Annotated in this window: 58 protein-coding genes and 1 tRNA gene (2 of these 59 only partly in view); 41 read left to right on the top strand and 18 right to left on the bottom strand. The window is 65.4% G+C overall.

Features of this window, described 5'->3' with window-relative positions:
- The 4 genes from WFP39_RS06195 to WFP39_RS06180 all read left to right on the top strand — a co-directional run.
- Nucleotides 1–547: the 3' portion of a PdaC/SigV domain-containing protein gene (locus WFP39_RS06195; RefSeq protein ID WP_336918347.1), read on the top strand. It extends 260 nt beyond the left edge of the window; only the last 547 of its 807 coding nucleotides appear in the window; its start codon lies beyond the left edge, outside the window; it ends in the stop codon at nt 545–547.
- Nucleotides 548–564: 17 nt separating this feature from the next.
- Complete coding sequence (gene map / locus WFP39_RS06190; RefSeq protein ID WP_336918346.1) at nt 565–1,389, top strand: type I methionyl aminopeptidase; 825 nt, start codon at nt 565–567, stop codon at nt 1,387–1,389.
- 81 nt (nt 1,390–1,470) lie between these two features.
- Entirely contained in the window at nt 1,471–1,911 is a 441-nt protein-coding gene (locus WFP39_RS06185) for a YybH family protein (protein ID WP_336918345.1), read from the top strand.
- The gene (locus WFP39_RS06180; protein WP_336918344.1) at nt 1,908–2,270 is read left to right on the top strand and encodes a c-type cytochrome; all 363 of its coding nucleotides are present in this window, start codon (nt 1,908–1,910) and stop codon (nt 2,268–2,270) included. The genes WFP39_RS06185 and WFP39_RS06180 overlap by 4 nt, the downstream gene beginning before the upstream one ends.
- 10 nt (nt 2,271–2,280) lie before the next feature.
- Here WFP39_RS06180 and WFP39_RS06175 read toward each other — a convergent pair whose 3' ends face one another.
- The gene (locus WFP39_RS06175; protein ID WP_377923508.1) at nt 2,281–2,943 is read right to left on the bottom strand and encodes a heme exporter protein CcmB; all 663 of its coding nucleotides are present in this window, start codon (nt 2,941–2,943) and stop codon (nt 2,281–2,283) included.
- On the bottom strand, nt 2,940–3,515 hold the full coding sequence (gene ccmA / locus WFP39_RS06170; protein ID WP_336918343.1) for a heme ABC exporter ATP-binding protein CcmA: 576 nt from the start codon (nt 3,513–3,515) through the stop codon (nt 2,940–2,942). The genes WFP39_RS06175 and ccmA overlap by 4 nt, the downstream gene beginning before the upstream one ends.
- A 56-nt stretch (nt 3,516–3,571) precedes the next feature.
- On the opposite strand from ccmA, the gene WFP39_RS06165 reads away from it, so the two are divergent.
- The gene (locus WFP39_RS06165) at nt 3,572–3,856 is read left to right on the top strand and encodes a 4a-hydroxytetrahydrobiopterin dehydratase (protein WP_336918342.1); all 285 of its coding nucleotides are present in this window, start codon (nt 3,572–3,574) and stop codon (nt 3,854–3,856) included.
- On the opposite strand, the gene WFP39_RS06160 is transcribed toward WFP39_RS06165, so the two are convergent.
- The 3 genes from WFP39_RS06160 to WFP39_RS06150 form a co-directional block, all read right to left on the bottom strand.
- Complete coding sequence (locus WFP39_RS06160) at nt 3,853–5,808, bottom strand: S9 family peptidase (RefSeq protein ID WP_336918340.1); 1,956 nt, start codon at nt 5,806–5,808, stop codon at nt 3,853–3,855. The two genes, WFP39_RS06165 and WFP39_RS06160, sit on opposite strands and share 4 nt — an antisense overlap.
- 194 nt (nt 5,809–6,002) lie before the next feature.
- Nucleotides 6,003–6,371 carry a T6SS immunity protein Tdi1 domain-containing protein gene (locus tag WFP39_RS06155; protein ID WP_336918339.1) on the bottom strand — a complete coding sequence of 123 codons (369 nt, stop codon included), beginning with the start codon at nt 6,369–6,371 and terminating at the stop codon, nt 6,003–6,005.
- 217 nt (nt 6,372–6,588) lie between these two features.
- Nucleotides 6,589–7,209 (bottom strand): DNA-3-methyladenine glycosylase family protein, encoded by a 621-nt coding sequence (locus tag WFP39_RS06150; protein WP_336918338.1) that lies wholly within the window; start codon nt 7,207–7,209, stop codon nt 6,589–6,591.
- Nucleotides 7,210–7,307: 98 nt separating this feature from the next.
- Here WFP39_RS06150 and WFP39_RS06145 point away from each other — a divergent pair, with 98 nt between their 5' ends.
- The 31 genes from WFP39_RS06145 to WFP39_RS05995 all read left to right on the top strand — a co-directional run bounded on the left by WFP39_RS06145 (nt 7,308) and on the right by WFP39_RS05995 (nt 39,769).
- Nucleotides 7,308–7,625, top strand: coding sequence for a 2Fe-2S iron-sulfur cluster-binding protein (locus tag WFP39_RS06145; protein ID WP_336918337.1), 318 nt, complete (start codon nt 7,308–7,310; stop codon nt 7,623–7,625).
- A gap of 37 nt (nt 7,626–7,662) precedes the next feature.
- Nucleotides 7,663–8,670: a cysteine synthase A gene (locus WFP39_RS06140; protein WP_336918336.1), complete on the top strand. Its 1,008-nt coding sequence runs from the start codon at nt 7,663–7,665 to the stop codon at nt 8,668–8,670.
- A gap of 24 nt (nt 8,671–8,694) precedes the next feature.
- On the top strand, nt 8,695–9,099 hold the full coding sequence (locus WFP39_RS06135; protein WP_336918335.1) for a hypothetical protein: 405 nt from the start codon (nt 8,695–8,697) through the stop codon (nt 9,097–9,099).
- The gene (locus tag WFP39_RS06130; protein ID WP_336918334.1) at nt 9,083–10,033 is read left to right on the top strand and encodes a hypothetical protein; all 951 of its coding nucleotides are present in this window, start codon (nt 9,083–9,085) and stop codon (nt 10,031–10,033) included. The genes WFP39_RS06135 and WFP39_RS06130 overlap by 17 nt, the downstream gene beginning before the upstream one ends.
- 190 nt (nt 10,034–10,223) lie before the next feature.
- Nucleotides 10,224–10,766 carry a division/cell wall cluster transcriptional repressor MraZ gene (locus WFP39_RS06125; protein ID WP_336918333.1) on the top strand — a complete coding sequence of 181 codons (543 nt, stop codon included), beginning with the start codon at nt 10,224–10,226 and terminating at the stop codon, nt 10,764–10,766.
- Entirely contained in the window at nt 10,763–11,719 is a 957-nt protein-coding gene (gene rsmH / locus WFP39_RS06120; RefSeq protein ID WP_336918331.1) for a 16S rRNA (cytosine(1402)-N(4))-methyltransferase RsmH, read from the top strand. The genes WFP39_RS06125 and rsmH overlap by 4 nt, the downstream gene beginning before the upstream one ends.
- Nucleotides 11,716–12,273, top strand: a complete 558-nt coding sequence (locus tag WFP39_RS06115; protein WP_336918330.1) for a hypothetical protein — start codon at nt 11,716–11,718, stop codon at nt 12,271–12,273. Before rsmH ends, WFP39_RS06115 begins: the two co-directional genes overlap by 4 nt.
- Nucleotides 12,273–14,042, top strand: coding sequence for a peptidoglycan D,D-transpeptidase FtsI family protein (locus tag WFP39_RS06110; protein ID WP_336918329.1), 1,770 nt, complete (start codon nt 12,273–12,275; stop codon nt 14,040–14,042). Before WFP39_RS06115 ends, WFP39_RS06110 begins: the two co-directional genes overlap by 1 nt.
- Complete coding sequence (locus WFP39_RS06105) at nt 14,042–15,508, top strand: UDP-N-acetylmuramoyl-L-alanyl-D-glutamate--2,6-diaminopimelate ligase (RefSeq protein ID WP_336918328.1); 1,467 nt, start codon at nt 14,042–14,044, stop codon at nt 15,506–15,508. Before WFP39_RS06110 ends, WFP39_RS06105 begins: the two co-directional genes overlap by 1 nt.
- A 2-nt stretch (nt 15,509–15,510) precedes the next feature.
- Complete coding sequence (locus WFP39_RS06100) at nt 15,511–16,980, top strand: UDP-N-acetylmuramoyl-tripeptide--D-alanyl-D-alanine ligase (RefSeq protein WP_336918378.1); 1,470 nt, start codon at nt 15,511–15,513, stop codon at nt 16,978–16,980.
- Between the two features lie 14 nt (nt 16,981–16,994).
- Complete coding sequence (gene mraY, locus WFP39_RS06095) at nt 16,995–18,065, top strand: phospho-N-acetylmuramoyl-pentapeptide-transferase (RefSeq protein ID WP_336918327.1); 1,071 nt, start codon at nt 16,995–16,997, stop codon at nt 18,063–18,065.
- Complete coding sequence (murD, locus tag WFP39_RS06090) at nt 18,062–19,402, top strand: UDP-N-acetylmuramoyl-L-alanine--D-glutamate ligase (RefSeq protein WP_336918326.1); 1,341 nt, start codon at nt 18,062–18,064, stop codon at nt 19,400–19,402. Before mraY ends, murD begins: the two co-directional genes overlap by 4 nt.
- The gene (locus WFP39_RS06085) at nt 19,399–20,649 is read left to right on the top strand and encodes an FtsW/RodA/SpoVE family cell cycle protein (protein ID WP_336918325.1); all 1,251 of its coding nucleotides are present in this window, start codon (nt 19,399–19,401) and stop codon (nt 20,647–20,649) included. The genes murD and WFP39_RS06085 overlap by 4 nt, the downstream gene beginning before the upstream one ends.
- Nucleotides 20,646–21,833, top strand: a complete 1,188-nt coding sequence (murG, locus tag WFP39_RS06080; protein WP_336918323.1) for an undecaprenyldiphospho-muramoylpentapeptide beta-N-acetylglucosaminyltransferase — start codon at nt 20,646–20,648, stop codon at nt 21,831–21,833. The genes WFP39_RS06085 and murG overlap by 4 nt, the downstream gene beginning before the upstream one ends.
- A complete protein-coding gene (gene murC, locus WFP39_RS06075) occupies nt 21,830–23,257 on the top strand; it encodes a UDP-N-acetylmuramate--L-alanine ligase (RefSeq protein ID WP_336918322.1) in 1,428 nt (475 codons plus the stop codon). The genes murG and murC overlap by 4 nt, the downstream gene beginning before the upstream one ends.
- A gap of 83 nt (nt 23,258–23,340) precedes the next feature.
- A complete protein-coding gene (gene murB, locus WFP39_RS06070; RefSeq protein WP_336918377.1) occupies nt 23,341–24,219 on the top strand; it encodes a UDP-N-acetylmuramate dehydrogenase in 879 nt (292 codons plus the stop codon).
- Between the two features lie 15 nt (nt 24,220–24,234).
- A complete protein-coding gene (locus WFP39_RS06065; RefSeq protein ID WP_336918321.1) occupies nt 24,235–25,194 on the top strand; it encodes a D-alanine--D-alanine ligase in 960 nt (319 codons plus the stop codon).
- Nucleotides 25,194–26,108: a cell division protein FtsQ/DivIB gene (locus WFP39_RS06060; RefSeq protein ID WP_336918319.1), complete on the top strand. Its 915-nt coding sequence runs from the start codon at nt 25,194–25,196 to the stop codon at nt 26,106–26,108. The genes WFP39_RS06065 and WFP39_RS06060 overlap by 1 nt, the downstream gene beginning before the upstream one ends.
- Nucleotides 26,108–27,400 carry a cell division protein FtsA gene (gene ftsA, locus WFP39_RS06055; protein WP_336918317.1) on the top strand — a complete coding sequence of 431 codons (1,293 nt, stop codon included), beginning with the start codon at nt 26,108–26,110 and terminating at the stop codon, nt 27,398–27,400. The genes WFP39_RS06060 and ftsA overlap by 1 nt, the downstream gene beginning before the upstream one ends.
- Before the next feature lie 148 nt (nt 27,401–27,548).
- Entirely contained in the window at nt 27,549–29,210 is a 1,662-nt protein-coding gene (gene ftsZ, locus WFP39_RS06050; protein ID WP_336918315.1) for a cell division protein FtsZ, read from the top strand.
- Nucleotides 29,211–29,408: 198 nt separating this feature from the next.
- Entirely contained in the window at nt 29,409–30,980 is a 1,572-nt protein-coding gene (locus WFP39_RS06045) for a tetratricopeptide repeat protein (RefSeq protein ID WP_336918314.1), read from the top strand.
- 198 nt (nt 30,981–31,178) lie between these two features.
- The gene (locus WFP39_RS06040; RefSeq protein ID WP_336918313.1) at nt 31,179–31,685 is read left to right on the top strand and encodes a type III secretion system chaperone family protein; all 507 of its coding nucleotides are present in this window, start codon (nt 31,179–31,181) and stop codon (nt 31,683–31,685) included.
- A 13-nt stretch (nt 31,686–31,698) separates the two neighbouring features.
- Nucleotides 31,699–32,499 (top strand): pyrroline-5-carboxylate reductase family protein, encoded by an 801-nt coding sequence (locus WFP39_RS06035; protein WP_336918311.1) that lies wholly within the window; start codon nt 31,699–31,701, stop codon nt 32,497–32,499.
- A gap of 143 nt (nt 32,500–32,642) precedes the next feature.
- Complete coding sequence (locus WFP39_RS06030) at nt 32,643–33,419, top strand: Bax inhibitor-1/YccA family protein (RefSeq protein ID WP_336918310.1); 777 nt, start codon at nt 32,643–32,645, stop codon at nt 33,417–33,419.
- A gap of 172 nt (nt 33,420–33,591) precedes the next feature.
- Nucleotides 33,592–34,482: a hypothetical protein gene (locus WFP39_RS06025; protein ID WP_336918308.1), complete on the top strand. Its 891-nt coding sequence runs from the start codon at nt 33,592–33,594 to the stop codon at nt 34,480–34,482.
- Nucleotides 34,483–34,609: 127 nt separating this feature from the next.
- Nucleotides 34,610–34,685: transfer RNA gene (locus tag WFP39_RS06020), tRNA-Ala, on the top strand.
- Between the two features lie 55 nt (nt 34,686–34,740).
- Nucleotides 34,741–35,814, top strand: a complete 1,074-nt coding sequence (obgE, locus tag WFP39_RS06015) for a GTPase ObgE (protein ID WP_336918307.1) — start codon at nt 34,741–34,743, stop codon at nt 35,812–35,814.
- Between the two features lie 96 nt (nt 35,815–35,910).
- Nucleotides 35,911–37,044 carry a glutamate 5-kinase gene (gene proB / locus WFP39_RS06010; RefSeq protein ID WP_336918305.1) on the top strand — a complete coding sequence of 378 codons (1,134 nt, stop codon included), beginning with the start codon at nt 35,911–35,913 and terminating at the stop codon, nt 37,042–37,044.
- Nucleotides 37,041–37,982, top strand: coding sequence for an NAD-dependent epimerase/dehydratase family protein (locus WFP39_RS06005; RefSeq protein ID WP_336918303.1), 942 nt, complete (start codon nt 37,041–37,043; stop codon nt 37,980–37,982). The genes proB and WFP39_RS06005 overlap by 4 nt, the downstream gene beginning before the upstream one ends.
- A 110-nt stretch (nt 37,983–38,092) precedes the next feature.
- A complete protein-coding gene (locus WFP39_RS06000; RefSeq protein WP_336918302.1) occupies nt 38,093–38,548 on the top strand; it encodes a hypothetical protein in 456 nt (151 codons plus the stop codon).
- 33 nt (nt 38,549–38,581) lie between these two features.
- The gene (locus WFP39_RS05995) at nt 38,582–39,769 is read left to right on the top strand and encodes a cupin domain-containing protein (RefSeq protein ID WP_336918375.1); all 1,188 of its coding nucleotides are present in this window, start codon (nt 38,582–38,584) and stop codon (nt 39,767–39,769) included.
- A 182-nt stretch (nt 39,770–39,951) separates the two neighbouring features.
- Here the strand turns inward: WFP39_RS05995 and WFP39_RS05990 are convergent, their stop codons facing one another.
- From WFP39_RS05990 to WFP39_RS05955, 8 genes are all read right to left on the bottom strand, one after another.
- Nucleotides 39,952–40,758 carry a phosphoadenylyl-sulfate reductase gene (locus WFP39_RS05990; protein WP_336918301.1) on the bottom strand — a complete coding sequence of 269 codons (807 nt, stop codon included), beginning with the start codon at nt 40,756–40,758 and terminating at the stop codon, nt 39,952–39,954.
- A complete protein-coding gene (locus WFP39_RS05985; protein WP_336918300.1) occupies nt 40,751–41,203 on the bottom strand; it encodes a DUF934 domain-containing protein in 453 nt (150 codons plus the stop codon). Before WFP39_RS05985 ends, WFP39_RS05990 begins: the two co-directional genes overlap by 8 nt.
- On the bottom strand, nt 41,196–42,830 hold the full coding sequence (locus WFP39_RS05980) for a nitrite/sulfite reductase (RefSeq protein WP_336918299.1): 1,635 nt from the start codon (nt 42,828–42,830) through the stop codon (nt 41,196–41,198). The genes WFP39_RS05985 and WFP39_RS05980 overlap by 8 nt, the downstream gene beginning before the upstream one ends.
- Nucleotide 42,831: 1 nt before the next feature.
- Nucleotides 42,832–43,131, bottom strand: coding sequence for a DUF2849 domain-containing protein (locus WFP39_RS05975; protein WP_336918298.1), 300 nt, complete (start codon nt 43,129–43,131; stop codon nt 42,832–42,834).
- A complete protein-coding gene (gene cobA, locus WFP39_RS05970; protein WP_336918297.1) occupies nt 43,128–43,886 on the bottom strand; it encodes a uroporphyrinogen-III C-methyltransferase in 759 nt (252 codons plus the stop codon). The genes WFP39_RS05975 and cobA overlap by 4 nt, the downstream gene beginning before the upstream one ends.
- A 78-nt stretch (nt 43,887–43,964) precedes the next feature.
- Nucleotides 43,965–44,972 carry a mechanosensitive ion channel family protein gene (locus WFP39_RS05965; RefSeq protein ID WP_336918296.1) on the bottom strand — a complete coding sequence of 336 codons (1,008 nt, stop codon included), beginning with the start codon at nt 44,970–44,972 and terminating at the stop codon, nt 43,965–43,967.
- Nucleotides 44,969–46,222, bottom strand: a complete 1,254-nt coding sequence (gene metC, locus WFP39_RS05960) for a cystathionine beta-lyase (RefSeq protein ID WP_336918295.1) — start codon at nt 46,220–46,222, stop codon at nt 44,969–44,971. The genes WFP39_RS05965 and metC overlap by 4 nt, the downstream gene beginning before the upstream one ends.
- On the bottom strand, nt 46,174–47,016 hold the full coding sequence (locus tag WFP39_RS05955) for a sulfurtransferase (protein ID WP_336918294.1): 843 nt from the start codon (nt 47,014–47,016) through the stop codon (nt 46,174–46,176). Before WFP39_RS05955 ends, metC begins: the two co-directional genes overlap by 49 nt.
- Before the next feature lie 81 nt (nt 47,017–47,097).
- On the opposite strand from WFP39_RS05955, the gene queF reads away from it, so the two are divergent.
- From queF to WFP39_RS05940, 3 genes are all read left to right on the top strand, one after another.
- On the top strand, nt 47,098–47,556 hold the full coding sequence (queF, locus tag WFP39_RS05950) for a preQ(1) synthase (protein ID WP_336918293.1): 459 nt from the start codon (nt 47,098–47,100) through the stop codon (nt 47,554–47,556).
- Nucleotides 47,557–47,628: 72 nt separating this feature from the next.
- Complete coding sequence (locus tag WFP39_RS05945) at nt 47,629–48,930, top strand: UDP-glucose dehydrogenase family protein (RefSeq protein WP_336918292.1); 1,302 nt, start codon at nt 47,629–47,631, stop codon at nt 48,928–48,930.
- A gap of 54 nt (nt 48,931–48,984) precedes the next feature.
- Entirely contained in the window at nt 48,985–49,323 is a 339-nt protein-coding gene (locus tag WFP39_RS05940) for a hypothetical protein (RefSeq protein ID WP_336918291.1), read from the top strand.
- Nucleotides 49,324–49,330: 7 nt separating this feature from the next.
- On the opposite strand, the gene WFP39_RS05935 is transcribed toward WFP39_RS05940, so the two are convergent.
- From WFP39_RS05935 to WFP39_RS05925, 3 genes are read right to left on the bottom strand one after another with little or no spacing between them, the layout of a single operon-like run.
- Entirely contained in the window at nt 49,331–50,209 is an 879-nt protein-coding gene (locus tag WFP39_RS05935; RefSeq protein ID WP_336918374.1) for a hypothetical protein, read from the bottom strand.
- Nucleotides 50,206–50,955: a hypothetical protein gene (locus WFP39_RS05930; RefSeq protein WP_336918290.1), complete on the bottom strand. Its 750-nt coding sequence runs from the start codon at nt 50,953–50,955 to the stop codon at nt 50,206–50,208. Before WFP39_RS05930 ends, WFP39_RS05935 begins: the two co-directional genes overlap by 4 nt.
- The gene (locus WFP39_RS05925; protein ID WP_336918373.1) at nt 50,952–52,268 is read right to left on the bottom strand and encodes a replication-associated recombination protein A; all 1,317 of its coding nucleotides are present in this window, start codon (nt 52,266–52,268) and stop codon (nt 50,952–50,954) included. Before WFP39_RS05925 ends, WFP39_RS05930 begins: the two co-directional genes overlap by 4 nt.
- A 77-nt stretch (nt 52,269–52,345) precedes the next feature.
- Between WFP39_RS05925 and WFP39_RS05920 the strand changes: the two genes are divergently transcribed.
- Entirely contained in the window at nt 52,346–52,822 is a 477-nt protein-coding gene (locus tag WFP39_RS05920; RefSeq protein WP_336918288.1) for a hypothetical protein, read from the top strand.
- On the opposite strand, the gene WFP39_RS05915 is transcribed toward WFP39_RS05920, so the two are convergent.
- A complete protein-coding gene (locus WFP39_RS05915; RefSeq protein ID WP_336918372.1) occupies nt 52,793–53,974 on the bottom strand; it encodes a glycosyltransferase family 4 protein in 1,182 nt (393 codons plus the stop codon). The genes WFP39_RS05920 and WFP39_RS05915 overlap by 30 nt on opposite strands.
- Nucleotides 53,975–54,164: 190 nt before the next feature.
- Here WFP39_RS05915 and WFP39_RS05910 point away from each other — a divergent pair, with 190 nt between their 5' ends.
- Entirely contained in the window at nt 54,165–54,662 is a 498-nt protein-coding gene (locus tag WFP39_RS05910) for a GlcG/HbpS family heme-binding protein (protein WP_336918287.1), read from the top strand.
- 17 nt (nt 54,663–54,679) lie between these two features.
- On the opposite strand, the gene typA is transcribed toward WFP39_RS05910, so the two are convergent.
- Nucleotides 54,680–55,381 carry the 3' portion of a translational GTPase TypA gene (gene typA, locus WFP39_RS05905; protein ID WP_336918286.1) on the bottom strand. 1,125 nt of this gene lie beyond the right edge of the window, so 702 of the gene's 1,827 nt are visible here — the last part of the coding sequence; its start codon lies off the right edge, out of view; its stop codon occupies nt 54,680–54,682.

Below are 55,381 nucleotides of genomic sequence, written 5' to 3'. Positions count from 1 at the left end.
GGCGCGCGAGGCGGCGGAAGGGCGCGCGGCGGCGCGCGACAACGGCTTTCCCTTCAACAAATATTCCACCGGCATCACCTGGGCGGTGGTGACCGATACGCCGCGCTTCCTCAGCCTGTCGGCGCAGATCACGTCCTATACCGGCGGCGCGCACGGCAATGCCGGGTTCGATGCGCTGGTGTGGGACCGGGAGGCGGACAAGGCGCTGAAGCCGGAAGAGTTCTTTACCTCGATCGAGGCGCTGGACGACGCGATCGGCACGCGTCTGTGCGATATGCTGCAACGCGAACGCAGCGCGCGACGCGGCGGCGAGAAGCTGGGCGGGCAGTTCGACGACTGTGTGAAGCTGGCCGACACAACCCTGCTGCTCGGTTCCAGCAATGGCCGCGCCTTCAACCGGCTGGGCGTGATGATGGGGCCATATGTGGCCGGGCCCTATGCCGAAGGCACCTATGAATTCACCGTGCCGGTCGATGCCAAGGTGATTGCCACGGTAAAAGAGGAATACCGCAGCGCCTTTGCCCCCTCTCGCAATTCGGGCGCATAGGCGCTACATCCTTGCCCATGGTCGAATATCAGCACGTAACCGCCGACATGTCCGTCTACCGCGACGGCACGATCAAGCTGCACGGGCCCGAAGGCTTCGAAGGGATGCGCCGTGCCGGGAGGCTGGCGGCGGAAATCCTCGACGAGCTGACCACCTTCATCGTCCCCGGCGTCTCCACGCAGGCGATTGACGACAAGGTGCGCGGGCTGATGCTGGACGGCGGCGCGGTGCCCGCAACGCTCGGCTATCGCGGCTTTACCCATTCGTGCTGCACTTCGATCAACCATGTCGTGTGCCACGGGATTCCCGGCCCCAAGGTGCTGAAGGATGGCGACATCGTGAATGTCGATGTCACCCCGCTGCTCGACGGCTGGCACGGCGATACCAGCCGGATGTATCTGGTGGGCGATGTGGCGCTGAAGGCGCGGCGGCTGGTCGATGTGACCTATGAATGCCTGATGATCGGCGTGAACATGGCTCGCCCCGGCGTCCGGCTGGGGGATATTGGCGCGGCGATTCAGGCCCATGCCGAAAGCCACCGTTACGGCGTGGTGCGCGAGTTCTGCGGGCACGGCCTTGGCCGCCTGTTCCACGATGCGCCCGAAGTGGTCCATGCCGGCCGCCCCGGCACCGGGCCGGAATTGCGCGCGGGCATGTTCCTGACGATCGAGCCGATGATCAATCTGGGCAAGGCGCCCGTGAAGATGCTGAGCGACGGCTGGACGGCGGTCACGCGCGACAAATCGCTGAGCGCACAGTTCGAACATTCGATCGGCATTACCGAGGATGGCTGCGAGATCTTCACGCTCAGCCCCAAGGGGCTGCACAAGCCGCCTTACTGAAGGCCGTCCCATTGACGAGGGTCAAGGCACGGGCGCCGGAGTGAGGATAAGCATCCGGCCGGATCAATCGAGAGGACTGCCATGAAACTTCGTCTTGCTGTCGCCGCTGCTGCCCTTGCCTTTCTCACTCTGCCTGCTGCCGCTTCGGCGCAGGGCGATGCATCGGTGCAGGAACTGGCGAACCGTTGGACAGCGGCCTATAATTCGATGGATATTCCGGCGCTTGCACGCCTCTATTCGGACAATGCGGAGCTGTATATCCACCGCGAGGGGCGCATCATTGGCCAAGCCGCCATTGGCGATTACTGGGCCGCCGACGTGCAGCGCGCGCATCCCATTACCGTCCTCCATGTCACCGATTCGGTGGTGGATGCGGAAATGATGCTGGTGCACGGCAATTACCAGGTGCTTGACCGCAATACCGGGGTGCCGCTGGGCGGTGGGCGCTTTGCACATATCTGGGTGCTGGACGAAGACGGCTGGGTGCTCGACCGCGATGTGTGGGTGGACCGCAGCCAATGAGGCGAGACATAGCCCTGCTTGGTGCGGTTTCTACCGGTCTGGCGGCGTGCCAGCCTCTGCCTACGGCGCAGGGATCGGCGGCGCCTCCGCATCGGGATGTGCTGGCCTTTGCGCAGGCGGCCTGCGGGGGATGCCATGCGGTGGAAGCCGATGCGATCTCCCCCGTTGCCGAGGCGCCCGAATGGCCGCGCATCGTGAATACCGCGGGATTGACGCGCGATAGCTTGCGCACATGGCTGGTGGATGCGCACAATTACCCGGAAGAGATGGATTTTACGCTCGACCCGCCGCAGGTGGATGATCTGGTCGATTACATGCTCACCCTGCAGCGTGCTGATTACCGCCCGCCCAGCCTTTGAGGTCCAGCGTTTAGCCTTCGCGCGCGGCGCGGATCGCGGCACCGCCGGCAAAGGGGGCAATCGCCACCAGCAGCAGGCTGATCGCAGCGGTCAGGGCAAGGCCGCCTTCTCCCCCGGTGGAAAGACTGCCCGCGCCGAATACCAGCAGCGGCACGGCGAGCGGGATCACCAGCAGGCCCGCCAGCGCCGCCCCTCCGCCGCGCAGGCTTGTGGTGACAGCGGCGATGATGATGCCGATGGCGGCCAGCCCCGGCGTTCCCGCGAGCAGGCCCAGTTCCACTATGCGCAGCGTCTCCCCGTCAATCCCCACCAGCGCGGAGGCGGGCAGGGCAGCCAGCATGATGAAGGGGCCAAAGCTGAGCCAATGCGCCACCATCCGCACCGCGACCACGACCTCTTCCGAAATGCCGCGCAGCGCCCATTGATCGAAAAAGCCCTGTTCGAGATCGGGCGCCAGCAGCCGGTCGAGCGGCAGGATCGCCGCCAGCAGCGCGGCGACCCAGATCACCCCGCCGCCCGTGCGGGCCAGCAAGGTCGGGTTCGGCCCGACGGCAAAGGGATAGAGCATCGCCACCGCCAGAAAGAACAGCAGCGGCAGCAAGGTGCCTCCGCCGCGCATCCCCGGCAGCAGCCGCGCCAGATCGCGCCAGAACAGGGCGGCGAGCAGCTTCACCGGGCAAACTCCTGCAATTCGAGCCGCATAAGGCCGGGTATGGCGAAAGGCTGATGGCTGGCGATCAGGGCGATGCCGCCGTTTTCGCAATGCCGGGCCACCAGCGCCTGCACCATTTCCACCGCCGCCGCGTCCAGCCCGTTGAGCGGTTCGTCGAGCAGCCAGATCGGTGCCGCCTGCCCGATCAGCCGGGCGAGCGCCGCGCGCTTTCGCTGGCCGGTGGAAAGATACCGCACCGGCACATCCAAAAGGTCGGCAAGGCCCAGTTCCTCCAAAGGGACAGAAGCGGGGTCTAACTTGCCCCAGAAGGCGAGAGCGGGGCCGAGCGGCTGGTGTTCGTCCAGGGCGGGGCGCTCATCCAGAAGGCCGGCCATGCCCACCCGCTCCACACTGCCGGCAAAGGGCCGCGCAAGGCCCGCCAGCAGCCGGATAAGGCTGGATTTGCCAAGGCCATTCGGCCCCGCCACATGGCAGGCCTGCCCGCCCTTGAGTTCCAGCGACAGCCCGGCAAACAGCACACGGTCGCCCCGGCGGCAGGCAAGGTTGGCGGCGGTGATCCGGCAGGCTTCCATTGGCCGCAGCGTTAGGGCAAGCTCCCCCGCTCGACAAGCAAGCAGAAGGAACGCCTGTGAACCCCCTGACCGCAGAGGAAAGCGCCGCCGCGCTTGCCAAGCTTCCCGGCTGGACCCTGCGCGGCGATGGCAAGGCGATTGCGCGCCAGTTTGCGTTCCCCGATTTCCGCGCCGCCTTCGGCTTCATGGCGCAGGTGGCGCTGTTGGCGGAAAAGCAGGATCACCACCCCGAATGGAGCAATGTCTACAACAAGGTGGACATCACGCTGACCACGCATGACGCGGGTGGTTTGACCCAGCGCGACATACGGCTGGCCGCAGCGATAAACAAAATCGCCTAAAGCCCCGCAATAAACTCGCGCCCCGCCGGGATCTGCGCGGTGGAGGCGGCGAGTTCCCCTGCCATCGGCTCGCACCGGCCGCCGAGATTGGTCGCCAGAAACCCCTCGACCACGGCATTGAACGCGATCGAGTTTTCCGGCCGGGCAAAGCCGTGCCCTTCATCGGGGAACAACACATAAGTCACCGGGATGCCGTGCCCCTGCATTGCGGCGACGATCTGGTCGCTCTCGCTCTGCTTCACGCGCGGATCGTTGGCGCCCTGCCCGATCAGCAGCGGGCGCACGATCTTGTCCGCCCGGTGGATGGGGCTGCAATCCTTCAGCAATTGCAGGCCTTCCGGCGTGGTCGGATCGCCCATCCGCTCGTGAAACTGCTTGACCAGCGGTGCCCAATAGGGCGGGATCGTTTCCAGCAGCGTTTCGAGGTTCGACGGCCCGACAATATCCACCCCGCAGGCGAACAGTTCGGGCGTGTAGGTGAGGCCCACCAAAGTGGCATAACCACCATAGCTGCCCCCCATGATCGCCACCTTGCCCGCATCGGCAATGCCGCGCGAAACCGCCCATTCCATTGCATCGACCAGATCGTCATGCATGGCGCGTGACCACTGCAAATTGCCCGCATTGATGAAGTTCTTGCCGAAACCGGTGGAGCCGCGGAAATTGACCGACAGCACGCCGTAGCCCCGGTTCGCCAGCCATTGATGCGTGCGGTTGAAGCCATAGGCATCGCGCGCCCACGGCCCGCCATGCACCAGCAGCACCAGCGGCACGGGCGCATCCGGCACCCCGTCGCCATCCGCATCGCTGGCCGGCGGCAGCGTGAGGTAGGACGGCAGCACCAGCCCGTCGCGCGCGGCAATTTCCAGCGTATGCATCGGCTGCAAGGGCGCGCCTTCCAGCGCGGGCTTGGTGACATAGAACAGGCGCAGCGAATCCTTCGCCCGGTCATACAGGAAGCAGCGCACCGGCGCGGTCAGCGGGTCGTTCCACACCAGCCATTTGGTGTCGTCATCGCTGCGCGACAGCACGCCGAAATCGCCATCCAGCTGTGCGCGCAGCCAGTCGAAGGACGATCCGATGCCTTCATCGATGCAATGCCATTCGGTGCGCAGGTAAGTGACGCCGAAGGCCTGCACCACGCCTGTTTTCGCATGGCGCAGCGTGCCGCCAATATCTGCGCGGGCATCTTCGGCCAGCAGCGTGCGCGTGCCCGTGGCGGTGTCTTCTTCAAACAGAGCGGCGGTATCGCGGCCCCGGCTGTCGAGCCAGTAGAGGATGCTGCCATCGGTGGTGTAGCCTGCCAGATGCGTGGTGAGCGCATCGTCCATCGGGATGACTTCGCGAGGGCGTTCGGCAATCACGCCATCAATGATTTCGTGCAGATCGGTGCCGCCCGCTTCGTTCTGCCGCATGGCCCAGCGCAGCGTCAGGCTGTCATCGGTTTCAAAGCCGGCCCAGGCGTTGTTTTCCAGCACCAGTTCCAGCGCGCCGGTGGTGAGATTGAGCGACCAGACATCGTGCCATTGCGGATCGCGGTTGTTGAGGCCCACCAGAATCCGGTCCTTGATCGTCTCGGACCCGCCGACAATCTGCACGCGGGTATTCTCGAACGGGGTGAGGCACGTCTCCTCAGCCGTTGCGACATCGACCTTGTAGAGCAGGTAATTCTCGTCCCCCGCCTTGTCCTGCACATAGAGGATCGCGCTGGAATCGGGCGACCAGAAATATTGCGGGATCGGGCGGTCCTTCGCGCTGGTCATCCGGCGCGCGGAATCGGGATCGATGAAGGGCGCCATGAAGACATTCATCACGCCTTCCCACGGCGCCATCCAGCTGAGCCACTGGCCATCCGGGCTGATCTGCCCGCCCGACCGCTCCGGATTGCCGAACAGCACATCGCGCGGGATCAGGGGAATATCGGCGACGAGGTCGGCGGCGGTGGTGGTCATGGGTGCTCCGGCTGATAAGACGTTACGCCGTGGCAGGTAGGGAGCGACGCGGCCCAAGGGAAGGGCGCGCGGCGTAAAAGCGCGGGATTGTGGGAGTAGGCGGGGCGACGGAGTGGGGATGGCCGCTTTCGGGTTTACGCTATGACCCCGGATTTGACTGGAAGTGGGGTGGTTAGCGGACATTCCGCTCACAGCTAGTCGGTAACCCTGATTTGTACCGAAGCCCCTTCGGGAAGGTCGTTCAATTTCCGGTGGATGTCCGCCATTCCGACAAATTGTTCCCTCACCGGCACGACGAACATGTTTTCCGTGTCATACTTGCCCTCAGCAAAGATCGGCAGGATTGTGAACCCATAGCATTCACCGACTGCGGGTCTTTTGCCAGCTGCGCGGAGCCGCTCCACGAGAGGAGGGAGGAACCACTCGTCAATTAGGTCAGGTGACGACCTTATCATCTCCTCGAACTGGACGCGAGTTCTGGCAACCTGCTCGGCCAAGCCGGTGCCGGTATCGAGCCAATGCACCTCGCCGTTCGGCTTCTCTAGAAAAACACCTGCCACCATCGAGCAAACGATTGGCTCCCAAGGCTCCGGAACAAGCCATGACCATGCCCTGCCAGCTTCCCGTGCGATGTTCGGTTGCAGTTGAAACGCAATGTCTTGCCAGTTGATACTCACAGATCCTCCGACGACCGGGTAGAGCAACGTGCATAATGTCCGCAACGGGGTCGTAAGCTGATCGGCAACTCTTGCCCCGCAACTGCTGCTTGCGGCCAAACCCTCACACCGGCTCGCGGCTGGCCGCATACCAATGCCATGTAAAAATCGCCACCGCGCCGCGGTGCGGGCGCCATTGTTCTGCCAGCAGGCGGGTGGTCTTTTCGTCGGGCCGTGCGTCCAGCCCCAATATCCCGCCCAGCGCCGCCATCACCGCCAGATCGCCTGCGGGCCAGATGTCGGGCCGCCCTTCGGCGAACAGCAGGTAGATTTCGGCGGACCAGCGGCCCACGCCCTTGATACGGGTCAGCTCGGCAATCGCGGCTTCGTCATCGGCAGGCAGATTGCTGAAATCGAGGCCGCCCTCGACCAGTTCGCACAAGGAGCGGGCATAGGCCTGTTTCTGCCGCGACAGGCCGCAGGCGCGCAGTGTGTCATAATCACGGGCGAGCAGATCGGCGGCGCGCATATCGCGGCCCAGTTCGGCCTCCAGCTTGGCCCACATCGCATTCGCCGCCGCAACCGATACCTGCTGGCCCACAATGGTGCGCAGCAAGGTGTGCCAGCCGCGCGGGCGCAAGCGCGGGGTGGGGTAGCCTGCCTCCTCCACCGCGCGCGCAATCGCAGGCTCGCGCGCGGCAACCCAATCGAGGCTCTCTTTGATCTGTGCTGCACTAAGGCCCATATCGCCCATCCTTTGGCTCATCTTGCGAAACGCGGTCCGATTGCCTAGCTGCGCATCTCGCATCACTGCGAAAACGCAATGCCACAGGATAGGTGCCCATGCCCAAGCTGATCGTCGTCAACCGTGCCGGGGAAGAACGCGCCGTGGAGGCTGGCGATGGCCTGACCGTGATGGAAGCCATTCGCGACAACGGCTTTGACGAATTGCTGGCTTTGTGCGGCGGGTGCTGTTCCTGCGCCACCTGCCATGTCCATGTCGATCCGGCCTTTGCCGATAAGCTTCCGCCGATGAGCGAGGACGAGAACGACCTGCTCGATTCGAGCGATCACCGCGTGGCGACCAGCCGGCTGTCGTGCCAGATTCCCTTCACGGCGGAACTGGACGGGATTCGCGTCACCATCGCGCCCGAAGATTGATTTGCGCGCCGCCGCCATTGGGCTTAACCCCCTTGCCATGACCACCGCCACTGCCCGCACCAAAACGCTTGACCTGATCGGCAATACGCCGATCGTGCTGCTCGAAGGCCCCAGCAAGGCCGCGGGCTGCGAGATCTGGGGCAAGTGCGAATTCGCCAATCCCGGCGCATCGGTGAAAGACCGCGCGGCGCTGTGGATCATCCGCGATGCCGAGGCGCGCGGCGAGCTTCTGCCTGGCGGCACGGTGGTCGAAGGCACGGCGGGCAATACCGGCATCGGCATTGCGCTGGTCGCCAATGCGCTGGGCTACAGGACGATCATCGTCATGCCCGACAACCAGTCCAAGGAAAAGATGGACACGCTGCGCGCGCTGGGCGCGGAACTGGTGCTGGTGCCGCCGACCAAGTTTGCCGATCCCAACCACTTTGTTCACACCAGCCGCCGTCTGGCCGAGGAAACGCCGGGCGCGGTTTGGGCGAACCAGTTCGACAATGTGGCCAACCGGCGTGCGCATATTGATGCGACCGCGCCTGAAATCTGGGAGCAATTGGGCGGGCGCATCGATGGCTTTACCTGCGCGGTGGGCACCGGCGGCACGCTGGCAGGCACCGGCATGGGGCTGAAGGCGTTTGACGAGAACATTCGCATTGCGCTGACCGATCCGCACGGCGCGGCGCTGTTCAATTACTACGCCCACGGGGAGCTTAAGGCCGAAGGCTCCTCGGTTGCCGAAGGGATCGGGCAGGGGCGCATCACCGCCAATCTGGAAGGTGCCCCGATCGATACGCAGTTCCGCATTTCCGACGAGGAAGGGCTAGTCTGGGTCGCGCGGTTGCTGCGCGAGGAAGGGCTGTGCCTTGGCCTGTCGAGCGGGATCAATGTGGCCGGCGCGGTGGAACTGGGCCGGCAATTGGTGGCCGAGGGGCGCGAAAATCCGCGCGTGGCCACGATCCTGTGCGACACCGGTTTCCGTTACCTGTCGAGCCTCTACAACGCCGACTGGCTGCGCGCCAAGAATCTGCCGGTTTTCGACTGGCTAGGTTAATCTGCGGGCGTTAGGATGCCGCCGATGGCATTCGATCCTCACCAGATATTGCGGGGCGGCGCGGCTGCGCGGCGGGATGACGCGGCCGAGGCAAGCCTGGCGCAGCCCTTGGCGGGGACGCGCCGTCAGCGCATCCAGCGCCTGCAATTTGGCGTGTTCGGCCTGGCGGCCGTGCTGCTGATGGTGGGGCTGGCCAATATCATCATTGCCAGTGTACAGGAAAACCGCGCCGCCTTGCCCGAAGAACTGCCTCCGGTGCAGAACGAGGATGTGCCGCGCCCGCGCGATCCGCTGGCCAATGCGGGCGTGGTTCCCGAATTGCCTGCGGGCACCGTGGGAGAGCCTGGCGCTGCCACGGCTTCGATGGGCACCGATCCTGCCGCTGTCGGCCCTGCTGCCCCTGTGTCGACCAATGCGCCGGGCAATTAGGGCCGCTTTTGCGGCGGGCAGCGCGCTGCTTGCGGGCCTGTCCGTGTCGGTTCTGGCGCAGGATAGCGCACAGGATACGGCCGAACCTCGCCCCGTGCTGGCACTGATGGGCACGATCCCGATCTATTGGGGCGAAGCGGACGGGTTGACCGAAATGCTTTTACCTGTCCAAATTGCTCCGGACGGCGACCACGACCACGCGAATGACCAGGGGCATGACCACGCGCCGGGGCGCTCCCATGCGCATCGGCAGGGGCACACCCATTGGGCACGCGGCGTGCTGGAGGCGCAGTTCGCGCTCGTCCCGGTCAGCTATCTCTCGGCAGAGGCGCTGGCCGCGCATACCGCCTTGCTGCTCGCGCAGCCGCGCGCGCTGACGGCGGAGGAGAATGTTGCTCTGGATGGCTGGGTGCGGGCCGGGGGCAGGGTGCTGCTGTTTGCCGACCCGATGATGACCGGGGAAAGCCGGTTTGCGCTGGGCGACCGACGACGGCCGCAGGATGTGGCGCTGCTCTCGCCCATTCTGACGCATTGGGGGCTGGAATTGCTGTTCGACGATGAACAGCAAGGCGGGCTGCGTTTTCTGGGAGAGGACGGGCTTGGCACTGATGGCGGGCACTTTCCCGTCAACCTTACCGGAACATGGCGCAGCAGCAATGCCGATTGCCGGTTGTCGCATGGCGATGTGGTGGTGACCTGCCGATTGGGAGACGGTGCCGCCGTTCTGGTTGCCGATGCTGCAATTCTCGACATCGATGGCCCTTACCCCGGCGCGGCAGAAGGTTTGCTGGCCTTGAGTGCGGCATTTGCGGGAGAGGTTGGGGAAATTGCGGGAAACGGTGCGTTTGCCGCTTTGGCAGCCCGCGAAACTGGCGGAAATCCGGGCATTTCCGGCGCACCGCCTGACGCCCGAAGCGGCACGGGGCCACCATAGAATCCACAGGATTCCATGGATTTGCGGGCTAATCCCCAAAAATCCCGCATTTTCCCCTTCCATACCGCATTTGCCCGCGTTACAACGGCCTCAATCGGACAGGCCACCCGCGTTGCATCCTGATTCCTGACGGACGGATGGACGGGCCGCGCACCTGCGCGGCACGGCGCGGGAGGGGTTTGTCTCCGGGATGGCGCAACACCCGCCAGTGGGGGAACTGGCCAGTTGGGGGACGGGCTTGGCTCAGGGGCTTGCAGGATACGGAGGACAGGGCTTCTCGCTTCGCGGCGAGAAGGATCGCTTCGTGCTGCCCCCCAAACTGCGCAACACCATTGCTGAACGCTCCGGCCAGCGCGTGCTGTGCATCGGTGTGCACGAAAAATGGCCCTGCCTTACCGGCTTCGGCAAGGAGCGCGAGGAGGATTTCGCCCGCATCCTCGACCGCGAGGAAAAACGCCGCACCGATCTGGGGCAGGAGTTCGACCGCGCTGCCTATATGCTGAACCTGTGGGATTTCGAGGAAGCGCCCTTTGATGCCAGCGGCCGCTTCGTCCTGCCCGCTGTGTCTGGCCAATTGGGCGGCATTGGCAACGCGCTCTATTTTCAGGGCGCGGGCGATTACATCACCATCTGGAACCCCGAAACGCTGCTGGCGCAGACCGATCCGGTCTTTGCCGGGCCGCAGGCGCGTTGCCGTGCGGAGATGGCGAACGCCAAGGGGAAGGGCAAGTGACGGCTGCTCCGCACATTCCCGTCCTGCTCGATGAAGTGCTGGCCGCGCTTGCCATCCGGCCGGGCGAGGTGGTGATCGACGCAACCTTTGGTGCGGGCGGATATACCCGCGCTTTTCTCGACGCGGGCGCCATCGTCCACGCATTCGACCGCGATCCCGATGCGATTGCCGCCGGCGCAGGCTGGCCCGAAACGCGCGAAGACCCGCCCCGGCTGGTGCTGCATCCGCGCCGCTTTTCCGAAATGGTCGATGCCATGGCCGAGGCGGGCATTTCGCAGGTCGATTGCGTGGCGATGGATATCGGCGTCTCCTCGATGCAGCTCGATCAGGCCGAGCGCGGATTCGCCTTCAGCCAGGAAGGCCCGCTGTCGATGCGCATGGATCGCGGCCATCCCGATGCCGCCGATTTCCTGAACAGCGCGGACGAGGGCGAGATTGCCGATGTGCTGTATCTTTATGGCGAGGAGCGCCAGTCGCGCCGCGTGGCCCGCGCCATTGTCGCTGCTCGCCCGCTATCCACCACTACGCAGCTCGCCGAAGTGGTGCGCCGCGCGCTCGGCTACCGCGCCGGTGCGCCGAAAGACCCGGCCACGCGCAGTTTCCAGGCGATCCGCATCCATGTGAATGGCGAGCTCGACGAGCTGGAGCAGGGGCTGGCCGGTGCGGAGGCTTTGCTGCGCGAAGGTGGGCGGCTGGCCGTGGTCAGCTTCCACAGCCTGGAAGACCGCATCGTGAAGCAGTTTCTGCGCGATGCCGCCAATGCCAAGGCGGGCGGATCGCGCCATCTGCCGGTGCAGGCGCCTGCCGCGCCCGCACGCTTTGCCCGTGTGTCGAAGGCGATCCGCCCTTCTGACGCCGAAATTGCCCGCAATCCGCGTGCCCGTTCCGCCACCCTGCGCAGCGCCACGCGCACCTCCGCTCCCACTCTCTTGCCCAAAGGACAGGCCGCATGACCCCGCAAGCCCGCCTTCGCCGCATTGGATGGTTCGCCTTGATGGCCGTATGCACCGCGCTGTATGGCGTGCTGCATTTTCAGGTCTGGTCGGTGGCAAGCGAGGTGAAGAAGGCCGAGCGGCGGATCGTGATGCTGGAACAGGGCAACCAGCTGCGCGAGACCGAATTCCTCACCCGCTCCAGCCAGGTGCAACTCGCGGCGTGGAACCGGGTGGATTTCGGTTACAGCGCACCCAGGGCCGACCAGTTCATCGATGGCGAACGGCAGCTGGCGCAATTTGCCTCCGCGCGCAGCAGCGATCTGCCTGAACCGATCCGTCTGGCAGGGTTCAATGCGGATGAAGAGGCCGAGCCTTTTCCGCAGCTTGTTTCCCCGATCACCGGAAAGCCGGTAGATGTGGCCTTGATCGATCCGGCTGCCGATGATGACAGAGGCAGAGTGATCCTGTCGGCCGCGTCGGGCGCTGGCGGCAAGCCGGTGCGCATTCCGTTGAGCAGTCGTTCCGCAACCGGCGCGGTAGTGCGTATCGCCCTTGGCGGAGTGCGTCCCTGATGGCGTCGCAACCCAGCTTTGCCGCGCAATCCCGCCGCTTTGCGGGTGGACGTGTGCGGCTGGTGGATTACCGGCGCAAATCGCTGCTCACCGCGCGGCTGCGCGTGCTGATGATTGCCGCGGGCTTCCTTTTCATCGCCACAGCCGCCATGGCGCGGATCACCTGGCTGGGGACAGTGCAGCCCGCCCCGTCCGAAATCAGCATGGCCGAAGCCTTGCTGCCGCCCCGCGGCGAGCTGACCGATCGCAACGGCGTGCCGCTGGCCCGTGCCTTCCCCGCCTATGCGCTCTGGTTCAACCCGCGCGCGATGGACGATGGCGGGTCGCCGCTGGTGCGACCGGTGGAGGATGTGGCACGCGATCTGGCGGCGATCTTCCCCGATCTCGATCCGGCCGAAATAAAGGCGAAATTGCGCAGCAACCGGGGCAGTTATATCCGCCGCCGCGTGCTGCCCGAAGATGCCAACAAGGTGATGGCGCTGGGCGAACTGGCGCTGGAACTGCCGCGCGAGACCGATCGCTATTACCCGCAAGGCTCGCTTGCCGCGCATGTGCTGGGCTTTGTGCAGGACGGGAAGGGTCATGTCGGGATGGAGGAAGTGCTCAACGCCCGCCTGACCGATCCGGCGCAGCGTTCGCGTCCGGTCGCCCTGTCGATCGATGTGCGCGTGCAGGGCGCGCTGGAGGACGAACTGTCCCGCGGTATGCTGGCGGTGGAAGCGCTTGGCGCGGCGGGGATCGTGCTGGATGTGGACAGCGGCGAAGTGCTCGCCATGGCCTCGTTTCCCGAATTCGATCCCAATTCGGTGAAGCCCAGCGACCTCACCGTCTCCCCCGAACTGGCCGCACAGGGCGTGATGCCTGCCGCCTTCAACCGGGTGACCAACCAGGTTTACGAGCTTGGCTCCACCTTCAAGCCGCTCACCGTTGCGGCGGCGATCGATGCGGGCTCGATCACCAATCTGGCGCGCCCCTATCAGTCGAGTCAGCCGGTGCGCATTGGCGGCCACCAGATCCGGGACAGCCACCCCATCGGCGCCTATCTCAACGCGCCGCAATCGCTCATCCATTCCTCCAACATCGTCACCGCGCAGATCGCCGACGAGCTGGGGCCGGATGTGCTGCGCCGCTACATGATGGAACTGGGCTTCAACGAACGGCCCTATATCGAGCTGCCGGGGCGGGGCTTTCCCTTGTGGCCCAAGGGCAACTGGCCGCGCATTACCGGCATGACGGTAGGATTTGGTCATGGCGTCGCGGTCACGCCGCTGCACCTCGCCAGCGCTTACGCCGCGATGGTAAACGGCGGTATCTGGCGCCCGGCCACCCTGCAGAAGCTGGAGCCGGGCATGGCCCCGCGCGGCCGCCGCGTGTTCAAATCGAGCACCAGCGCGCGGATGAACCAGCTGATGCGGATGATCTCGGTCTATGGCACGGGCCGCAACGCCAATGCGCCCGGCTTCCGCGTGGGCGGCAAGACAGGTTCGGCCGAAAAGCCGGGTGCGGGCGGATACCGCCGGTCGTCGCTGGTGGCGACCTTTGCCGCGGCGTTCCCGATGGACCGCCCGCGCTATGTCGTGATCGTGATGCTGGACGAGCCGAAGGGCACCGCAGCCAGTTCCTATCAGCGCACCGCCGCCTGGAACGCTGCACCCATTGTGGGGCGCCTGATCCCGCGCATTGGCCCGCAACTGGGCGTGCTGCCGGATGAAACGCGCGACATCGACCTGACCGACCTGGCCCCGCTGGTGGGCGGCGGAGAACATTGATGCGGCTGGCTCAGCTGGCGGCGGCGCTAGGTCAGGATGCCGGAGAGGCAGGCCGCGCCACCGTCACCGGATTTGCCATCGATCACCGCAAGGTTGCGCCGGGTAATGTGTTCGGCGCATTTCAGGGCGCAGCGGTCAACGGCGAGGATTTCATCCCTGCCGCAATTGCCGCAGGGGCTATCGCCGTTGTTGCGCGGCCAGAGGCGAAGGTCGAAGGCGCGCTGCATCTGGCCGATCCAAATCCGCGCCGCGCCTTTGCGAAGGCTGCCGCACCGTTCTTCCAGCCGGTGCCGCGCGTGGTTGCTGCGGTGACGGGCACGAATGGCAAGACATCCTGTGTCGAAATGCTGCGCCAGATCTGGCGGATGTGCGGCCATTCTGCCGCCAGCATCGGCACGCTGGGCGTCACCACGCAGGACGGCAGCGTCTCCACCGGTCTGACCACGCCCGACATCGTCACCTTCTTCCATAATGTATCGGGCCTTGCGCGCGAGGGCGTGACGCATCTGGCTTACGAGGCGTCGAGCCATGGGCTGGCGCAATACCGCAACGAAGGCGTGCCGGTGATGGCGGGGGCCTTCACCAATCTGTCGCGCGATCACCTCGATTATCACGGAACGATGGAGGAGTATTTCGCCGCCAAGATGCGGCTGTTTGCCGAAGTGGTGCAGGATGGCGGACACGCAGTCGTCTGGGCGGATGATGCATGGTCGGCCCGCGCCAATGCGGCAGTGATGGCGCGTGGCCTGACGCTGTTTTCGGTCGGCGAGGCAGGGGAAAGCTTGCGCCTGCTTTCGCGGAAACCCGGCCAATTGGGGCAGGAACTTGCCATTGTCTATGAAGGCGAGACGCACCGGGTCAATCTGCCGCTGATCGGAGCCTATCAGGCGGCTAACGCATTGGTCGCTGCGGGCCTTGCGCTGGTCACGGGATGTGAAGCGGCGCGTGTGTTCGATGCGCTGTCCCGCTTGCAACCCGTTCGGGGGCGGCTGGAACGGGCGGCGATCTGCCCCAATGGTGTGCCGGTCTATGTCGATTATGCGCATACCCCTGATGCGGTGGCAGCCGCCATTGCCGCGCTGCGGCCGCATGTCGCGGGCCGGTTGATCACCGTGCTGGGCGCAGGTGGAGATCGCGATGCGGGCAAGCGCCAACCGATGGGCGAAGCCGCCGCCGCTGGCAGTGAGCTGGTGATCGTAACCGATGACAATCCGCGCGGCGAAGATCCCGCCGAAATCCGCACCGCCGTTCTGGCGGGCGCACCCGGCGCGCAGGAAATCGGCGACCGGCGCGCAGCCATTGCCGCCGCGCTTGCCGCCGCGCTGCCGGGCGACATCGTTCTGGTGGCGGGCAAGGGGCACGAACAGGGGCAGATCGTGGGATCGGGCGCCAATGTCCGCGTCCTGCCTTTCGATGATGTGACGGTGGCGCGCGAATGTGCCGCCGAACTTTCAGGAGCGTCTTGACCATGAATGCCCTCGCCAAGGTTTTGCGCTGGCCCGCCTCGGATGCCGACAGGCTGCGCAGCGCGCTGTGGACAGCGTCCGAAATCGCGGCTGCGACCGGCGGGACTGCTTATGGTGAATTTCAGGTTAGCGGCGTGGAAATGGACAGCCGCGACGTGCGCAGCGGCGATCTGTTCGTGGCGCTGCGGGGTGAGGCGATGGACGGCCACGCCTTTGTGCAAAAGGCCTTTGCCAATGGCGCGGTGGCCGCGCTGGTCGACCGGCCGGTGGACGGGCCGCATGTGCTCGTTTCCGATACCTCAAGTGCACTTGAGATGTTGGCTGCGGCGGCACGTAAACGGGTGCAGGCGCGCATTGTCGGCGTGACGGGTTCGGTTGGAAAAACGGGCGTCAAGGAAGCGATCTTCGCAAGCCTTGAAAGGTGCAGCCGGGGTGCGGCGCACCGGTCGATCCGGTCCTACAACAATCATGTCGGCGTGCCTCTGTCGCTGTCGCGGATGCCGCCGCGCAGCCGCTTTGGCGTGTTCGAGATGGGCATGAACCACGCAGGCGAAATCACCCGGCTCACCGCGCAGGTGCGCCCGCATGTCGCCGTCATCACCACCATTGCCCCCGCGCATATCGAAAATCTGGGCAGCATGGAGGCGATTGCCGATGCCAAGGCCGAAATCTTTGCCGGGCTGGAACCCGGCGGGACGGCGGTTATCCCGGCGGACAGCCCATGGTTTGCGCAATTGCGCGATGCTGCCGTGGCGCGCGGCGCATGCATCCTGTCGTTCGGCAAGGCGGAGGGCGCGGATATGCGACTGCTCGATGCGCTGCCGCTGGCAAGCGGCGGATCGCTGGTGACGGCGGCGCTGACGACCAGGGCAGGCACGCAGCGCCTGTGTTATACCGTGGCCGAACCGGGGGAGCATTGGGTCGCCAATTCGCTGTGCGTGATGGCGGCGGTGTATGCCGCGGGCGGCGATCTGGGCGCGGCGGGGCTGGCGCTGGCGAGCATGGGCGGTCTCAAAGGGCGCGGCGCGCGGCTGCGCGTGCCGGTGCCCGGCGGCCATGCGCTGCTGGTCGATGAAAGCTACAATGCCAATCCTGCATCGATGCGCGCCACTTTGGGTCAGTTGGGGCAAACGCCTGCTACGCGGCGCATCGCGGTGCTGGGGGCGATGAAGGAACTGGGTGATTTCGCGCCCGGATTCCACGCGGCCCTTGCCGAGCCGCTGCTAGCGGCAAATGTCGATTTTGCCGTGCTGGTGGGTGAGGAAATGACCGCTTTGGCGCGTGAACTGGGGAAAGGCCTTGCCAACCCGCTTGGCAAGCCCTTGCACTTTGCGCATTGCGCTGATGCGGGCGAAGCGATTTCCGCGCTGGAGGAATATGGCCTTGCTGGCGGGGACGCGGTGCTGGTCAAGGGCTCCAACTCGGTCGGCCTTGCGCGCGTGGTGGCGCATTTCGGTGCGCGGGAAGGCTGATCGACAGGAAACCGATGCTGTATTTTCTTGCCTCTTTGCTGGAATTCGAAGGCCTGCTGAACCTCATCCGGTATCAGACATTTCGCGCCGGCGCGGCGATGATGACAGCGCTTTTTATCGGCCTTGTGATCGGCCCCAAATTCATCGCCATGCTGCGCGTGCGGCAGGGCAAGGGGCAGCCCATTCGCGAGGACGGGCCGCAAAGCCATCTGGCCAAGCGCGGCACGCCCACCATGGGCGGATTGATGATCATTACCGCGCTGATCCTGTCGATGCTGTTGTGGATGGATTTGCGCAGCCCGTTCGTCTGGGCCTGCATCGCGGTGTGTCTGGGCTTTGGCGTGATCGGCTTTCTCGACGATCTCGACAAGGTGACCAAGGGGCACCACAAGGGCCTGTCGGGCAAGGCGCGGCTGCTGGCTGAATTCGCGGTGGCGGGTCTTGCTGCCTGGCTGATCGTCAGCGAGATCAACACCAATCTCTATATCCCCTTCCTCAGCGGCTATTCGATCCCGTTGGGCCCTTTCTATTACGTCTTTGCCGCCGTGGTGATTGTGGGCGCGGGCAATGCAGTGAACCTGACCGACGGGCTGGATGGCCTCGCGACCATGCCCGTGGTGATCGCGGCGGGTGCGTTCATGCTGATCTGCTATCTGGTGGGGCGCGTCGATTATTCGGCTTACCTTGGTATTCCGCATGTGCCGCTGGCGGGGGAGCTGGCGATATTGTGCGCCGCGATCATGGGGGCGGGGCTGGCGTTCCTTTGGTTCAACGCGCCGCCGGCGGCGGTGTTCATGGGCGATACCGGATCGCTGGCACTGGGCGGCGCGCTGGGCGCGATTGCGGTGGCGAGCCATCACGAGATTGTGCTCGCGATCGTGGGCGGCCTGTTCGTGCTGGAAGCGGCCAGCGTCATCATACAGGTGTTCTGGTTCAAGCGCACGGGCAAGCGGGTGTTCCGTATGGCACCGATCCACCACCATTTCGAACAGCTCGGTTGGAAGGAATCGACCGTGGTGATCCGCTTCTGGATCATCGCCATTGTCCTCGCCGTGATTGGCCTTTCCACGCTGAAAATCCGATGATCACCGCGCGCGCCTTTGCCAACAAGCACTATGCCGTGCTCGGCCTGGCGCGGTCGGGCATGGCGACGGTGGAAAGCTTGCTCGCCAGCGGCGCGCAGGTGACCGCGTGGGACCGGCAGCAGACCCCGCGTGCAAAGCTGGAAGGGCGCTGCCGGCTGGCCGATCCGATGGAGATCGACCTCGCCGGTTTCGATGCGCTGGTCGTGTCGCCCGGCGTGCCGCTCAACACCCATCCGCTGGCGTCGAAGGCGCGGGCCGCAGGCGTGCCGATCCTTGGCGATATAGAACTCTTTGCGCTCGCCCGGCCTGAACTGCCGCCGCACAAGGTGGTGGGCATTACCGGCACAAACGGCAAGAGCACCACGACCGCTCTGGTGCATCACCTTTTCGAAACTGCGGGTTTGCCCACGCGCATGGGCGGCAATATCGGCCTGCCCATTCTGGCGCAGGATCCCTTGCCGGAAGGCGGCACTTATGTGCTGGAACTGTCGAGCTATCAGATCGACCTTACCTACAGCCTGGATTGCGAGGCGGCGGCGCTGACCAATATCACCCCCGATCATCTGGACCGGTATGATGGGTTTGCCGCCTATGCCGCCGCAAAGGCGCGCTTGTTCGCCATGCAGTCGGTGCAGCACTTCGCCAGTTTCGGGTGCGAGGATGAGCCGACGCGCGCCATTCAGCGGGCAGAGGCGGCACGTCGTCCGGCGGGGCGCGCGGCCTGTGCCGATCTTGCGGCGCTTGCCGTGCATCAGAGCGAATGGCCCAGCCTGCAAGGGCCACACAATTTGCAAAACGCCGCGATTGCTGCGGCACTGGCCCAGGAGGTCGGCCTTTCGCGGAGGCAAGTGCTGGCGGGCCTTGCCAGTTTTCGCGGATTGGCGCACCGGATGGAAGTGGTGGGGATGCACAAAGGCGTGCTGTTCATCAATGACAGCAAGGCGACCAATCCTGCCTCCACCGCGCCCGCGCTTGCCGCATGGCCGCCGGCACCGCAACCACGCATCCACTGGATATGCGGCGGTCTGCCCAAGGCGGACAATCTGGACGAGTGCGCGCCCCATTTCGGCAATGTCGCGGCCGCCTATACCATTGGCGAGGCGGGGCCGATGTTCGCCGCCCTGCTGGAACCGCATATGCCGGTCGAACGGTGCGAAATGCTGTGCGAGGCGGTGACGCGTGCGATGGCGGCGGCCCAGCCGGGCGATGCCGTGCTGTTCAGCCCTGCCTGCGCCAGTTTTGACCAGTTCCGCGATTACGAGGTGCGCGGCAATGCTTTTCGCGAGCTGGTCGATGGGCTGAGCGGCGCGGGCGATTCGGAAAGGCCCGTGGCATGAAATCGGCGCGGCCCTATGTCCCCCTGCCCGGTGTGCGCCCCGCAGCGGCCCCCGCCTTTCCGCAGGACCGGCGGCGGCAATTGCTGGTCTGGTGGCGCGAGATTGACCGGGGCCTGCTGGCGCTGGTGCTGCTGCTGATGGTGGTGGGCACTATCGCCGTTTATGCCGCATCGCCCGCCAGTGCGGGGCGCCTGTCCACGGCGGAAACGACGCTGGGCGAACATCACTTCTTCTGGCTGCATCTGCGCTGGCAGGCGCTGGGACTGGTGGTGCTGTTCGCCACCGCGCTGCTGCCGCTGGACCGGGCGCGGCGCGGCGCGATCCTGCTGGGCGGGTTGATGCTGGCCTTGCTGGTGCTGGTCCCGTTGGTCGGGGTGGAGCGCAACGGGGCCACGCGCTGGCTCAATCTGGGCCTGACCTTCCAGCCTTCGGAATTCCTGAAGCCGGCCTATGCGGTCGTGCTGGCGTGGATCCTGTCGTGGAAGCTGCGCGATCCCAGTCTGCCGGTCATCGGGGTGACCGGCGCGCTTCTGGGCCTGATCGTGATGCTGCTGATGCTGCAACCCAATCTGGGCGAGGCGATCCTGTTTGTTGCCTGCTGGTTCGTGCTGGTGCTGCTGGCGGGCCTGCCCATCCGCAACATTGCGATCTTCACCGGCATCGGCTTTGCCGCGCTGGCGCTGGCCTATGCCTTTTACGACAATGCGCGCAACCGCATCGATGCCTTTCTGGGCGGCGGCACGGCCTATGACCAGGTGGACCTTGCCAAGCGCACGCTGCTGGGCGGCGGATGGACCGGCACGGGGCTGGGGCTGGGCAACCAGAAGATGCGCCTGCCCGAAGCGCATACCGACTATATCTTCTCGGTGATTGGCGAGGAGTTCGGCCTGCTCGTCTGCGCGGTGCTGGCGCTGCTGTATCTTGCCATCGTGCTGCGCGTGCTGGTGCGTCTGGTCGAGGAAGACCGGCTGTTCATCATACTGGCGGCCACGGGCCTGATCGCGCTGTTTGGCGGGCAGGCCTTCATCAACATCCTGATGAACCTGCAATTGTTCCCGTCCAAGGGGATGACGCTGCCGCTGGTATCCTATGGCGGATCGTCCACGATTGCCCAGTGCTTTACTATCGGGCTGTTGCTGGCGATCACGCGCCGCAACCCTTTCCTCAGCCGCGAGGCGTTTGATTTCGGCGCGGCGCTGGATACCGAACTGGGACGCGAAGCTGCGCCCAAGGAGAGAAGACGATGACTTCGGTGACGCGCCATTACGTGCTGGCAGCCGGCGGCACGGGTGGGCACCTGACGCCCGCCTTTGCGCTGGCGGCGGAACTGGCGGCGCGCGGGCATCATGTGGCGCTCGTCACCGACGATCGCGGCGCGGCGATCCCCGGCAAGCCCGATTTTCTGCCCGCGCATATCCTGCCTGCGGGGCGTTTCGGCAAGAACCCGCTGGGCTGGATCGGGGCGATCCGCGCCGTGCTGGAAGGGCGGCGCATGGCGCGGCGGCTGAACGAGACGTTTCGGCCTTCCGCCGTAGTCGGCTTTGGCGGTTATCCGGCCTTGCCCGCGCTGCTGGGCGCGCTGGCCGATGGCATCCCGGCGATCATCCACGAACAGAACGCGGTGCTGGGCCGGGTCAACCGCCTTCTGGCGGGCAGGGTCAACGCGATTGCCACCGCTTATCCCGATGTCGCGCGGCTGAAGGCCAAATTCGCGCCCAAGGTGCATCTGGTGGGCAACCCCGTGCGGCCCGAAGTGCTGGAATTGCGCGACCGCGAATATCCGCCCTTTACCGCTGAAGGCCTGTTCCGCGTGCTGGTGACCGGCGGCAGCCAGGGCGCACGCGTGCTGTCCGAAGTGGTGCCCGATGGCCTTGCCATGCTGCCGCCCGCGCTGCGCAGCCGTTTGCAGGTTACGCAGCAATGCCGCCCGGAAGATCTGGAGGCAGTGCGTGCGCGCTATGCCAGCCATGGCATCCCGGCGGAACTGGGCACCTATTTCGAGGACATGCAGGCCCGCCTTGCCGATACGCATTTGTTCATCGGGCGCGCAGGGGCGAGCACGATAGCCGAACTCACTGCCGTGGGTCGCCCGGCGATATTGGTTCCGCTGCCGATAGCGACCGACGATCACCAGGCCGCCAATGTGCGCGAAATGGTGAAAGCGGGCGGCGCGCGCTCCATCCGCCAAACGGGCTTTACCGCGCCCGAACTGGCCAAGCAGATTCAGGCCATCGCGCAAAGCCCCGCAGCGCTTGCCAATGCGGCCCATGCGGCATGGAATTGCGGGCGGCCCAAGGCGGCGAGCGATCTGGCCGATCTGGTTGAAAGTTTCGGTGCGGCACCCATTCAGGACGTCATCCGCGTGGGTGCATCGCCTGCCCGTTCGGCTGACGGTGTGGCGGCCGCCACAGCAAGGGTGCGCGGCGAATGAAGGGCGTTCCCACCGATATCGGCACGATCCACTTTGTCGGCATTGGCGGCATCGGCATGTCGGGCATTGCCGAAGTGATGCACAATCTGGGCTACAGCGTGCAGGGGTCGGACATGGCGGAAAGCTATGTCGTGGAAGGGCTGCGAAAGCGCGGCATCCCGGTGTTTATCGGGCATGATGCGGCCCATCTGGGCGATGCCGCAGTGGTCGTCACTTCCACTGCGGTCAAGCGCGACAATCCCGAAGTCGCCGCCGCATTGGAAGCGCGCATCCCCGTGGTGCGCCGCGCGGAAATGCTGGCCGAACTCATGCGCCTGAAAAACACCGTCGCGGTGGCGGGCACCCACGGCAAGACGACGACGACCAGCATGGTGGCAACCTTGCTCGATGCAGGCGGGGTGGATCCGACCGTCATCAATGGCGGCATCATCGAAAGCTACGGCTCCAACGCGCGGCTGGGGGCAAGCGACTGGATGGTGGTGGAAGCCGACGAAAGCGATGGCAGCTTTCTGCGGCTGGATGGCACGATTGCGGTCGTGACCAATATCGATCCCGAACACCTCGACCATTACGGCACATTCGACGCGGTGAAGGATGCCTTCCTGCAATTCATCGAGAATGTGCCGTTTTACGGCGCGGCGGTTTTGTGCATTGATCACCCGGAAGTGCAGAACCTGATCGCCCGCGTGCGCGACCGGCGCGTGATCACCTATGGCTTTTCCCCCCATGCCGATTGGCGCGCGGAAAATCTGGTGGCCGAAGGCGGGGCGAGCCGGTTTGACGCGGTGCACCGCGATCGTGATGGGCGCGAACACCGCATCGCCAACATCCTGCTGCCCATGCCGGGCCGCCACAATGTGCAGAACGCGATGGCTGCGATTGCCGTGGCGCATGAAATGGACTGCCCGGACGACACGATCCGCGCCGGCTTTGCGCGCTTTGGCGGGGTGCGCCGCCGCTTTACTCTGGCGGGCGAGGTGGACGGGGTGCGCGTGATTGACGATTACGCGCATCACCCGGTGGAAATCCGCGCCGTGCTTTCTGCCGCGCGCGAGGCGGTGGGGGCAAGCGGACGCGTGATTGCGGTGGTCCAGCCGCACCGTTACACCCGGCTGCGCGACCTGATGGGCGATTTCCAGTCCTGCTTTGGCGATGCCGACATCGTGTTTGCCGCGCCGGTCTATCCTGCGGGTGAGGCACCGATTGACGGGGTGGACAGCGCCGCATTGGTAGCCGGGATCAAGGCGCGCGGGCATCGCCATGCCGCCACCATTGCCGGGGCAAATGCGCTGGCGGAGGAACTGGCCGGGCTGATCGTGCCCGGCGATATCGTGGTGTGCCTGGGCGCGGGCGACATCACCAAATGGGCAGCAGGCCTTGCGCCTGCGATTGCAGCCCACCGCAAGGCGGGGGCGGCGGCATGAACTGGTCGATGCAGCCGGGCGATTTCGATGCCGCCACCAACGCGCCGGGTGCCGGTTCGGGCGGAGCGGGTGCCTTGCCGCCAATGCCGCCCGTGCGGGGAAAACTGACGCCGCACGCGCCGCTCGACAAGCTTGTCTGGTTCAAGAGCGGCGGCCCGGCGGACTGGCTGTTCGAACCGGCCGATCTGGATGATTTGACTACCTTCCTGGCGCACCTGCCCGAAGATACGCCGGTCATGGCGATCGGCCTTGGTTCCAACCTCATCGTCCGCGATGGCGGGGTGCCGGGCGTGGTGGTGCGGCTGGGCAAGGCCTTTTCCACTGTCGAGGTGCGGCGCGATCACGTGCTGGAATGCGGCGGCGGCGCGCCGGGCATTCTGGTCGCCTCCACCGCGCGCGATGCGGGGATTGCGGGGCTGGAGTTTCTGCGCGGCATTCCGGGCACGGTGGGCGGCTTCGTGCGGATGAACGGGGGTGCTTATGGCCGGGAAGTGGCCGATATCCTGATCGATTGCGATGTGGTTCTGCCTGATGGCAATTGCGTGAACATTCCCAAGGCCGATCTCGCCTATTCCTACCGCCATTCGCGCCTTCCCGAAGGGGCGATCGTGGTGGCGGCGCGGTTTCAGGGGACGCCGGGCGATCCGGCCGCCATCGGCGCCGAGATGGACCGCATCGCGGCCGAGCGCGAGGCGAGCCAGCCTTTGCGCAGCAAGACGGGCGGATCGACGTTCAAGAACCCGGCAGGCCGCAAGGCGTGGCAATTGGTGGACGAGGCAGGCTGCCGCGGGCTTGCGATGGGCGGCGCCAAGGTGAGCGAGAAGCACGCCAATTTCCTGATAAACACAGGAGACGCCAGCAGCGCCGATATCGAAGGTCTGGGCGAGGAAGTGCGCCGCCGCGTGGCGGAAAAGACGGGCGTGAGCCTCGAATGGGAAATCAAGCGGGTTGGAAGACCCTGAAAGAGTAATTGCTGCATGAGCCGACTGCCTCACCTCCACGTTGCTGTCCTGATGGGCGGGCCTGCCAATGAGCGGGAAGTCTCGCTCCTGTCGGGCAAGGGCGTGGCCGACGCGCTGGAAGGGCTGGGCCACCGAGTCACGCGGATTGATCTGGGCCGCGATGTTGCGGCGCGCCTTGCCGAGGCCGCGCCCGATGTGGTGTTCAACGCGCTGCACGGTGTGCCGGGCGAGGATGGCAGCGTTCAGGGCATGATGGATTTGATGGGCATCCCCTATACCCATTCGGGCATGGTCACATCGGTGATCGCCATTGACAAGGAATTGACCAAGCAGGCCTTGGTGCCCGCCGGCATCCCCATGCCCGGCGGGCGCGTGGTGAGCAGCGAAAGCCTGTTTGCCGGCGACCCGCTGCCGCGCCCCTATGTCCTCAAGCCCGTAAACGAAGGCAGCAGCGTGGGCGTCGCCATCGTGATGGAGGACAGCAATTGCGGCAATCCGATCCGCCGCGATGCGAGCGGGCCGTGGCAACAATTTGCCGAACTTCTGGCAGAGCCGTATATTCGCGGCCGCGAACTGACCGCGGCGGTGATGGGCACGGGTGATGATGCGCGCGCCTTGCTCGTCACCGAACTGGTGCCCAAGAGCGGCTTTTACGATTTCACTGCCAAATATACTGACGGGATGACGCAGCATGTCTGCCCCGCCGAAATCCCCGACAGCATCACCCGCCTGTGCCAGCAATACGCGCTGGCTGCGCACCGCAAGCTGGGGTGCCGGGGCGTGTCGCGCTCCGATTTCCGCTGGGATGACGAGCGCGGGGAAGAGGGGCTGTTCCTGCTGGAAACCAACACCCAGCCGGGCATGACGCCGCTCAGCCTGGTGCCCGAACAGGCGCTGGCCTGCGGCATTTCCTATCCCGAACTGGTGGAAATCATCATCGAGGACGCTCTGGCTTTTGCAAGGGGTTCGGCCTGATGGTGCAGACCGTCCGCCGCAATTCTTCGGGCGTGCGCCGACAGACCCGCGCGCAAGGGCGCGCCGGGCAGGTGCGCAAGGCGCGCGCGCATACGGCCGGCTTTCTCGACCGGACGATGAATGCGCTGCCCTTTACCGAGGATCAGTGGCACCGCTTCTTCACGGTGCTGATCCTCGCGGCGGCGCTGGGCGTGATAGTGCTGGTTGCCCGCATGTCGGGACTGACCGCGCTGGCGGAGAGGCAGGTTGCGGAAATCGCGGCCAATGCCGGGTTCAAGGTGGTGAATATCGATGTGCGCGGCACGCAGCGCATGAACCCCGCGCGCGCCTATGAAAAGGCATTGGCGGCCCAGGAATCATCGATGGTGCTGCTCGATCTGGCGGCTCTGCGCGAGGATATCCTGCGGCTGAGTTGGGTGGCCGATGCGCGCGTGTCGCGCCAATTGCCCGATACGCTGGTGATCGACATTGTCGAACGCCAGCCTCACGCCGTGCTGCGCCGGGGCGATCGGCTGGTCTTGATCGACATGGACGGGGTGGAGCTGGAGCCGGTGGCGGCGAGCGAGATTGGCGATCTGATGGTGGTGCAGGGGCCGGGCGCGCAGGGCCGCGTGCGCGATCTGGAAAAGCTGCTTGATGCCGCACCTGCCTTGCGCCCGCAGATCCGTGCGGCGGAATGGGTGGGCAACCGCCGCTGGAACCTGACCTTTGTCACCGGCCAGCAATTGTTCCTGCCAGAAGGTAAGGAACTGTCCGCCGCTTCGCTTATCAGCTTTGCCCGCGCCGACGGGGTGCATCGCCTGATCGGCGGCGAGGTGGTGCGGTTCGATATGCGCAACGCGCCGCGCACTTATTTGCAGGTGCCGGGCCGGGCGGACCGCGAACTCGACATGCAACAGGGGAGTGAAAGCTGATGGCCAGCCAGCCGCGCATCACCAGTGTCATCGGGGCGGTCAATATCGGCTCGTTCCGCATTTCCGCGATGATTGCGGGGATTACTGACAGCGGCGAAATGCAGGTGCTGGGCAGCGGGCAGCGCGCCTCGCAGGGAATCAAGCGCGGCTATGTCACCGATATGGCCGCTGCGACCTATGCCGTGCGCGACGCGATCGAACGGGCCGAGAAGCTGGCGGGCACTTCGGTCACTTCGGTGTGGATCGGCTGTTCGGGCGCGGGTCTGGCAAGCACCATCAACCCGGTGGAAATCGACATTGGCGGCAGGCGCATCGAGGAGGAGGATATCGAACACCTCCTTGTCACCGCGCGCGAAGGGCTGGAACCGGACGGGCGCATGGTGCTGCACGCGCAGCCTGCCTGCTATTTCCTCGACGGGGCGGACGGCGTCGCCAATCCCAAGGGCCTTCATGCCGATCGGCTGGGCGTGGATATCCACGTGATGCTGGCCGATGGCGCGCCGATGCGCAACATCACCGAAGCGGTGCAGAACGCGCATCTGGAGGTGGAGGGCATCGTGGCTGCGCCGCTGGCCGCAGGGCTGGCCTGTTTGACGCCGGAAGAACGCGATCTGGGCGTGGCGCTGGTGGAGTTTGGCGGCGAAGTCACCAATGTTTCGGTCTATGCCGCCGGGATGTTGCTGGGGCTGACCACCATTCCGCGCGGTTCGGCGGATATCACCGATGCGATCGCCTCGGCTTTCAGCATCAAGCGGTTCCAGGCCGAACGGCTCAAATGCGTCAACGGGTCGGCCATTGCCAGCCCGCACGACCACCGCGAGATGATTGCGGCAACCGGCCCCGATGACGAGGCTTCGGCCAGCGTCGCGCGCGGCGCGGATGCATCGGGGCGCATCCGCCGGTCGGAACTGATCGCGGTGATTACCGGCGAACTCGATTGCCTGATGCGCGATGTGGGCCGCGCGCTGGAAAGCATGGGTTTTGCCACCGGGGGCAAGCCCGGCGCGCGTCAGGTCGTGCTGACCGGCGGCGGGGCGGAAATGGCGGGGTTGGCCGATTACGCGCAAAGCGTGCTGGGTATGCCGGTTCGCATCGGCAAGCCGCCGGCGCTGCGCGGCCTGCCCGAAGCGCACAGCGTCCCCGGCTTTGCCACGCTGGCTGGGCTGGTGCTTTACGCCGCGGAAGACCCGGTGGACGTTCGTTCGATCGGATCGAGCTATACCGAAACCACGCGCTGGACCGGATTGTCGGCTGTGCGCCAGATATGGAAGGCCGTGCGCGACTATTTCTGAATGCTGCGTTTGGCTGCGTTCAGCGCCTGTGCAGGCTAATCGTGCAGGGCTGTGGAAACTTTGATTTTGCCCTTAACGCGGCCAATCTGTTTTATGGCACAAGCGGGACAGGAATATTCGCGCAAGGCTCCATCAGGAGACGAGGACAATGAGCATCAATATCGGACCCCCTTCGGTGGAAGAACTTCGCCCCCGTATCACCGTGATCGGCGTGGGCGGCGCGGGCGGCAACGCCATTGCCAACATGATCGAGGCGGAGATTGAAGGCGTCGACTTCATCATCGCCAATACCGACGCGCAGGCATTGAACAATGCGGTTGCGGAACATCGCATCCAGCTTGGCCCGGACATCACGCAGGGGCTGGGTGCAGGCTCGCGCCCCGAAGTGGGCCGCGCGGCGGCAGAGGAAACGGTCGAAGAAATCGAACGCGCGCTCGACGGGGTGAACATGGTGTTCATCGCCGCCGGCATGGGTGGCGGCACCGGCACCGGTGCTGCACCCGTGATTGCCGAAGTGGCGCGGCGCAAGGGCATCCTGACCGTGGGCGTGGTGACCAAGCCGTTCCTGTTCGAAGGCACGCGCCGGATGCGCGCGGCCGAAGCCGGGATCGAGGAGCTGCAGAAGCATGTCGATACGCTGATCGTCATCCCCAACCAGAACCTGTTCCTGGTGGCGAAGGCGGACACCACCTTCAAGGAAGCCTTCGTCATGGCGGACGAGGTGCTGCAGCAGGGCGTGCGCTCGATCACCGATCTGATCGTCAACCCCGGCATGATCAACCTCGACTTTGCCGATATCCGTTCGGTGATGAACGAGATGGGCAAGGCGATGATGGGTACGGGCGAGGCAGAAGGCCCCAACCGTGCGCTGGAAGCTGCCGAACGCGCGATAGCCAACCCGTTGCTGGATGGCGTGTCGATGCAGGGCGCGAAGGGCGTCATCATCTCGATCATCGGCGGCGACGACATGAAGCTGCTGGAAGTGGACGAGGCTGCCAACCACATCCGCGAACTGGTGGACAGCGAAGCCAACATCATCTGGGGCACCGCGTTCAATCCCGATCTGGCGGGCAAGATCCGCGTGTCGGTGGTCGCCACCGGCATCGAGCAGAGCGCGGATCACCAGATCCCCCCACATCAGCCGGTCAATCTGGGCGCCGCGCGCGGCCCCAAGGCGCCCGGTTCCACGGCCGGGATGGCCGCGCCTGCCGCATTCGGCGGGTTTGCCGGTGCAGCCCCCTCGGCCTTCACGCAGGAGCCGGAATCGGTCGCGGTTGCTCCTGATACCGACGAATTGCTCGATCTGGCGGATTCGCTGGAGCAAGAGGATGCCGGGGGTGATCTCCCCGATCCGGCCGATGATAGCGAATTCGGGCGGTCAAGCGAGGATGGCTTCGCCTCGCTCACCGGTTTGCGCCTGTCCGACGACGATGACGAGGACGATGCGCTCGACCTGTCAGGCGCGGCGGAAGTGGCTCCTGCCAGCCCGACCACAACTGCGGTGCAGGACGAGCTGACGCTCGACGCCGGAAGGCTGGCGCAGGCCGATGGGGAGGAGGTGGGCGGTATGCGCCGCCGCCGTCTGTTTGGCGCAAGCGATGTGGCGGACGAGGCGAGCGAGCCGGGCGCTGCGCCCGCTTTTGCCCCCGCACCTGCTCCGGCGCCCACGGGCAGTACGCTGTTCGAACGGATGGCCAATATTGCGCCGCCCGCATCGGCAGCCGACAGCGCCGAGGAAGATGACGACAACGAGAGCGGCGGTTCGGGTTTCCGGATTCCGCGGTTCCTCAACCGGACCAACAATCAGTAATCTGGCAGGGCGCAGCGGGTTCGACGATCCGCAGCGCCCGCCCGAACTGGGAGTGTGCGATCCCGCTAGCTGAGTGAGATGACATTGCGCAAATCTGCCACCGGGGGGCATACACCATCTGGCTGGCGATCCGGGCGATCGGGGGGATCGGCCAAGGGATCCGGCAGCAGAACTGCTGTCGCAACCGTCCTGGCGGGGATGGCTCCCCTGCTGGCCGGTGCGCCGCTTGCGATCACGCTGTTGCCGCAGGCTGTTGGTGCACAGGAAGTGGTGCAGCAATTGCCCAACCCCGCCTCCGCCGTGCTCAACGATGCGCTCCGCCGCTTGTCGCGCAACCCCACGTCGCTGGCGGCCTTGCTCGATGCGGGGCAGGCGTCGCTCGATCTGGACGATCCCGACGCGGCAGAAGGCTTCTTCGAGCGCGCGCGCGCGGTTGCGCCGGGTGATGGCGCGGTTCTGGCGGGCCTTGCCCTGGTGGCGGTGCGCCAGCTTGAACCCGCGCTGGCGCTCGACCTGTTCGAGCAGGCGCGCGCGGCTGGCGCGAATATCGATGCGCACGCTGCCGATCACGGTCTTGCCTATGATCTGGTAGGGATGAATGCCGAAGCACGCGAGCGTTATGGCGTGGCGCTGGCGCAAGGCGGTGATGCCGAAGTCGAACGGCGTCTGGCCCTCAGCTATGCGATTTCGGGCGATGCCGCGGCATCGGATGCGACGCTTTTGCCGCTGCTGCAACGACGCGATGTCAATGCCTACCGTGCACGGGCCTTTGCGCTGGCAATATTGGGCCGCGAGGAAGAGGCGGTGTCGATATCGGACGCCATGCTGCCTGCGCGCCTCGCGCGGCGAATGGACCCCTATCTGCGCCACATGCGGCAATTGACCCCTGCGCAGCAGGCGGCCGCAGCCAATCTGGGCGTGTTTCCGGCCGCGGCCGACATTGGCCGCGACAGCCCCCAATTTGCCCGGCGCATGGTCATGCCAAGCGCGCCGGCTACGGGCACACCGGGTGGCAGCGACGCGCGGCTGATCCCGTCCGGCCCGCCGCTGGGCGCAGCCGAGCGACAAGCAGCGGCAACAGGTGAGATTGCGCCCATCAGCGTGGCGGTCGTGCAGGCGGCTCCGCCTCCGCCTCCACCTCCGCCGCCCCCGCCTCCTCCTCCTCCTCCGCCTCCGCCTCCGCCTGCGCCGGTTGTGGTCGCGGCGGCGGAATTGCCCCCGGCGCAGATTCCTTCACCTGCCGCACCGGAGCCAAGCTTCGCACTTTCAGGGCCGGAACCGGCCGCGGCTGAACCGCAGCGCGATCCGGCGCCTGGCGCAGCGGAGGCATTTCCGGCCAGTCTGGCAGAAGCCTTTGCCGCCTTCACCCTGCCGGCCGGGGAACCCCTTGTGCGGCCAGCGCCCGGCGCGGTGGACATCACCTCGATCATTCCCTTGCGCGAGGTTCGCACGCCTCCGCCCCCGCCGCCACCTCCGCCTGCGCCCCCGCCTCCACCGCCGCATCCCAGCCGTCACTGGGTGCAGGTGGCGACTGGGCAGGATATTGCCGCATTCCGCTTTGACTGGCGGCGGCTGGTGCGCCAGTCGGACGGGCTGCTGGCCAATCGCGAGCCCTACCGTGCGCGCTGGGGGCAGACCAACCGGCTGGTCACCGGCCCCTTTGCCAGTGCGCGCGAGGCGAACGAATTTGTCACCCGGCTGGGCGAGAAGGGTATCGATGCGTTTCGCTTTACAAGCGCCGCGGGCGAGGAAGTGGTCAAACTCAACTGATGGCAGGCGGGAGGGTGCATCCGGCTTTTCCCCAGCTTATCCCCAACCTGTGCCCGCAATCCCCGGCGTGTTTTGCACATCTTGCCAACAGGCTTGTGCGGGTTCTCCCCCGCGAAGGCAGGCAGCGGCGTTGCGCCATGGCGCGCGGGCGGGGCATTGCTGCTGCCCCACCGCATTAACCAGGAACCGGCTGCACAGATGGACATCGGGCAAGACAGGATGGACGAGAACGACGATGCCGCCCCGGTGGAAATGCTGGGCGCGCTGTTTGAAGCCAACGGCTGGTCATTCGAATATGTGAGCGATGACGAAGTCTGCGCCGAAATACCGGGCAGCTGGACGACCTACCAATTGCGCGGCGTTTGGCGGTCCGAAGACCGCGTGCTGCAATTGCTTTGCCTGCCCGAAGTGCGCGTGCCATCGGCCAAGCGCCGCCATGCGCATGAATTGCTGGCGCTGATCAACGAACAATTGTGGCTGGGCCATTTCGACATCTGGTCGCAGGGGGGCGTGCTTTTGTATCGGCACGGCCTGATGCTGGGCGATGACGGGATGCTCAGCCTGTCGGTGGCGCAGGCGGCGGTGGAAAGCGCGATTTCGGAATGCGACCGTTTCTACCCTGCGTTCCAGTTCGTCCTGTGGGGCGACAAGACGCCGCGTGCGGCACTCGATGCGGCGCTGGTGGATGCGGCGGGCGAAGCCTGATAGGCACGGCGCCATGATCGATTCCCTGCTTGTAATCGGCTGCGGCAATATGGCCGGTGCCATGCTCGAAGGCTGGCTGGCGGCGGGGCGCGCGCCATCCTCCTTCACCATCGTCGACCCGGTGCGCGAAAATGCGCCGGGCGGCATCCCGGTGCTGCGCGAGGTGCCGCAAACGGGCATGTTCGATGCCATACTGCTGGGTGTGAAGCCGCAGAATTTGGCCGAAGTCGCACCGGTGATCGCCCCGCTGGCAGGCGGCGGGACACTGATCCTTTCGCTGCTGGCAGGGGTGGAACTGGACGTGCTGGCGCGTGCATTTCCCGCCGCGCGTGGCCATGTCCGCGTGATGCCCAATCTTGCCGTGTCACTGGGCAAGGCGCCCATCGCGCTGGCGGCGCAGGGTCTGGCGCAGGAAGAAACCGCCGCCATCACCGCCTTGATGCAGCCCTTGGGCACGCCCGAATGGATCGGGCAGGACCGGTTTGATCTGGTAACAGCCCTTGCGGGGAGCGGGCCGGCCTTTGTCTACCGCTTCATTGATGCGCTGGGCGCGGCGGCGATCCGTTTGGGTTTGCCAGAGGAACAGGCGCGCCGGCTGGCACTGGCGATGGTGGAGGGGGCATCGGCGCTTGCCGCAGGGTCGCCGCATGATCCGGGCAAGCTGGCGGAAATGGTGGCCAGCAAGGGCGGGGTCACACGCGCGGGGCTGGATGTTCTCGACGAAAACGGCGCGCTCAACCGCCTTGTCACCGACACGCTGCGCGCGGCGCGGGATCGCAGCGCCGAAATGGCGCGCGAGGCGCGGGGGGGTTAGGCTGGCTGCGCGTCAACCCAAAATCGATCCTCCGCGATGGCCTAGGCTGTCCGGTTTCGCTTGAAATTGCGGCCCGCTGCCCTGATATTGCACCCAATCCGGTCCGCCTGTTTTCGAGACCGGGCAGAGGAGTTTTGGATCACATGGCTAATTGGAACGACGACCAGGCAGCCCGTCAGGGTTTCGGCATGGCGCCGCGCCAGACGGGCGATCTTGCTGGCCGCACGACATATGATGCGGGCCTGCGCAAGCATATGCTGTCGATTTACAACTACATGGCATCGGGCGTGCTGCTGACGGGTATCGTTTCGATGCTGTTTGCGGGTTCTGGCATGGCGGCGCAGGTGATGACCGGCGGTCTGCTGACCTGGCTCATCATCCTCTCGCCGCTCGCCATTGTCTTGGCGATGAGCTTTGGCGCGAACAAGTTCAGCACCGGCACGCTGCAGATGATGTTCTGGGGCTTTGCCACGTTGATGGGCCTGTCGATGTCGACGATCTTCCTCGTCTACACGGCGTCCTCGATCGCGGTGACCTTTTTTGCCACGGCGGCGGCCTTCGCGGGCCTCAGCCTGTTTGGTTACACCACGCAGAAGGATCTGTCGGGCTTCGGCAGCTTCCTGATCATGGGTGTGGTCGGCCTGATCGTGGCGAGCCTGCTCAATCTGTGGCTGCAATCGCCGGGGCTGATGTGGGCGGTGAGCTTCCTTGGCGTGCTGATCTTCGCGGGCCTGACCGCCTATGACACGCAGCGCCTGAAGAACGAATATCTGACGATCCAGCACGCCAAGATCACCAATCCGGCGGTTGCGGCTGCTTACCCGATGGGCAAGCTGGTGATCATGGGCGCGCTGAGCTTGTATCTGGATTTCATCAACATGTTCCAGTTCCTGCTCAGCTTCCTGGGCAACCGCGAATAAGCCTTCGGCCTGTCGCGCCGGCGATTCGGTTCATCGTGCCCGGAGTGCGGCAACGCACTCCGGGCATTTTCTTATGCCGCGCGGCGCGCTAGGTTGAGGGAAGGTCGGAAAGCCTGCAAACAAGGCCGGCGCAGGGGCACATACGCCCAATGCATGAGAGAGGGATACCCAGGTGACGATCACCATTCGCTGGAAAAATGTCATGTTGGCGGCCGTGCTGGCGGCTTTGGCCGGCTGCGCCACGCCTGCACCGCCTCCGCCTCCTCCGCCGCCACCGCCACCGCCACCGCCGCCCGTCGTGGAAGTCGAAGCCGTGCCTTACCGCCCTGTCCCGCCGGGCGGCGCGCCCTATGTGCTCGATCTGCCGCAGAAGGACGCGGCCGGGCGCTGGATCACGCCGAATAGCGAACTGGACGAACAAAAGGCGGTGTGGAACTTCCGCGCCGCATGGAATGTGGCCGCGCTTAATTGCGTATCAGCAGAAGATGACCAGATCATCACCGCCTATGGCGCCTTCCTCACCCGGTTCCAGCGGCAGCTTGCCTCGCTCAACACCGCGCTCGACCAGCGTTACCGCCGTTCAGAAGGATCTACCCGCGCCGCCACCCGCGCACGCGAGGCGGATATGACGCAGGCCTATAACTACTTTGCGCAGCCCGCCGTGCGCGCCGATTTCTGTGCGGTGGCGCGCGTGATTTCGGCGCAGTGGCTTGAAAGCCCGCCCGCCGATCTCAACAGCTATGCCGTGGGCAATCTGGCGCTCTTCGAGAATGCGTTTGAACGCTTCTACACCGCATACGAGCAATACCAGCTGCTCTCTGCCGAATGGGATCAGCGGTATGGTGCGCAATACGGGGCCTCGCAGCCCGGCTATGTCGCGGTTCACGGCGCGGGCGGGCCGGCTGTTTCGACCAGCCTGGTCGCGGCCGAAACGGCGGTGGCAGTGGAAACCGTGACCGATCCGCTCACCGGCGTGCCGGTTCCGATCATCCCCGCCAATGAGGCGGCCGTGTCCACGCCGATCGTGCAGCCCCTGCCGTCAGGCGGGGGAAGCGACCGCTGACAAGGCGCGGGTTGGTGGTGGCGAATAAGCATTATTTTTCGCTTTCAAGCGGCGGGGCCATTCGCTAAAGGCCGCGCTTCGCGCGCTGGTTGCAAGGCGTTTCAACCGCCGCGGCGATGACTGGAACGGGGCCGTAGCTCAGATGGGAGAGCGCGTCGTTCGCAATGACGAGGTCAGGGGTTCGATCCCCCTCGGCTCCACCAGTTTTCCCTTGTTTGGCCCCTGCTCGGCCTCCCCAGCGTCAGAGGCTGAAATACAATGCATTTTCTCGATCAGGCCAAGATATTCGTGAAATCGGGCGGCGGCGGGCCGGGTGCGGTCAGCTTCCGGCGCGAGAAGTTCATCGAATATGGCGGGCCCGATGGTGGCAATGGCGGCAAAGGCGGCGATATCGTGTTCGTGGCGGTGCCCGGCCTCAATACGCTGATCGATTTTCGCTATACCCAGCACTTCAAGGCCCAGCGCGGCGGCCACGGCATGGGCCGCAACCGCACCGGGGCGGGCGCGGACGATCTGGTGATCGAAGTGCCCGTGGGAACCCAGATCCTTTCCGAAGACAAAGAGGAGGTGCTGGCCGACTTTACCGAGGCAGGTCAGCGTGTGGTGCTGCTCGAAGGGGGAATGGGCGGGCGCGGCAATGCCAGTTACAAGACCGCCACCAACCGCGCCCCGCGCCAGTTCCAGCCGGGCATTCCGGGCGAGGAAATGTGGGTGTGGCTGCGGCTGAAACTGCTGGCGGATGCGGGGCTGGTGGGCCTGCCCAATGCGGGCAAATCCACCTTTATCAATGCGGTGTCGAACGCACAGGCCAAGGTGGGGGATTACGCCTTCACCACGCTGGTGCCCAAGCTGGGCGTGGTGCGGCACAAGAGCCGCGAATTCGTGATCGCGGACATTCCCGGCCTGATCGAGGGCGCGGCGGAAGGCGCAGGAATTGGCGACCGCTTTCTGGGCCATATCGAACGCTGCCGCGTGCTGATCCATCTGGTCGATATTTCGGGCGATGATCCGGTGGAAGCGATGAACATCGTCGAAGGCGAACTGGCCGCATACGGAGAGGGTCTGGAAGCCAAGCCGCGCATCGTCGCACTGAACAAGGTCGATCTGGCCGATGCGGAACTGGCCGCGGCCTATTCCGCCGAACTGGTGAAAGCCGGGGCCGAGCGGGTGTTCCCCATTTCCGGCGCAACGGGCGAGGGGATTGAGGCGCTGCTTGATGCCGTGCTCGCATACCTCCCCGCGCGCACCGCGACCGAAAATCCCGGCCATGTCGTGCAACAAGGGCAGGAGCACGAGAAAGAGGACGAAAAGCCCTGGGATCCGCTCGGCTGATCGCTGGGTAATTCCGGGGGCTGTCTGCGGGCTGATCTTCCCGGCTAGCAACGCGCGCATTGGCGCGGGCCGCGCCATTCGCTAAGCGGCTTGGCCATGACGATCGAAACACTCGCCGATCTTACCGATCCCGCCCGCACGCCGCGCCTTGTGGTGAAGGTCGGCTCTGCCCTGCTGGTGGGCAAGGACGGGCAGCCGCGCCGTGCATGGCTCGCGGGTCTTGCCGCGGAAATCGCCGCAGCGCGCGCGCGTGGGCAGCAGGTCATCGTGGTGAGTTCCGGGGCGATTGCACTGGGCGCGGCCAAGCTGGGTTTGGCAAAGGGCGGACGCGGAAGCCTCGCCGATGCGCAGGCCGCCGCAGCGGTGGGGCAGATTGCACTGGCGGGCCTGTGGGCCGAATTGCTGGGGGCACAGGGGCTGACCGCCGCGCAATTGCTGGTCACGCTGGAGGATCTGGACGACCGGCGGCGCTATCTCAACGCTTCCGCGACTATTTCCAAGCTGCTCGAAGCGGGCGCGGTTCCGGTGATCAACGAGAACGATTCGGTCGCCACGCAGGAAATCCGCTTTGGCGATAACGACCGGCTCGCCGCCCGTGCCGCGCAAGCAGCACAGGCGAGCGCGGTGGCGCTGCTTTCGGACGTAGACGGGCTGTATGACCGCGACCCGCGCCAGCCCGGCGCCACTCTCCTGCCGCGCGTGCAGGGCGTGACGCGCGCGATCCACGACATGGCAAGCACCGCCTCCACATCGGGAATGGGGTCGGGCGGGATGACATCCAAACTGCAGGCCGCCGAAATGGCGGGCCGCGCAGGGATTGTTCTTGCCATAATCAACGGCACGCATGACCGGCCCATTGCCCGCGCGGTGGAGCAGGATATCGGCACGCTGTTCCTGCCCCGGCGGCGCGACAAATCGCTCAAAAGCTGGCTGGGCGGGCGGCAGAGGCTTGCGGGCGCGCTCGTGGTGGATGCCGGCTGCGCCGAGGCGCTGGCGCGGGGGGGCAGCCTGCTTGCCACCGGTATCACCGCGACCGAGGGGGCATTCAAGCGCGGCGATCCGGTGGCGGTGAAAGATGCCGATGGCCGCATTCTGGCGCACGGCCTTGTCGAATATGACGCGGGCGAAGTCGCCGCAATACAGGGCCACCGCACCGAGGAGCTGGAGGCGTTGCTCGGCTATGCGCCGCGTTCGGCAGTGATCCACCGCGATCAGTTGGTGCTGTTGTGACCACGGGCCGGCCGATCGCGCTGACCGGCGGCACGGGTTTTGTCGGGCAGGCGGTGCTGGATGAAGCGGCCCGGCGCGGCCTGCGGGTCAAGGCGCTTGCCCGGCGCGCCATGCCGCCGCGCGAGGGTGTGGAATGGGTGCGCGGCGATCTGCATGATGCAGCGGCGCTGGCCGATCTGGTGACAGGTGCGCGCGGGGTGCTGCATATTGCGGGCGTGGTAAACGCACCCGACAAGGCCGGGTTTCACGCGGGGAATGTGGCGGGAACGGCCAATATGCTCCGCGCGGCCAAGAGCCTTGGTTCGGGGCGCTTCGTGGCGGTATCCTCGCTTGCCGCGCGCGAGCCGCATTTGTCCGAATACGGCAAGTCCAAGCGCGCGGCGGAGGAGCTGATCCACGCAAGCGGGCTCGACTGGACGCTGATCCGCCCGCCGGCGATCTATGGCCCGCGCGATACCGAAATGTTCGAACTGTTCCGCGCCGCGCGGCTTGGGGTGGTGCCGATGCCACCTGCGGGGCGGGCATCGGTCATCCATGTCAATGATCTGGCGCGACTGCTGCTCGATGCGCTGGGGGACGAGCAGGAATGGCAAGGCGCCGTGTTCGAGCCCGACGATGCGCGGCCCGGCGGCTGGCCGCATGGCGAACTGGCGCAGGCGATCGGTAATGCCGTGGGCCGCCGCGTATGGGCGCCGGCAATACCGGCCGCACTGCTCAAGGCCGGGGCGCGGATCGACCGCTTGATGCGTGGGGACAAGGCACGGCTGACGCCTGACCGGGCAAGCTACATGATCCATCCCGACTGGGTGGCCGACCCGGCCAGGGCGGTGCCGGTGCACCTGTGGCAACCGCGTATCGCCACGCCGGACGGGCTGGCGCAGACTGCGCGCTGGTATGCGCAGGAAGGGTGGTTTGGCGGGGGTGGCCCCGGCATCTGACAGCAATCGTTACATCGGCGGACGCTTGAAAGGCGCGCGGACTTGTGCAACTTCGGCATGGGAACCGCTGCCGGGTTCGGGCCTGGCAGCGCAATTTCGGGGGAATTTTCATGAGCAAGAAGACCAGCCGTGTGTCGCGGCGTTCGTTTGTGGGCCTCGTCACCGGTGCGGCAGCCAGCGCGTTCATCGCCGCGCCCGCCAAGGCACAGCAGACCGGCCGCACCGACAGCGATCCCAATGATTCGTCCGGCTATGGCCGCACCGGTGTTTCCGACAGCGATTCGGGTGACCGTGCGGGCTATGGCCGCACCGGCGTGACCGATGCCGATTCGAGCGACCGCGCCAGCTATGGCCGCGGCGGCAACCGCAGTGGCGGGGGCGGGTCTGGTATTTCGGATTCGGACAGCGGCACCAATGCGGATCGCGCAGGCAATGGTCGCGGCTCCAATACCGGCCGCACCGACAGCGATCCCAATGACGGCGTGGGCCGTGGTCGCACGGGCCTGACCGATGCGGACGACGCCGACCGGGCAGGCTATGGCCGGGGACGCGGCACCGGCCGTTAACGCGGCCGTCCGGCCTTAATCCCGGCACGCGTGATGCAGGACAGCGCAACGGATGGTAATCCAGGGTTGCTGGCGCGGTTGATCGCGCCGCTTTCCCCGGATGAGTTTTTCGCCCGCTATTACGAGAAGGCCTGGTATTGCACGCCTGCGCCGGTGGGCGAGTTTGCCGATCTGCTCACCATTGACCGGATCGACGAGATTCTGTCGGACAGCGAACTGCCCCCCGGCGCGATCAGCATGGCGCAGGCTGGCCGCAGTCTGCCGGCCGAGGAGTATCTCCATACTGGCGGCGCGGTCGATCGCGGCGCGGTGATCGACAATTTCCGCAATGGCGCCACCATCGTGCTGCCGCAGCTGCATTTTGCCGATGGCAAGCTTTATGCCTTTTGCCTGGGGCTGGAGCGCGATTTCGGCGCGCGTATCCAGACAAACATCTACCTTACCCCCACCAACGCGTCGGGCTTTGGTATCCATTACGACGACCACGATGTGCTGGTGCTGCAAATGGCGGGCGCCAAGAAGTGGGAAATCTACGGCCAGCGCGACGGACTTCCCTTTCGCGGTGAGAAGTTTTCGAGCGAGCGCGACGATCCCGGCCCCTTGCAGGCCGAGTTTGTGTTGAAGCCGGGCCAATGTCTCTATGTTCCGCGCGGGTTGTGCCACCGCGCCGCGAACGAAGGGGATGAGCCGAGCCTGCATATCACCATCGGGATTTTGGTGCAGACCTGGGCCGAATTCGTGCTCGAAGCCGTGGCGGAAGCCAGCCTGCGCATCCCGCAGATGCGCGAATCGCTGCCACGCTCGCTATTCCTTGACGAAAGTGCGCACGCGGCGAATGCGGCGATATTTCACCGGCTGATGGATCAGGTGCGCCAGCTTGCCAGTTTTGACGCAACGCGCGCGGCCATGGGCGGCAATTTCGTGCTGGGACAAGGCCCGCGTGTGCGCGGGGCGCTGACCACATTGGCGGGCGGGCTGGCGGAGGAGGACGTGCTGCGTGTACGGCCCGATACGCTGTACGCCATCGATCCTGCGGGCGAAGAGCCGCAATTGCGCATCGCAGAAACTGCCGTGGCGCTGGCGCCCGACCTTGCCCCGCAATTGCAGGCGCTGTTGGCGCGCGGCCAATTTGCGATGGTGGATTTCGCGGTGGAGGACCGTGCTGACCTGCGCGACACAGTGGAAACGCTGGTCGCCTATGGCCTGCTCGAACGCGGCTGACCTTCTCGCCGGATGATCGGTAAAAAATGGCCCGGTCGTTGCCGACCGGGCCTGAAAGGTTTTGGGAGAGGATGCCTGAAAGGCCTGATCCGTATGCAGGGCGCGCCTGATTCGGACAAACGCGATTACTGCATCACCTGTTGCATTTGACGCAACATAGCCCAGACACGGCCGCAGCCCGCTTACAGAAACGGCTCGTAACCGGGCGGCAATTCGGCGGGCTGGCTTGAATCGCTGGTCTTGCCATCGCCTGTGGGTGAGTGGATTCCGCATTCGGTCTTGTCCCAGCCGCGCCAGCGTCCGGCGCGCGGATCCTCGCCCGGTTTCACCACGCTGGTGCAGGGCGCGCAACCGACCGAGAGATAACCCTGCGCTTCCAGCGGATGGCGCGGCAGGTCGTGCGCGGCGAAATAGGCTTCCAGATCGTCCTTGGTCCAATCGCCCAGCGGGTTGATTTTCAGCCGCCCGTCCTCGATCTCGAACCGGGGCAGGTTGTGCCGCGTAACCGACTGGAACGCCTTGCGCCCTGAAATCCACGCATCCAGCCCCTGCTTGGCACGGGCAAGCGGTTCCACTTTCCGGATTTCGCAGCAGCCATCGGGGTCCCAGCTCCACCGCAGGCCGTTCTCGTCCTTGGCGGCGATGACCTCTGGCTGGGGTTGCACCACGCTGGAATTGGTCAACCCCAGCAGATGCGTCAGCGTGTCGCGATAGGCCAGCGTTTCGGGAAACATCTTGAGCGTATCGACGAAGATTACCGGCACGGCAGGATCGGCCTGGGCCACCAGATGCAGCAGCACCGCGCTTTCGGTGCCGAAACTGGAGACAACCGCCACCCGTCCGAGCTCGCCTGAGGCAAGCAGTTCGGCCAGCATCGCACCCGCATCCACCCCGGCAAAGCGGGCATTCAGGCGATCGGCGTCGGCCTGCACAAAGGCAGGGCCGGTGTTCATCACGTCGCGGGTGCGGGCAGCCGCCGTGTCAGCCATGCCGCAGTTTCCAGATGGGCACCCGGCCATCCGTGGTGGGTTGGTAGACTTGCGGCCAGGTGGCAAAGGCGGCGGCCACATCGGTTTCGTCCAGCGGCACGGCGGGGGCAAAGCTGTCAAACCCGCAGCGGCGCATGAAGGCGATCTGATCGACCAGCACATCGCCCACCGCGCGCAGTTCTCCGGTATAGCCCGCCTCGCGCAGAATGCGGGCGGAGGAATAGCCGCGTCCGTCGCCAAAGGTGGGGAAGTTCACTTCCACCAGCGCCAGCCGGTCCAGATGCGGCAGCAACGCGCGCGCATCGTCGCCCGGCTCGATCCGCACGGCGGCGGCGTTCGACTGGTCGAGGAAGGCGTCCACGGTGACTGCGGCGTGATCCACCTGCGCATCGCTGCGAAAGCGGAATTGCACCTCGTCTGCCCCGGTGCCGATTGCATCAGCCATAAAGCGCCTCCTTGAACGGATCCATGCCGATGCGGCGGTAGGTGTCGAGGAAGCGTTCCCCGTCCTGCCGGTGGGCCAGATAGACCTCGGTCGCCTTTTCCACCGCGTCCACAATGCCCGCCTCGTCAAAACCGGGCCCGGTGATCTTGCCGAGCGAGGTGTCTTCGGCCTCCGATCCGCCGATCAGCAGCTGGTAATTTTCTGTGCCCTTCTTGTCGACGCCAAGGATGCCGATATGGCCCGCATGGTGGTGCCCGCAGGCATTGATGCAGCCCGAAATCTTCAGCTTCAGTTCGCCGATCACATCGGCCTTGCCATTTTCGGCAAAGCGCTGCGAAATCTTCTGCGCCACCGGGATCGAGCGCGCATTGGCGAGGCTGCAATAATCAAGGCCGGGGCAAGCGATGATGTCGCCGATCCGGTCAAGGTTCGGCGTGCCAAGGCCGGCCGCTTCCAATTCGGTCCACAGCGCGTGCAGCTGGCCAATTTCAACATGCGGCAGCACGATGTTCTGCGCATGCGTCACGCGGCATTCGTCGAACGAATAATCCTTCGCCAGCCGCGCCATCAGGCGGATCTGGTCGGCGCTGGCATCACCCGGAATGCCGCCCACCGGCTTGAGGCTGATCGTGGCGGAGACATAGCCGGGCGCCTTGTGCGGATGCGTGTTGCGGTCCACCCACAGCGCGAAATCGGGGTCGTTGCGGTCGATGGCGGTCGGCAGGCCGGTCTTGAAAGCGGGATCGGCGAAATGGGCCTTGATCCGCTCCAGCTCGGCCAGCGGCGGTTCGATCCCCTGCGAAAGCAGATGGGCGAATTCCTCTTCCACCTGCCGCGCATACTCATCCTTGCCCAGTTCGTGGACCAGGATCTTGATACGCGCCTTGTACTTGTTGTCGCGCCGGCCATAGCGGTTGTAGACGCGAAGGCACGCCTCGGCATAGGTGATGAACTGATCGAGCGGCACGAAGTCGCGGATGCAGGGGGCCACCATGGGCGTGCGGCCCATGCCGCCGCCGACATAGAAGGCCGCGCCCAGTTCGCCCGCCTCATTGCGCACGATTTCCACGCCAATATCGTGCAGGCGCATCGCCGCGCGGTCGCGCTTGGATGCAATCACCGCAATCTTGAACTTGCGCGGCAGGAAACTGAATTCCGGGTGGAAGCTCGACCACTGGCGCATCAGTTCGGCATAGGGGCGCGGATCGACCAGCTCGTCTGCCGCAGCGCCCGCGAAATGGTCCGAACTGATGTTGCGAATGCAATTGCCGCTAGTCTGGATGGCGTGCATTTCCACGGATGCAAGGTCGGCCAGAATGTCGCCCGCATCTTCCAGCTTGATCCAGTTGTACTGGATATTCTGGCGCGTGGTGAAGTGGCCATAGCCGCGGTCATACTTGTCCGCGATATCGCCCAGCATGTGCATCTGTGCGGAACTGAGCGTGCCATAGGGAATCGCCACCCGCAGCATATAGGCGTGGAGTTGCAGATAGAGGCCGTTCATCAAGCGCAGCGGCTTGAACTGGTCCTCGGTCAGCTTGCCTTCCAGACGGCGGCGCGCCTGATCGCGGAATTCGGCCACGCGGGCATCGACCATGGCCTGATCGTATTGGTCATAACGGTACATGTCAGATCACCCAGTTGAGCGCGGCGGGATCGGCGGGCTTCCGCGTCAGGTCGGGCCGGACGGTGGGGCCCAGCGCACGGACGCGGTCCTTGATATGCGCGGGGCGCACGCTGCCATCCGGCTGCCGTTCGGCATCGATGGCATAGGCGGCATTGACGCGGCGCGCGGCGCTTTCGCGGCCCAGAATTTCGTCGGCTGCGTCGCCCACATCCACGGCATCATCCACATGAAGCGACCAGTTCTGGCCGTCCCACCAGGTGACCGCCCCGGTTTTCAGATCGTTTCCGGTCAGGATTTTCACTTCGCTTCTGCTCCCTCGGCAATTCGGGTTTGCGCCGTGCTGATGGCGGCGGTGACATCACCGATCACGATCAGCGCAGGGCTTTTGACCTTCTCGCGCGCGACCAGATCGGGCAGCGCGGCGAGCGGGCCGCGCAGCACGCGCATTTCCGGGCGCGCCGCGTTTTCGATCACGGCCACGGGCATGTCGGGGGCGAGGCCATCGGCCATCAGCTTTTCCGAAATCTGCGCGGCGGTGGATACGCCCATGTAAATCACCAGCGTGCGGCCTACGCCCGCAAGGCCCGCCCAGTTCTGATCGGACAGGCCCTTGCACTGGCCCGCCACGAAGCTGACGATGCTGGCATGGTCACGGTGGGTGAGCGGGATCTGCGCCGCGGCGGCGGCACCATTGGCGGCCGAAATGCCCGGCACCACTTCCACCCGCACCCCGGCGGCACGGGCGGCTTCCATTTCCTCGCCCCCGCGGCCAAAGATGAAGGGATCGCCGCCTTTCAGCCGCACCACATCCTGCCCCTTCAGCGCCTCGGCCACCAGCAGCGCGCAGATATCTTCCTGTGCCATAGTGTGGCGAGCGCGGGATTTTGCCACGCAGACCATCCGCGCATCGGGACGTGCCATGGCGAGGATTTGCGGATCGACCAGCCCGTCATGCACGATCAGCCTTGCGCGCGAAATCAGCCGCGCGGCGCGCAGCGTCAACAGGTCGGGCGAGCCGGGACCGGCCCCCACCAGATAGATCGTTCCGGATGTCATGGGCGGGAGATGCCGCCAAGGCCCCGCCGATGCCAGCGAGAATGCTTTGGGCAGGGGGTAGGTCAGCTTTAGTGTAAGCTATTCGGGCTTTTGCGCGCCCGACTTTGCCGCCCCGCTCACCGCTCCCAGCAGCGCCTGAAATGCCTCCCCGTCGCGCAGGTGAAGGTCGCGCTGCGGGAAGGGGATTTCGACCCCGTTTTCGCGGAACAGATGCCACACACGCTTGAGTACGTCAGAGCGGACATTGCTCATCCCTTCCTCCGGGTCGCTGATCCAGAAACGCAGCTCGAAATTGATCGAATTGTCGCCAAACCCCATAAGCAGCACGCGCGGTTCGGGCTGGGCCAGCACGCGCGGCACTTCGTCGGTCGCTTGCAAGAGCAGCTTTTCTACCAGTTCGATATCGCTGCCATAGGATACGCCCACCGGCGCTTTCACCCGTACATCGCGGCTGGAATAGGACCAGTTTTCGACCTGGTTGATCATCAGGTTCTCGTTCGGAATCAGGTATTCCTTGCGATCCCGCGTGATCATGGAAATGGCGCGGATGCCGATCTTGCGGATCTGGCCATAGGCCTCGTTGCCGCTTGTGTCGGTTACCGCGATCACATCCCCCGGCTTGATCGACTTGTCCATCAATAGGATGATCCCGGCGATCAGATTGCCGAAAGTCTTTTGCAGGCCAAAGCCGATGGCAAGGCCGAACGCACCCGAAAACACCGCGAGCGCGGTGAGGTCGATGCCCAGCATGTCGATGCCGATCAGGATCGCCAGCGCCCAGACGACGATGGAGACGAGCTTTTCCGCCAGCAATTGCTGCGAAGGGTCGAGGCGCGTTGCGCGGCTGAAAATGCGATTTGCCAGCTTCGCACCCAGCCGCGCGAACACCAGCACGGCCAGCAATACGGCAATAACTACCAGCACGCTCCAGACCGAAAAGCGCGTTTCGTTGAGCGTGAAGCCCCAGCTGTCGAGCAAGGTGATGATGTCGCCAATCGTGTTGCTTCGGCTGGCCACGGCATCGCGCAGCGCGTCGGCCCCGTCGAGCAGTTCGGGCGAGGACGTGGGAGCGGGACTGGTCGTCATTCGGCATCCATTGCGACAAAGGCTGCTTCCAGATCGGCAATCAGGTCGCCTGCATCTTCCAGCCCGATTGCCAGACGAACGCCCAGCCTGTCGTCCTTGTTCCAGCCGGCGGGGGGCCAGCTTGTCTCGCTGCGTGCACGCTGCGGATCGAAGGGGATGACAAGGCTTTCGAACCCGCCCCAGGAATAGCCGATGCCGAACAGGTTCAACGCGTCAATCAGGCGGGCGCGATGCGCGGGCGTCCGGCCTGTCAGCACGAAACTGAACAACCCGCAGCCGCCGGTGAAATCGCGCGCCCACAGATCGTGGCCCGGTGCGCCGGGAAGCAGCGGGCACAGCACATGCGCGACTTCGGGCCGACCCGCCAGCCACTGCGCCAAGGCAAGCGCACTGGCCGCGCCGCGCTCCAGCCTGAGGCCCATGGTGCGCAGGCCCCGCAGGGCCAGCGCGGCATCATCGGGCGAGACCACCAGCCCCAGCGCCTGCGCCTTGGCGCGCAGCCGGGGGTAAAGCTCCGGCCCTGCGCTGGCCGAACCCATCATCAGGTCGGAATGGCCGCCGACATGTTTGGTCAGGCTCATGATCGCGATATCGACGCCGTGGTGCAGCGCGGGGAAGCCAAGCGGCGTCGCCCAGGTGTTGTCGATCAGGCTGACTGCGCCGCGTTCCCGCGCCATGGCGGCCAGCGCGGGCACATCGCACACCTCCATCGTCAGGCTGCCGGGGCTTTCCAGCAGCACGGCCTTTGTCCGCTCGCAGAAACGCGCAGAAAATCCGGCGAGGTCGAGCGGATCGAAAAAGCGTGTCTCGATCCCGCAATCGGCCAGCAGGCTGCGCGCCATGGTGCGGCTGGGTTCATAGGCATTGTCGGACACCAACAGCACATCGCCCGCGCGCAGAACGGCCAGAACCGCGCCAGCAATCGCCGAAACCCCGCTGGGATAGAGCACCGTGCCCGCTGCTCCCGGCTCCATCTCGGTCAGCGCGCGGGCAAGCGCCCATTGCGTGGGCGCGCCGCGGCGGCCGTAATAGAATTCGCCGTCGCGGTCGGCCCGGCCTGCCGCCAGATCGGCGCAGTTTTCATACAGATGCGTGCTGCCGCGCCAGACGGGCGGGTTGACCACCGGCCCGGTCCATTCGGGCGCACGGCCCGCCTGCACCAGCCGCGTGGCGGGCGAGAGGTTGTCCGGCTTGCCCGACTTCACCGCGCCGGGCCTGTTTCCACCGGCAAGGCAGGATCGGCGCCCCATTCGCTCCAGCTGCCGTCATACAGCGCGACATCGTGCTTGCCCGCCTGTTCCAGCGCCACCATCAGCACCGCGGCCGTTACCCCCCCGCCGCAAGTGGTCACGATCGGCTGTGCCAGGTCGACCCCGGCGGCCTGAAACACGGCGCGGATTTCGGCGGGCGATTTGTAGGTGCCGTCTTCGTTCAGCACTTCGTCGAACACCACATTGCGCGATCCCGGAATGTGGCCGCTGGCAATTTCGGGGCGGAAATCGGGCATTTCGCCGGTGAAGCGGGCGGCGTGGCGGGCATCCACCACCTGCTCTGCGCGCGAATCGATATTGGCCAGCATATCGGCTTTGAAGCGCACAGGGGCGGGGCCGGTGCCGGGCATGTGCTCCACCGGAGCAACGGAGGGCGTTCCACTTTCCAGCGGGCGGCCTTCGGCGCGCCATTTGCCAAGGCCACCGTCGAGGATGGCGACCTGCATCCCGTGCATCCGGCAAATGAACCAGGCGCGTGCGGCGGTCTTGATATAGCTGTCATCATACACCACCACCCGCGCCCCCGCAGGCACGCCAAGCGCGCCCATGCGCTGCGCAAACTGCGTCGCCGTGGGCAAAGCGGAAGGGACGGGCGAATCCGGATCGTAGAAGCTGGGCAGATCAAGGAAACGCGCGCCGGGGATGTGCCCTGCGGCAAAATCGGCCGCCGGATCGCGGCCCGCATCGGGCAGATGGGCCGAGGCATCGAGGACGAAAAGGTCGGCCGCGCCCAGATTGTCGGCCAGCCAATGGGTAGAGACGAGGTTTTCCATGATGCGCACGTTAGGGGAAGCGACCGCGCGGGACAATGCACCTGCTTGCCAGATCGGCTGCAAGGCGGCATCAGGCGCGGCATGATAAACAGCACGACGCCCAAGTTCCTCGGCCAGCAGACCGGCCTGCCTGCCTCTCCCGACGAAGCGGTGCTGGATTATGTGCCCAATCCGCGCGCCGGGGCGCTGTTCCTGGTGCGCTTTGCTGCGCCCGAATTCACCAGCCTGTGCCCGGTGACGGGGCAGCCTGATTTCGCGCATCTGGTGATCGATTACGCACCGGGCGAGACGATCGTCGAATCCAAGAGCCTCAAGCTCTTTCTCGGCTCGTTCCGCAACCATAACGGCTTTCACGAGGATGTGACCGTGGGCATCGGCCAGCGCCTGTTTGCCGAGATGCAGCCGCGCTGGCTGCGCATCGGCGGATACTGGTATCCGCGCGGCGGCATCCCGATCGACGTGTTCTGGCAATCCGGCCCTGCGCCCGACGGGCTTTGGCTTCCCGATCAAGGCGTTGCGCCATATCGCGGGCGCGGCTGAGGGGCGCATCGGCCAAGGCTTGCCCGCCGGCTGACCACTGGCTAGACCGCAGCCAAGGAAGGGGTTTCATCCATGCATATCGTGATGATCGGGACGGGCTATGTCGGCCTTGTTTCGGGGGCCTGCTTTGCCGATTTCGGCCACCACGTCACCTGCGTGGACAAGGACCGGGCGAAGATCGACGCGCTGCTGGACGGGCGCATCCCGATTTTCGAGCCGGGACTGGATGATCTGGTCGCCAGCAATGTGGCCGCCGGGCGGCTGAAATTCACGCTCGATCTCGCTGACGTCCTGCCGCAGGCGGATGCTGTGTTCATTGCGGTGGGCACGCCCAGCCGCCGCGGCGATGGCCATGCCGACCTCTCCTATGTCTATGCCGCGGCCGAGGAAATGGCCCCGCTCCTGCGCGACGGGGCGGTGGTGGTGGACAAATCCACCGTTCCCGTGGGTACGGGGGATGAGGTGGAGGCGATCATCCGCAAGGCGCGTCCCGATCTCCATTTCTCGGTGGCGTCCAATCCCGAGTTCCTGCGCGAAGGCGCGGCGATTGACGATTTCAAGCGGCCCGACCGCGTGGTGATCGGCGTGAATGACGAGCATGCCGAACGCGTGCTGCAAGCGATCTACCGCCCGCTGACCCGCAACGAAGCGCCGATCCTGGTGATGAGCCGCCGGGCGGCGGAGCTGACGAAATATGCCGCCAATGCTTTCCTCGCGACCAAGATAAGCTTCATCAACGAAATTGCCGATCTGTGCGAGAAGGTGGGCGCGGATGTGCGCGATGTGGCGCGCGGCATCGGCAGCGACACCCGCATCGGCGCGCGTTTCCTGCAACCCGGACCCGGTTATGGCGGATCGTGCTTCCCCAAGGATACGCTGGCGCTGCTCAAGACCGGGCAGGATTACGCCGCCCCGCTGCAGATCGTCGATGCGGTGGTGAAGGTAAACGCGCAGCGCAAGCAGGCGATGGGCGGCAAGGTGATCGCTGCGCTGGGCGGCGAAACGCAAGGCAAAACGGTTGCCCTGCTGGGCCTGACCTTCAAGGCCGATACCGACGACATGCGCGATTCCCCTGCGATCGACATTGCCGCATCCTTGCAGGCGGCGGGCATTACGGTGCGCGCTTACGACCCGGAAGGCATGGAGACCTCGAAAGCGGTGATCGACGGGCTGGTGTATTGCAAGGACAGCTATGACGCGCTGACCGGGGCGGATGCGGCGGTGATCGTCACCGAATGGGATGCGTTCCGCGCGCTCGACCTTGCGCGGGCCAAACGCCTGATGGCCAATCCGCTGCTGGTCGATCTGCGCAATCTTTACAGCCGCAAGGATGTGGAGCGGCATGGTTTCACCTATGTCGCGGTGGGGCGCTGACCGGGCGCGCACGCGTTTAGCAATTTGTTTGCTTGTCCGTGGCAAAGATCGCGCATGATCTTTGCCAAACGCTCCCACACGCTTGCCTTCGGGGCCGCCATTGTGGCGATGGTGGCCTTTATCGCCGACCGCGACGGCGCGATCAGCGCGCTGGCGTCGCAGCCGCATGAAGATCCGGGCATGAGCGCGGAGGCTCCTGCTGAAGTGGCCGAAGCCCCGCCAGTGGTCGAGGAAGCGCCGATGGTGTCGGACGATGCGGCCTTTGCGGATGAGGTGGAGATGGACGAGCCGTTCGGCACCGAGGAATTCGATCCCATGCCCGACAATATGGGCGAGGACATCTACAACCCGGATGACGGGGCATTCGGCACGGAGCCTTCGGGCGACTGGTAAAGCCTGCCTACATCACGCCAAATGTCCACCCTTCGGTCTGCGCAATCTGCGGGGTCAGGCGCAGGGGCGTCCATAATTCGGGTCGATGGGCACGGGTGCGCAGCCATGCGGCAGTGAGCAGCGCATCGGTCGAATGGTCGTCCATCGCCCCGCTGCCTGTGACAGGCGGGCTTCCCAGATTGGCGAGCGCGGTGTTCAGTTCTTCCACGCTGCGCATCTTGCTGCGCCCCGCGCTGCGCCCGGCGGCCAGCGCGGCAATCGTCGTGTATATTTCGACCACCAGCGATGATCCGGCGGCGGAAGGCAGCGGGTCGATCGGCCAGACGGGCAAATGTCCGCGCAGCCGGTTGAGCATCCGCATCCCCGTCAGGCTGGATTTGCCCACTTGCGCCGCGCCCACCAGGTTGAAGTTGGAGTAGGGTTTGCACCCCTGCAATTCCTGCGCCTGTTCGGCCACGCGGAACCGGCCCCGGCCACCGCCGAAGGCATCGCCCTCGCGCCCGCCATGGCGGCGGAAATGGCGGCTGGCTTGCGGGTGGTCGACAAGGCTGCTGGCGGCCAGATGCGGATCGCGCGCGCAGATATCGTCCACCAATTGCCACAAGGCCTGTGCATCGCGGGGGCTTTTCTCCCAGCCGGGGAAATAGGCGCCCCGGTCGGCAAAGGGCAGGGCAATGCCCAGATCGAGGCCCACCAGCGTGCCATCCGGCAAATCATCGCGCAGCAAGGTCAGCACATCTTGCCGCGACCAGCCCTTGTCTCTCTTCAGCAGCAGCGGTGGCCCGCCAGCGTCATCGGCCATTGCCACGGCAATCGCGCGGTGGCGTTCCCCCACCGCGCCCGACCAGTCCACGGCGATGAAACGGGAAAAGCGCGGCGGTGTTATGGGCAGCTTCCCTTGGCGATATTCCAGCCTGCGTTTTCGGTCGCGAAGAACGCGTCACGCGGGGCGGCGGGATCCACAAAGCGCGCGGCGCTGATGTTCACGCAGGTCTCACCCTCCCAGCCTTCGATGCGGAAGTCATCGTAATCGTGCCACGGCCAGTTCGCACCCAGTCCGTCGGGCAGGCGGTGCAATTCGGCAAGGCCCACCTGGTCCACGCGCCAGACCACGAAGTTTTCCAGCCCGCCAAAACCCGATTGCGTGATCTGGATCGCGGCCAGCCGCTGCGCCGAGGGGGAGAAGGCCGGCATTTCACCCGTTTCCACCACTTGCCCGCCGCCGCTTCGATCGAACAGGAACGTGCCGAACGCCTCAAACGCTCCCCAGGGCAGTGCCAGGAACCGGTTGCCCTGAAGCATTTGCCCGTCTCCCAGATTAAGCAGCCAACTGGCATCCTGGCAGACCTGCCCGCCGCCCAGCGTGGTGACGGCCAGATTGGTCTGGTCAGTGGCAGCGATGGCGGAGAGCGCGGGCGCGATTACCAGCGGGTCGGTGCGTGGGCCAAATTCGTCCTCGTTATAGGCATATTGCGGCGGCGGGCAGGAACCCGGATCGGGCCGGGCCAGCGCCGCGACCAGTGTTTCGCTGTCGGCATCGCTTTCACCCGCATCGGGCGGCGACACATCGCCACAGGCAGCAAGAATTACCATCCCGGCAAGCGTGGAGGCAAAGGGCCAAATCCGCGTCATCTTCGTTCCTTTCGCAGGCGATCCCAGTAATCGAGGCGCTTGCGCACCTCACGTTCGAACCCGCGTTCAACCGGCTCGTAAAAAGTCTGTGGCGGCAGATTGTCCGGCCAGTAATTGTCGCCCGAAAAGCCTTCGGGCGTGTCGTGATCGTAGGTGTAGCCTTTGCCGTAGCCCAGCTTCTCCATCATCCCCGTCGGCGCGTTGACGATGTTCATCGGCGGCATCAGGCTGCCGGTTTCCTTCGCGGCCTTCCACGCCGCTTTCTGCGCCATATAGGCCGCGTTCGATTTGGGCGCGACCGCGATATAGAGGCAGGCCTGCACCAGCGCCAATTCGCCTTCGGGACTGCCGAGAAAGCGGTAGGCCTCCATCGCGGCCATGCATTGCGGCAAGGCCTGCGGATCAGCCAGACCAATATCTTCCACCGCCATGCGGACAAGGCGGCGGGCGAGGAACAGCGGGTCTTCGCCTGCGACCAGCATCCGCGCCATGTAATACAGCGCCGCCTGCGGATCGCTGCCGCGCACCGCCTTGTGCAGCGCGGAAATGAGGTTGTAATGCCCTTCGCGATCCTTGTCGTACACCGCCACGCGGCGTTGCAGGAACTGGCCGAGCGCGGCCGGATCGAGCGGGGCGTCGAGCCGCGCGGAGTAGATCGTTTCGGCCTGGCCCAAGAGGAAACGCCCATCCCCGTCGGCACTGGCCACCAGGGCGGCGCGCGCTTCTGCCGTGAGTGGCAAAGGGCCTTCCAGCGCCTCGGCCCGGTCAAGCAGGTTTCCGAGCGCGGCATCGTCCAGCCGTTTGAGCACCAGCACCTGCGCTCGGCTGAGAAGCGCGGCGTTGAGTTCAAAGCTGGGATTTTCCGTTGTCGCCCCCACCAGCGTGACGGCGCCGCTTTCGACATAGGGCAGGAAGCCGTCCTGCTGCGCGCGGTTGAAGCGGTGGATTTCGTCCACGAACAGCAGCGTCCTGTGCCCGGCGCGGCGTGCATCTTCTGCTGCGGCGAATACCTTGCGCAGATCGGCCACGCCCGAAAACACCGCGCTGACCGCAGCGTAACGCATCCCCGTGGCCGCGGCGAGCAGGCGGGCGATGCTCGTCTTTCCGGTGCCCGGCGGCCCCCACAGGATCATGCTCGACAATCGCCCGGCAGCCACCATCCGCCCGATCGCGCCATCGGGACCGGTCAGATGATCCTGTCCGATCACCTCGCCAAGGCTCCGCGGGCGCAGCCGGTCGGCAAGGGGCGCGTCCGCCGCTGGCGAAAGGTCAGCCGCAGCGGACGCGGGATCAGGGGCGAAAAGGTCATCCATCTTGCCCGTCAGATAGGCCGGGGCAAGGCGGATTGCCAAGCGCGCAGATCGGGCGCATCCTTGCACCGCCGAGAGGAATGGAGGGCCACCGCGTGTCAGCCGAGGAAGATCACATCCCGGTGCCTTGGCACCTGTGGGTCGTGGGCACGCTGGCGCTGCTGTTCACGATGATGGGCGCCTATGACTACGTCATGTCGCAGACGGGCGACCGCGCCTATATGGAAGCGATGGTGAAGCCCATGGGTCTCGATATCGACGTGGCTGTTGCCTATTTCTCCGGCTTTCCATTCTGGGCCGATGCGGTGTGGGCGATCGGCGTATGGGGCGGGGTCGCAGGTGCGGTGCTCCTGTTGCTGCGGCGCGCGGTGGCTTACCCCATGCTGCTGCTGTCGCTGGCGGGATTGGTGCTGTCCAATGCTTATGCCGTCGCCAATCCGGTGCCAGGCATGACGGATAGCGTTGCAACCTATGCCACGGTTGCCATCGTGTTTGCCCTCATGCTGGGTCTGGCCCTGTATGCCCGGTCAATGCGCCGCTTGGGCGTGCTGCGCTGAGGGGGCAGGCTGCCGCTGCGCGATGAGCCGCAGATAGGTGCGCGCCACCGTGGCGTTGATGGCATCCCATGAATAATCCCGGCTGCGCGTCTCGCCAGCGGCCCCGTGCGTGCTGCGCAGTGACGGATCGGCGCAATAGGCGGCAACCGCATCGGCAAAGGCCGGGATATCGCCCGGTTCAACCAGCATTCCGGTAATCCCGTGCACCACAAGGCTGGTGGAGCCGGTCGCACGCGCCGCCACCACGGGGATGCCGCTGGCCATGGCTTCCAGCGTCACATTGCCGAATGTCTCGGTTATGGAAGGGTTGAGCAGCAGGTCCATGCTGGCCACCGCACGGCCCAGATCGGCGCCGCCCTGAAAACCGGTGAACACCGCGTCTGGCACGGTCTGTTCAAAAAAGGCGCGCGCCGGGCCTTCGCCGACCACCAGCACCTTGTGCGCCACGCCGCGCCGCTTCAGTTCCTCCAGCGTGGCGCCAAAGACATCCAGCCCCTTTTCCATCACCAGCCGGCCCAGAAAGCCAACCGCCACATCGCCATCGGCAATCCCGTGCGCGCGGCGCCATTCCGGATCGCGGCGGGAAGGATCGAATATCGTCCGGTCCACCCCGCGCGACCAGATCGAGATATCGCTGCCCATGCCCTGTTCGCGCAGCACCTGCACCATGCTTTCCGACGGCGCGACCAGCGCATCGCAGCGCCGGTAAAAGCGGCGCAGGATTGCCTCCACCCACGGCTCCATGAAGCCCAGATTGTAATAACGCGGATAGGTTTCAAAGCGCGTGTGCACGCTGGTCAGCACGGGCAGGCCGCGTTTCCGCGCCCATGTCAGCGCGCGGTGACCTGCCACATCGGGGCTGGCGATATGCAGGATATTGGGTGCAAACCGCTCCAGATCGGCCTTGGCTTCGGCGGAAAATCCAAGCGAAAACCGGTATTCCCCGCGCCCCGGAACAGGCAGGTTGGGCAAGCCGACCAGATCGCCGGTAGGCGGAAAGGCTGGATTTGCCACTTTGGGTGAATAGACGCGCACGCACGCGCCCTGGCGCAGCAGGAAGTCCACCAGCCTGTTCAGCGCCTGATTGGCTCCGTCGCGGACATAATTGTAATTGCCGCTGAACAAGGCCACGCGCAGATCGCTCATCTCCATGGCTGGCCCATAGGGCAGGCTTCGCCCGATTGCGAGAGGGGCGATGGCGGAGCGGTGCAAAATCACTGCCGACAGAGCGGGAGCGGTCTTTCGCGCGGCGGCAAATGCGCCCAGTTTCATGGGGTTGTGGTTGAGGCGGCTCTCTCTATGCTGTCACAACTGGGTTACAGTCGGAAAGGGAACTGCCACAATGTCCATGTCACCACGGGCCGGCGCCCGCTGGCTTGCGATGCTGGCCTTTGGCACCGTCGCCAATGCTGCCAACGGCCCGGTCGCCGCGCAAACGCTGCGCCCGGTGCTGGATTATGCCAATGCCGCGACGATCCGGGACACCTGCCTGGCCTTTGCCGCAGAGCGCGGCCTCAATGTGGCGATTGCGGTTTATGATGCGGCGGGGCGGTTGATGGCCTATGCCCATATGGACGGTGCGCCCACTGCGGTGGGCGATTATGCGCAGTGGAAGGGGCGCTCTGCCGCTACCATTCATGTCGCGTCGAAAGATACGGCCAATTGGGGGCCGGGCGCGCCGCCCCCCGGTCTTGCGACCTGGGAAGGGGGTGTGCCCTTCTTCACCGCCGATGGCTCCCCGCTGGGCGGGGTGGGCGTATCGGGAGCATCAAGCGCAGAGGACAGCGCCTGCGGCGAAGCGGGTATTGCCGCCGCAGGATTGCTGTCGCAAAGGCCGTAAGGCCGCGTCCTGGCAGCTTACGCCGCTTCGACCTTGCGCTTGTGACGCTTGCGCTCGTGCGGGTCGAGATGCACCTTGCGCAGGCGGATCGACTGCGGTGTAACCTCCACCATCTCGTCCTCGTCGATATAGGCAATCGCCTGTTCCAGCGTCATCACCCGCGGCGGGGTCAGACGGATCGCGTCATCCTTGCCGCTGGCGCGGAAATTGGTGAGCTGCTTGGACTTGAGCGGGTTGACTTCCAGATCTTCGGGCTTGGCGTTTTCCCCGATGATCATGCCCTGATACAGCTTGGTGCCCGGTTCGATGAACAACTCGCCGCGTTCTTCCAGTGCGTTGAGCGCGTAGGGCACGGCATCACCCGTTTCCATCGATATCAGCACGCCGTTTTGCCGCCCTTCGATACGGCCCTTGTAGGGGCCATACTTTTCGAACAATCGGTTCATGATGCCCGTGCCGCGCGTGTCCGACAGGAATTCGCCGTGATAGCCGATCAGGCCGCGCGACGGGGCTGAGAAGGTGATGCGGGTCTTGCCGCCGCCGCTGGGGCGCATGTCGGTCAGCTCGGCCTTGCGCAGCGCCATTTTCTCCACGACCGTTCCCGAATATTCGTCGTCCACGTCGATCACGACGGTTTCGTACGGTTCGGTGCGGTTGCCGTTTTCGTCAGTGCCGAAAATCACGCGGGGGCGCGAAATGCCCAGTTCGAACCCTTCGCG

The organism is Alteraurantiacibacter lauratis (assembly GCF_037154155.1).
GTDB lineage: Bacteria > Pseudomonadota > Alphaproteobacteria > Sphingomonadales > Sphingomonadaceae > Alteraurantiacibacter > Alteraurantiacibacter lauratis.
Note: the sequence above shows the minus strand (reverse complement) of the source record. Positions and strands in the feature narration are given on the sequence as shown.

Bases quoted from the DNA above. Each gene is read 5' to 3' on its own strand.
- map (WP_336918346.1), top strand. From the start codon at position 565: ATGGTCGAATATCAGCACGTAACCGCCGACATGTCCGTCTACCGCGAC.
- WFP39_RS06185 (WP_336918345.1), top strand. From the start codon at position 1,471: ATGAAACTTCGTCTTGCTGTCGCCGCTGCTGCCCTTGCCTTTCTCACT.
- WFP39_RS06180 (WP_336918344.1), top strand. From the start codon at position 1,908: ATGAGGCGAGACATAGCCCTGCTTGGTGCGGTTTCTACCGGTCTGGCG.
- ccmA (WP_336918343.1), bottom strand. From the start codon at position 3,515: ATGGAAGCCTGCCGGATCACCGCCGCCAACCTTGCCTGCCGCCGGGGC.
- WFP39_RS06160 (WP_336918340.1), bottom strand. From the start codon at position 5,808: ATGACCACCACCGCCGCCGACCTCGTCGCCGATATTCCCCTGATCCCG.
- WFP39_RS06155 (WP_336918339.1), bottom strand. From the start codon at position 6,371: ATGGTGGCAGGTGTTTTTCTAGAGAAGCCGAACGGCGAGGTGCATTGG.
- WFP39_RS06150 (WP_336918338.1), bottom strand. From the start codon at position 7,209: ATGGGCCTTAGTGCAGCACAGATCAAAGAGAGCCTCGATTGGGTTGCC.
- WFP39_RS06145 (WP_336918337.1), top strand. From the start codon at position 7,308: ATGCCCAAGCTGATCGTCGTCAACCGTGCCGGGGAAGAACGCGCCGTG.
- WFP39_RS06140 (WP_336918336.1), top strand. From the start codon at position 7,663: ATGACCACCGCCACTGCCCGCACCAAAACGCTTGACCTGATCGGCAAT.
- WFP39_RS06135 (WP_336918335.1), top strand. From the start codon at position 8,695: ATGGCATTCGATCCTCACCAGATATTGCGGGGCGGCGCGGCTGCGCGG.
- WFP39_RS06130 (WP_336918334.1), top strand. From the start codon at position 9,083: ATGCGCCGGGCAATTAGGGCCGCTTTTGCGGCGGGCAGCGCGCTGCTT.
- WFP39_RS06125 (WP_336918333.1), top strand. From the start codon at position 10,224: ATGGCGCAACACCCGCCAGTGGGGGAACTGGCCAGTTGGGGGACGGGC.
- WFP39_RS06115 (WP_336918330.1), top strand. From the start codon at position 11,716: ATGACCCCGCAAGCCCGCCTTCGCCGCATTGGATGGTTCGCCTTGATG.
- WFP39_RS06110 (WP_336918329.1), top strand. From the start codon at position 12,273: ATGGCGTCGCAACCCAGCTTTGCCGCGCAATCCCGCCGCTTTGCGGGT.
- WFP39_RS06105 (WP_336918328.1), top strand. From the start codon at position 14,042: ATGCGGCTGGCTCAGCTGGCGGCGGCGCTAGGTCAGGATGCCGGAGAG.
- WFP39_RS06100 (WP_336918378.1), top strand. From the start codon at position 15,511: ATGAATGCCCTCGCCAAGGTTTTGCGCTGGCCCGCCTCGGATGCCGAC.
- mraY (WP_336918327.1), top strand. From the start codon at position 16,995: ATGCTGTATTTTCTTGCCTCTTTGCTGGAATTCGAAGGCCTGCTGAAC.
- murD (WP_336918326.1), top strand. From the start codon at position 18,062: ATGATCACCGCGCGCGCCTTTGCCAACAAGCACTATGCCGTGCTCGGC.
- WFP39_RS06085 (WP_336918325.1), top strand. From the start codon at position 19,399: ATGAAATCGGCGCGGCCCTATGTCCCCCTGCCCGGTGTGCGCCCCGCA.
- murG (WP_336918323.1), top strand. From the start codon at position 20,646: ATGACTTCGGTGACGCGCCATTACGTGCTGGCAGCCGGCGGCACGGGT.
- murC (WP_336918322.1), top strand. From the start codon at position 21,830: ATGAAGGGCGTTCCCACCGATATCGGCACGATCCACTTTGTCGGCATT.
- murB (WP_336918377.1), top strand. From the start codon at position 23,341: ATGCCGCCCGTGCGGGGAAAACTGACGCCGCACGCGCCGCTCGACAAG.
- WFP39_RS06065 (WP_336918321.1), top strand. From the start codon at position 24,235: ATGAGCCGACTGCCTCACCTCCACGTTGCTGTCCTGATGGGCGGGCCT.
- WFP39_RS06060 (WP_336918319.1), top strand. From the start codon at position 25,194: ATGGTGCAGACCGTCCGCCGCAATTCTTCGGGCGTGCGCCGACAGACC.
- ftsA (WP_336918317.1), top strand. From the start codon at position 26,108: ATGGCCAGCCAGCCGCGCATCACCAGTGTCATCGGGGCGGTCAATATC.
- ftsZ (WP_336918315.1), top strand. From the start codon at position 27,549: ATGAGCATCAATATCGGACCCCCTTCGGTGGAAGAACTTCGCCCCCGT.
- WFP39_RS06045 (WP_336918314.1), top strand. From the start codon at position 29,409: ATGGCTCCCCTGCTGGCCGGTGCGCCGCTTGCGATCACGCTGTTGCCG.
- WFP39_RS06040 (WP_336918313.1), top strand. From the start codon at position 31,179: ATGGACATCGGGCAAGACAGGATGGACGAGAACGACGATGCCGCCCCG.
- WFP39_RS06035 (WP_336918311.1), top strand. From the start codon at position 31,699: ATGATCGATTCCCTGCTTGTAATCGGCTGCGGCAATATGGCCGGTGCC.
- WFP39_RS06030 (WP_336918310.1), top strand. From the start codon at position 32,643: ATGGCTAATTGGAACGACGACCAGGCAGCCCGTCAGGGTTTCGGCATG.
- obgE (WP_336918307.1), top strand. From the start codon at position 34,741: ATGCATTTTCTCGATCAGGCCAAGATATTCGTGAAATCGGGCGGCGGC.
- proB (WP_336918305.1), top strand. From the start codon at position 35,911: ATGACGATCGAAACACTCGCCGATCTTACCGATCCCGCCCGCACGCCG.
- WFP39_RS06000 (WP_336918302.1), top strand. From the start codon at position 38,093: ATGAGCAAGAAGACCAGCCGTGTGTCGCGGCGTTCGTTTGTGGGCCTC.
- WFP39_RS05995 (WP_336918375.1), top strand. From the start codon at position 38,582: ATGCAGGACAGCGCAACGGATGGTAATCCAGGGTTGCTGGCGCGGTTG.
- WFP39_RS05990 (WP_336918301.1), bottom strand. From the start codon at position 40,758: ATGGCTGACACGGCGGCTGCCCGCACCCGCGACGTGATGAACACCGGC.
- WFP39_RS05985 (WP_336918300.1), bottom strand. From the start codon at position 41,203: ATGGCTGATGCAATCGGCACCGGGGCAGACGAGGTGCAATTCCGCTTT.
- WFP39_RS05980 (WP_336918299.1), bottom strand. From the start codon at position 42,830: ATGTACCGTTATGACCAATACGATCAGGCCATGGTCGATGCCCGCGTG.
- cobA (WP_336918297.1), bottom strand. From the start codon at position 43,886: ATGACATCCGGAACGATCTATCTGGTGGGGGCCGGTCCCGGCTCGCCC.
- WFP39_RS05965 (WP_336918296.1), bottom strand. From the start codon at position 44,972: ATGACGACCAGTCCCGCTCCCACGTCCTCGCCCGAACTGCTCGACGGG.
- metC (WP_336918295.1), bottom strand. From the start codon at position 46,222: ATGGGGCGCCGATCCTGCCTTGCCGGTGGAAACAGGCCCGGCGCGGTG.
- WFP39_RS05955 (WP_336918294.1), bottom strand. From the start codon at position 47,016: ATGGAAAACCTCGTCTCTACCCATTGGCTGGCCGACAATCTGGGCGCG.
- queF (WP_336918293.1), top strand. From the start codon at position 47,098: ATGATAAACAGCACGACGCCCAAGTTCCTCGGCCAGCAGACCGGCCTG.
- WFP39_RS05945 (WP_336918292.1), top strand. From the start codon at position 47,629: ATGCATATCGTGATGATCGGGACGGGCTATGTCGGCCTTGTTTCGGGG.
- WFP39_RS05940 (WP_336918291.1), top strand. From the start codon at position 48,985: ATGATCTTTGCCAAACGCTCCCACACGCTTGCCTTCGGGGCCGCCATT.
- WFP39_RS05930 (WP_336918290.1), bottom strand. From the start codon at position 50,955: ATGACGCGGATTTGGCCCTTTGCCTCCACGCTTGCCGGGATGGTAATT.
- WFP39_RS05925 (WP_336918373.1), bottom strand. From the start codon at position 52,268: ATGGATGACCTTTTCGCCCCTGATCCCGCGTCCGCTGCGGCTGACCTT.
- WFP39_RS05920 (WP_336918288.1), top strand. From the start codon at position 52,346: ATGGAGGGCCACCGCGTGTCAGCCGAGGAAGATCACATCCCGGTGCCT.
- WFP39_RS05915 (WP_336918372.1), bottom strand. From the start codon at position 53,974: ATGGAGATGAGCGATCTGCGCGTGGCCTTGTTCAGCGGCAATTACAAT.
- WFP39_RS05910 (WP_336918287.1), top strand. From the start codon at position 54,165: ATGTCCATGTCACCACGGGCCGGCGCCCGCTGGCTTGCGATGCTGGCC.